Origin of the sequence: Janthinobacterium sp. P210006, from assembly GCF_036231885.1 — a bacterium.
In the GTDB taxonomy this organism is placed as follows: domain Bacteria; phylum Pseudomonadota; class Gammaproteobacteria; order Burkholderiales; family Burkholderiaceae_D; genus Janthinobacterium; species Janthinobacterium violaceinigrum.
In genome coordinates, this window is sequence record NZ_JAZARD010000002.1 from 839,182 (window position 1) to 896,852 (window position 57,671).

At 62.6% G+C, this 57,671-nt stretch carries 40 protein-coding genes and 1 tRNA gene (1 of these 41 running past the window's edge); 22 read left to right on the forward strand and 19 right to left on the reverse strand.

Annotated features, from left to right (window positions below; all coding sequences use genetic code 11):
* The coding region (locus tag VPH41_RS12255; RefSeq protein WP_328570225.1) for a hypothetical protein at positions 1–7,723 on the reverse strand (7,723 nt) is incomplete at its 3' end.
* Positions 7,724–9,667: 1,944 nt separating this feature from the next.
* Between VPH41_RS12255 and VPH41_RS12260 the strand changes: the two genes are divergently transcribed.
* The gene (locus tag VPH41_RS12260; protein WP_328570226.1) at positions 9,668–11,326 is read left to right on the forward strand and encodes a glycoside hydrolase family 13 protein; all 1,659 of its coding nucleotides are present in this window, start codon (positions 9,668–9,670) and stop codon (positions 11,324–11,326) included.
* Positions 11,327–11,586: 260 nt separating this feature from the next.
* On the opposite strand, the gene VPH41_RS12265 is transcribed toward VPH41_RS12260, so the two are convergent.
* Positions 11,587–12,504, reverse strand: a complete 918-nt coding sequence (locus VPH41_RS12265) for a LysR family transcriptional regulator (RefSeq protein WP_328570227.1) — start codon at positions 12,502–12,504, stop codon at positions 11,587–11,589.
* Between the two features lie 137 nt (positions 12,505–12,641).
* Here VPH41_RS12265 and VPH41_RS12270 point away from each other — a divergent pair, with 137 nt between their 5' ends.
* Positions 12,642–13,865 (forward strand): FAD-dependent monooxygenase, encoded by a 1,224-nt coding sequence (locus VPH41_RS12270; protein WP_328570228.1) that lies wholly within the window; start codon positions 12,642–12,644, stop codon positions 13,863–13,865.
* A gap of 130 nt (positions 13,866–13,995) precedes the next feature.
* On the opposite strand, the gene VPH41_RS12275 is transcribed toward VPH41_RS12270, so the two are convergent.
* From VPH41_RS12275 to VPH41_RS12290, 4 genes are all read right to left on the reverse strand, one after another.
* Positions 13,996–14,070, reverse strand: a tRNA-Val gene (locus VPH41_RS12275).
* Between the two features lie 81 nt (positions 14,071–14,151).
* Positions 14,152–14,868: a DNA polymerase III subunit epsilon gene (gene dnaQ, locus VPH41_RS12280; protein WP_328570229.1), complete on the reverse strand. Its 717-nt coding sequence runs from the start codon at positions 14,866–14,868 to the stop codon at positions 14,152–14,154.
* 103 nt (positions 14,869–14,971) lie between these two features.
* A complete protein-coding gene (gene rnhA / locus VPH41_RS12285) occupies positions 14,972–15,409 on the reverse strand; it encodes a ribonuclease HI (RefSeq protein WP_328570230.1) in 438 nt (145 codons plus the stop codon).
* The gene (locus tag VPH41_RS12290) at positions 15,402–16,178 is read right to left on the reverse strand and encodes a class I SAM-dependent methyltransferase (protein WP_152281320.1); all 777 of its coding nucleotides are present in this window, start codon (positions 16,176–16,178) and stop codon (positions 15,402–15,404) included. The genes rnhA and VPH41_RS12290 overlap by 8 nt, the downstream gene beginning before the upstream one ends.
* Before the next feature lie 19 nt (positions 16,179–16,197).
* Between VPH41_RS12290 and gloB the strand changes: the two genes are divergently transcribed.
* A complete protein-coding gene (gloB, locus tag VPH41_RS12295) occupies positions 16,198–17,007 on the forward strand; it encodes a hydroxyacylglutathione hydrolase (protein ID WP_328570231.1) in 810 nt (269 codons plus the stop codon).
* A 120-nt stretch (positions 17,008–17,127) separates the two neighbouring features.
* On the opposite strand, the gene aceB is transcribed toward gloB, so the two are convergent.
* The gene (gene aceB / locus VPH41_RS12300; RefSeq protein ID WP_152259463.1) at positions 17,128–18,726 is read right to left on the reverse strand and encodes a malate synthase A; all 1,599 of its coding nucleotides are present in this window, start codon (positions 18,724–18,726) and stop codon (positions 17,128–17,130) included.
* 216 nt (positions 18,727–18,942) lie between these two features.
* Here aceB and VPH41_RS12305 point away from each other — a divergent pair, with 216 nt between their 5' ends.
* The gene (locus tag VPH41_RS12305; protein ID WP_328570232.1) at positions 18,943–19,854 is read left to right on the forward strand and encodes a LysR family transcriptional regulator; all 912 of its coding nucleotides are present in this window, start codon (positions 18,943–18,945) and stop codon (positions 19,852–19,854) included.
* Positions 19,855–20,304: 450 nt separating this feature from the next.
* Here the strand turns inward: VPH41_RS12305 and VPH41_RS12310 are convergent, their stop codons facing one another.
* From VPH41_RS12310 to VPH41_RS12325, 4 genes are all read right to left on the reverse strand, one after another.
* Positions 20,305–20,508: a cold-shock protein gene (locus VPH41_RS12310; protein WP_010398811.1), complete on the reverse strand. Its 204-nt coding sequence runs from the start codon at positions 20,506–20,508 to the stop codon at positions 20,305–20,307.
* A gap of 298 nt (positions 20,509–20,806) precedes the next feature.
* Positions 20,807–21,169, reverse strand: coding sequence for an Hpt domain-containing protein (locus tag VPH41_RS12315; protein ID WP_328570233.1), 363 nt, complete (start codon positions 21,167–21,169; stop codon positions 20,807–20,809).
* A gap of 22 nt (positions 21,170–21,191) precedes the next feature.
* Positions 21,192–21,842, reverse strand: coding sequence for a uracil phosphoribosyltransferase (gene upp / locus VPH41_RS12320; RefSeq protein WP_046682928.1), 651 nt, complete (start codon positions 21,840–21,842; stop codon positions 21,192–21,194).
* A 187-nt stretch (positions 21,843–22,029) separates the two neighbouring features.
* Positions 22,030–23,712 (reverse strand): isovaleryl-CoA dehydrogenase, encoded by a 1,683-nt coding sequence (locus tag VPH41_RS12325; RefSeq protein WP_328570234.1) that lies wholly within the window; start codon positions 23,710–23,712, stop codon positions 22,030–22,032.
* Positions 23,713–24,108: 396 nt separating this feature from the next.
* Here VPH41_RS12325 and VPH41_RS12330 point away from each other — a divergent pair, with 396 nt between their 5' ends.
* Positions 24,109–25,848: a putative bifunctional diguanylate cyclase/phosphodiesterase gene (locus VPH41_RS12330; protein ID WP_328570235.1), complete on the forward strand. Its 1,740-nt coding sequence runs from the start codon at positions 24,109–24,111 to the stop codon at positions 25,846–25,848.
* On the forward strand, positions 25,845–27,341 hold the full coding sequence (locus VPH41_RS12335; protein WP_328570236.1) for an HDOD domain-containing protein: 1,497 nt from the start codon (positions 25,845–25,847) through the stop codon (positions 27,339–27,341). The genes VPH41_RS12330 and VPH41_RS12335 overlap by 4 nt, the downstream gene beginning before the upstream one ends.
* A gap of 86 nt (positions 27,342–27,427) precedes the next feature.
* Here VPH41_RS12335 and aroC read toward each other — a convergent pair whose 3' ends face one another.
* Positions 27,428–28,522 carry a chorismate synthase gene (gene aroC, locus VPH41_RS12340; protein WP_328570237.1) on the reverse strand — a complete coding sequence of 365 codons (1,095 nt, stop codon included), beginning with the start codon at positions 28,520–28,522 and terminating at the stop codon, positions 27,428–27,430.
* Between the two features lie 423 nt (positions 28,523–28,945).
* Here aroC and VPH41_RS12345 point away from each other — a divergent pair, with 423 nt between their 5' ends.
* Entirely contained in the window at positions 28,946–31,207 is a 2,262-nt protein-coding gene (locus VPH41_RS12345; protein WP_287772259.1) for a putative bifunctional diguanylate cyclase/phosphodiesterase, read from the forward strand.
* A gap of 72 nt (positions 31,208–31,279) precedes the next feature.
* Here the strand turns inward: VPH41_RS12345 and VPH41_RS12350 are convergent, their stop codons facing one another.
* Together VPH41_RS12350 and VPH41_RS12355 are read right to left on the reverse strand one after the other, a co-directional pair.
* Positions 31,280–31,726 carry a CBS domain-containing protein gene (locus VPH41_RS12350; RefSeq protein WP_092709205.1) on the reverse strand — a complete coding sequence of 149 codons (447 nt, stop codon included), beginning with the start codon at positions 31,724–31,726 and terminating at the stop codon, positions 31,280–31,282.
* Positions 31,727–31,873: 147 nt separating this feature from the next.
* Entirely contained in the window at positions 31,874–32,497 is a 624-nt protein-coding gene (locus VPH41_RS12355; RefSeq protein WP_328570238.1) for a 2OG-Fe(II) oxygenase, read from the reverse strand.
* Between the two features lie 283 nt (positions 32,498–32,780).
* Here VPH41_RS12355 and VPH41_RS12360 point away from each other — a divergent pair, with 283 nt between their 5' ends.
* From VPH41_RS12360 to VPH41_RS12375, 4 genes are read left to right on the forward strand one after another with little or no spacing between them, the layout of a single operon-like run.
* Positions 32,781–34,091, forward strand: coding sequence for an O-acetylhomoserine aminocarboxypropyltransferase (locus VPH41_RS12360; protein WP_328570239.1), 1,311 nt, complete (start codon positions 32,781–32,783; stop codon positions 34,089–34,091).
* Between the two features lies 1 nt (position 34,092).
* Positions 34,093–34,905, forward strand: a complete 813-nt coding sequence (locus tag VPH41_RS12365) for an alpha/beta fold hydrolase (protein WP_328570240.1) — start codon at positions 34,093–34,095, stop codon at positions 34,903–34,905.
* A gap of 33 nt (positions 34,906–34,938) precedes the next feature.
* Positions 34,939–36,342, forward strand: coding sequence for a PoNe immunity protein domain-containing protein (locus tag VPH41_RS12370; protein ID WP_328570241.1), 1,404 nt, complete (start codon positions 34,939–34,941; stop codon positions 36,340–36,342).
* A 28-nt stretch (positions 36,343–36,370) separates the two neighbouring features.
* Positions 36,371–38,362: a WG repeat-containing protein gene (locus VPH41_RS12375; protein WP_328570242.1), complete on the forward strand. Its 1,992-nt coding sequence runs from the start codon at positions 36,371–36,373 to the stop codon at positions 38,360–38,362.
* A gap of 53 nt (positions 38,363–38,415) precedes the next feature.
* Here the strand turns inward: VPH41_RS12375 and VPH41_RS12380 are convergent, their stop codons facing one another.
* Positions 38,416–39,792: a YihY family inner membrane protein gene (locus VPH41_RS12380; RefSeq protein WP_328570243.1), complete on the reverse strand. Its 1,377-nt coding sequence runs from the start codon at positions 39,790–39,792 to the stop codon at positions 38,416–38,418.
* Positions 39,793–39,859: 67 nt separating this feature from the next.
* On the opposite strand from VPH41_RS12380, the gene wrbA reads away from it, so the two are divergent.
* From wrbA to VPH41_RS12425, 9 genes are read left to right on the forward strand one after another with little or no spacing between them, the layout of a single operon-like run.
* Positions 39,860–40,468, forward strand: coding sequence for an NAD(P)H:quinone oxidoreductase (gene wrbA / locus VPH41_RS12385; RefSeq protein WP_328570521.1), 609 nt, complete (start codon positions 39,860–39,862; stop codon positions 40,466–40,468).
* Positions 40,468–40,878, forward strand: coding sequence for a DUF2069 domain-containing protein (locus VPH41_RS12390; protein WP_152259004.1), 411 nt, complete (start codon positions 40,468–40,470; stop codon positions 40,876–40,878). Before wrbA ends, VPH41_RS12390 begins: the two co-directional genes overlap by 1 nt.
* A 28-nt stretch (positions 40,879–40,906) precedes the next feature.
* A complete protein-coding gene (locus VPH41_RS12395) occupies positions 40,907–42,322 on the forward strand; it encodes an FAD-binding oxidoreductase (protein WP_328570244.1) in 1,416 nt (471 codons plus the stop codon).
* On the forward strand, positions 42,319–42,747 hold the full coding sequence (locus VPH41_RS12400; protein ID WP_328570245.1) for a DUF4124 domain-containing protein: 429 nt from the start codon (positions 42,319–42,321) through the stop codon (positions 42,745–42,747). Before VPH41_RS12395 ends, VPH41_RS12400 begins: the two co-directional genes overlap by 4 nt.
* Positions 42,735–45,332, forward strand: a complete 2,598-nt coding sequence (locus tag VPH41_RS12405) for an FtsX-like permease family protein (RefSeq protein WP_328570246.1) — start codon at positions 42,735–42,737, stop codon at positions 45,330–45,332. Before VPH41_RS12400 ends, VPH41_RS12405 begins: the two co-directional genes overlap by 13 nt.
* On the forward strand, positions 45,332–46,408 hold the full coding sequence (locus VPH41_RS12410) for a lipocalin-like domain-containing protein (protein ID WP_328570247.1): 1,077 nt from the start codon (positions 45,332–45,334) through the stop codon (positions 46,406–46,408). Before VPH41_RS12405 ends, VPH41_RS12410 begins: the two co-directional genes overlap by 1 nt.
* 36 nt (positions 46,409–46,444) lie before the next feature.
* A complete protein-coding gene (locus VPH41_RS12415) occupies positions 46,445–48,316 on the forward strand; it encodes an ABC transporter transmembrane domain-containing protein (RefSeq protein WP_328570248.1) in 1,872 nt (623 codons plus the stop codon).
* Positions 48,313–48,987 (forward strand): leucine efflux protein LeuE, encoded by a 675-nt coding sequence (gene leuE, locus VPH41_RS12420; RefSeq protein WP_328570249.1) that lies wholly within the window; start codon positions 48,313–48,315, stop codon positions 48,985–48,987. The genes VPH41_RS12415 and leuE overlap by 4 nt, the downstream gene beginning before the upstream one ends.
* A gap of 12 nt (positions 48,988–48,999) precedes the next feature.
* Positions 49,000–50,100: a threonine aldolase family protein gene (locus VPH41_RS12425; protein ID WP_328570250.1), complete on the forward strand. Its 1,101-nt coding sequence runs from the start codon at positions 49,000–49,002 to the stop codon at positions 50,098–50,100.
* A gap of 16 nt (positions 50,101–50,116) precedes the next feature.
* Here VPH41_RS12425 and VPH41_RS12430 read toward each other — a convergent pair whose 3' ends face one another.
* From VPH41_RS12430 to VPH41_RS12445, 4 genes are all read right to left on the reverse strand, one after another.
* Positions 50,117–50,737 carry a glycoside hydrolase family 25 protein gene (locus VPH41_RS12430; protein WP_328570251.1) on the reverse strand — a complete coding sequence of 207 codons (621 nt, stop codon included), beginning with the start codon at positions 50,735–50,737 and terminating at the stop codon, positions 50,117–50,119.
* Between the two features lie 40 nt (positions 50,738–50,777).
* Positions 50,778–51,176 (reverse strand): phage tail protein, encoded by a 399-nt coding sequence (locus tag VPH41_RS12435; RefSeq protein ID WP_328570252.1) that lies wholly within the window; start codon positions 51,174–51,176, stop codon positions 50,778–50,780.
* Between the two features lie 283 nt (positions 51,177–51,459).
* The gene (locus tag VPH41_RS12440) at positions 51,460–52,902 is read right to left on the reverse strand and encodes an OmpP1/FadL family transporter (protein WP_152281294.1); all 1,443 of its coding nucleotides are present in this window, start codon (positions 52,900–52,902) and stop codon (positions 51,460–51,462) included.
* Between the two features lie 160 nt (positions 52,903–53,062).
* Positions 53,063–55,852, reverse strand: a complete 2,790-nt coding sequence (locus VPH41_RS12445) for a bifunctional diguanylate cyclase/phosphodiesterase (RefSeq protein ID WP_226941040.1) — start codon at positions 55,850–55,852, stop codon at positions 53,063–53,065.
* Positions 55,853–56,009: 157 nt separating this feature from the next.
* Between VPH41_RS12445 and VPH41_RS12450 the strand changes: the two genes are divergently transcribed.
* Both VPH41_RS12450 and VPH41_RS12455 read left to right on the forward strand, forming a co-directional pair.
* Complete coding sequence (locus VPH41_RS12450) at positions 56,010–56,984, forward strand: thymidylate synthase (protein WP_152259015.1); 975 nt, start codon at positions 56,010–56,012, stop codon at positions 56,982–56,984.
* On the forward strand, positions 56,984–57,671 hold the 5' portion of the coding sequence (locus VPH41_RS12455) for an SMI1/KNR4 family protein (RefSeq protein ID WP_328570253.1). The gene runs 353 nt beyond the window's last position; the window shows 688 of its 1,041 coding nt (coding positions 1–688); its start codon is at positions 56,984–56,986; its stop codon lies off the right edge, out of view. Before VPH41_RS12450 ends, VPH41_RS12455 begins: the two co-directional genes overlap by 1 nt.

Below are 57,671 nucleotides of genomic sequence, written 5' to 3' on the forward strand. Positions count from 1 at the left end.
ACGTCTCACGAATCAGCAAGCCGCGCGCATCGTAGTCGCGCATGATCGACACGCCGTCCGGGTCGGTCGATTGTATCAGGTGGCCAGTTTTATCGTACTCATAGATAGTCGTCTTGCCATCGACCTGTTTTGACACGATCTTGCCGCCATCAGCAGCATAGCTTGTCTGCGTAACATTACCCTGGGCATCGGTCTCGGAGATTGGCCGGTTCTGTCCATCGTAGACAGTCTTGCTACCATTGAAGGCGTACGTGCGTTGCTGTAGCTTTCCATCCTGGCCATACTCATAATCGACGATTGCCTGCGCTACCAGCCCAACGGCCATGATCTGCTGCGTCATCCTGCCGGCGGCATCATAGCTATACGTATTGATCACCGGATGCGATACGCCCGCAGCATCCTTACCCGTTTCCGACGACGTCTGGCGGATCAGCAAACCGCGCGCGTCATACTCGTACGTTTTCACCACGCCATCCGGGTCGGCCGATCGCGTCAGCCGGTCAGTTTTATCGTATTCATAGGTGCTCGACTTGCCATTGATCTTCCGCGACTCCGTCCTGCTGCCGTCCACCGCGTAGGTGGCCAATATGACATTGCCTTGCGCATCCGTATGCGATACACGTCGGTCCAGCCCATCGAAAATATCGCGCCGACCATTACCAACATAAGTTCGCTGCTGAAGCTTTCCAGCCTGGTCGTACACATAATCATTGCTCCCCTGTGTAACCAGGCCAACGGCTTCAATCTTCTGCGTCACTCTGCCAGCAGCATCATAGCTGTACGTATTGACCACCGGATGCAATGCACCAGACGCATCCTTCCCGGTTTCCTGCAACGTCTCGCGGATTAGCAAGCCACGCGCATCATATTCGCGCAGTGCCGATGTATCGCCCGGAATTGCCGGCTGAACCAGCTGGCCAGATTGATCGTACTCATAGATAGTCGTCTTGCCATCGATCTGTTTTGACACGATCTTGCCGCCATCAGCAGCATAGCTTGTCTGCGTGACATTACCCTGGGCATCGGTCTCGGAGACTGGCCGGTTCTGCCCATCGTAGACAGTCTTGCTACCATTGACAGCATACGTGCGTTGCTGCAGCTTTCCAGCCGGGTCATACACATAGTCGTTGCTTTCCTGCGTCACCAGGCCCACCGCCAGAATCTGCTGCGTTATCTTGCCGGCGGCATTGTAGGTATAGGTATTGATCACCGGATGCGATACGCCCGCTGCATCCTTTCCGATTTCCGACGACGTTTCGCGGATCAGCAAACCACGCGCGTCATACTCGTACGTTTTCACCACGCCATCCGGGTCGGCCGATCGCGTCAGCCGGTCAGCTTTATCGTACTCATAGGTGCTCGACTTGCCATTGATCTGCCGCGACTCCGTCCTGCTGCCGTCCACCGCATAGGTAGTCAGCATCACGTTGCCTTGCGCATCCGTATGCGACACAAGCCGGTCCAGTCCATCGAAGACTGCGCGCGTACCATTCGCAGCGTAAATTCGTTGCTGCAGCTTTCCTGCCTGGTCATAAACGTAGTCGTCGCTTTCTTGCGCGACTAGACCAAGCGCCAGAATCTGCTGCGTCATCTTCCCAGCAGCATCATAGCTGTAGGTATTGACAATTGGACGTAACGTACCAGCGGCATCCTTGCCTGTCTCCGGGAGGGTCTGGCGAATTATCCGCTCGTGTGCGTCATATTCAGTAACGGTGGTTTTGCCACCAACCTGCCACGACTCCGTCCTGCTGCCGTCCGTCGCATAGGTGACAAGTGACACATTACCTTGTGCATCAGTATGCGACACACGACGGCCCAGTCCATCGTAAACACTACGCGTACCGTTACCTGCATAGGTGCGTTGCTGCAGATTTCCTGCCTGGTCATACGTGTAGTCGTTGCTTTCTTGCGCTACCAAGCCAAGCCCCAAAATCTGCTGCATCATCCTGCCGGCGGCATCATAGCTGTACGTATTAATCACCGGATGCAATGCACCAGACGCATCCTTCCCAGTTTCCTGCAACGTCTCGCGGATCAGCAAGCCACGCGCATCATATTCGCGCAGTGCCGATGTATCGCCCGGAATTGCCGGCTGAACCAGCTGGCCAGATTGATCGTACTCATAGATAGTCGTCTTGCCATTGATCTGTTTTGACACGATCTTGCCGCCATCAGCAGCATAGCTTGTCTGCGTGACATTACCCTGGGCATCGGTCTCGGAGACTGGCCGGTTCTGTCCATCGTAGACAGTCTTGCTACCATTGAAGGCATACGTGCGTTGCTGTAGCTTTCCATCCTGGTCATACACATAGTCGTTGCTTTCCTGCGTCACCAGGCCCACCGCCAGAATCTGCTGCGTTATCTTGCCGGCGGCATTGTAGGTATAGGTATTGATCACCGGATGCGATATGCCCGCTGCATCCTGTCCGGTTTCCGACGACGTTTCGCGGATCAGCAAACCGCGCGCGTCATATTCGTACGTTTTCACCACGCCATCCGGGTCGGCCGATCGCGTCAGCCGGTCAGCGTTATCGTATTCATAGGTGGATGTCTTGCCATTGACCTGGCGCGACTCCGTCCTGCTGCCGTCCGCCGCATAGGTAGTCAGCATCACGTTGCCTTGCGCATCCGTATGCGACACAAGCCGGTCCAGTCCATCGAAGACTGCGCGCGTACCATTCGCAGCGTAAATTCGTTGCTGCAGCTTTCCTGCCTGGTCATAAACGTAGTCGTCGCTTTCTTGCGCGACTAGACCAAGCGCCAGAATCTGCTGCGTCATCTTCCCAGCAGCATCATAGCTGTAGGTATTGACAATTGGACGTAACGTACCAGCGGCATCCTTGCCTGTCCCCGGGAGGGTCTGGCGAATTATCCGCTCGTGTGCGTCATATTCAGTAACGGTGGTTTTGCCACCAACCTGCCACGACTCCGTCCTGCTGCCGTCCGTCGCATAGGTGACAAGTGACACATTACCTTGTGCATCAGTATGCGACACACGACGGCCCAGTCCATCGTAAACACTACGCGTACCGTTACCTGCATAGGTGCGTTGCTGCAGATTTCCTGCCTGGTCATACGTGTAGTCATTGCTTTCTTGCGCTACCAAGCCAAGCCCCAAAATCTGCTGCGTCATCCTGCCGGCGGCATCATAGCTATACGTATTGATCACCGGATGCGATACGCCCGCCGCATCCTTTCCGGTTTCCGACGACGTTTCGCGGATCAGCAAACCGCGCGCGTCATACTCGTACGTTTTCACCACGCCATCCGGGTCGGCCAATCGCGTCAGCCGGTCAGTTTTATCGTATTCATAGGTGCTCGACTTGCCATTGATCTGCCGCGACTCCGTCCTGCTGCCGTCCGCCGCATAGGTGGCCAATATGACATTGCCTTGCGCATCCGTATGCGATACACGTCGGTCCAGCCCATCGAAAATATCGCGCCGACCATTGCCAACATAAGTTCGCTGCTGCAGCTTTCCAGCCTGGTCGTACACATAATCGTTGCTCTCCTGTGTAACCAGGCCAACGGCTTCAATCTTCTGCGTCAATCTGCCGGCAGTATCATAGCTGTACGTATTGACCAGAGGATGCAATACACCAGACGCATCCTTCCCGGTTTCCTGCAACGTCTCGCGGATCAGCAAGCCGCGCGCATCATATATGCGCAGTGCCGATGTATCGCCCGGAATTGCCGGCTGAACCAGCTGACCAGATTGATCGTACTCATAGATAGTCGTCTTGCCACCGACCTGTTTTGACACGATCTTGCCGCCATCAGCAGCATAGCTTGTCAGCGTGACATTGCCCTGGGCATCAGTCTCGGAAACTGGCCGGTCCAGCCCATCGTAGATAGTCCTACTGCCATTGAAAGCGTAAATGCGCTGCTGCAACTTGCCTGCATCATCATATGCATAATCGATGCTCTCCTGCGCAACCAGGCCAAGGGACAGCACCTTCTGCGTCACCCTGCCGGCAGCGTCGTAGCGATACGTATTGATCACCGGATGCAATGCACCAGAGGCATCCACCCCGGTCTTGGGCAAAGTCTCGCGCAGCAAATGCCCGCCCGCATCGTACTCGGACAGCGTGATCTCGCCGTTGACTTCCTTCGATATCGTCTTGCCGCCATCGGCCGCATAGGTGGTCAGCGTCACAACGCCCTGCAAATCCGTCAGCGCCACGACGCGCCCCAGTGCATCCGTGACGACGCGGGTACTGTTGCTGACATAAGTCTGCTGAGTCACTTTTCCTGCCAGGTCATACTCATACTCCCAGCGCTCTTGTGCCTTGAGGCCCACTGACGTAATTCGTTGCGTCAGCCTGCCGGCAAAGTCATAGCTATTCCGGTTGATGACGGGACGCAGTACGCCAGCGGCATCGAGTCCGGTGCGCGGGTAGGTCATGCTAGATTGCAAGCCCCGAGCATCATATGTCACGTCAGTGAGCCGACCTAAGGAATCAATCATCCGTACGCGGTCGCCAAATCCGTCATACTCATATTTCCGTGTGGAGATATTTCCACTAAACATTTCCACCATGCGACCGGCACGGTCATAAGCGGTTCCATACGTTACCGCGTTGCCTATCGCAACAAACTCAGGTAATACCCCGACTGTTGCCGGAGATAAAAGACTAACCGCGACTTGTGATTCCATCACCTGCGTCTGGCTGCCGGTATACGTAATCCTGGAGGCACTTCCCTGCGCACTGACCTCGAGCACCAGCCGGTTCTGCTGATCATAATAGCGATACCTGGCCTTACCCGCGCCATCCGTTACTTTCACTACGTTGCCGAACGCATCGTAGATGTTCGTCTCGACGGTATCCGCATTGGCATCGGGCTGCAAGGCGGCCTCGATCTGCGCCACCGTCCACGTTATCGCTGTATTGAATGAACGTAATGGCAACGCGTAGCGCACCGACTGGAGCACGCGGCCATCGGCATCTTTGGACAGGCGCGTCACGTAGCCCATCACGTCTATGCTGTACGACAATCTTTTCTCTGAGTCAAAGACACTCATGTTGCCAATGTCACGCAAGGAATCCGGACGCAATTGGGATGCGACCTGGGCCAGCCCAGGGATGCTGCTGCGGTCGACGAATGCTGCCAGCTGGTGTGCATATAGCACGCTGCGCACCGCATTCCCGGCGCCATCGTACCAATACTGGGTGACGGTACCGACCGCATCGATCGCATACACTTTTTGACCGGCATCGTTATATACAAAGCTGCGTATCCTGTCGCCGGCTCCTGCCGTCACAGCTGACAGATCGCCAGTGTTCCATGCCGTGCCGGCCAAAGGCTTGACATACGCAATCTGTTTCGCCAGATTTCCCCATTGATCATAGAGGTACTGCGTCACGAAGCCATCCATGTCGGCCGAATATGCCAGGCGATTGGCCGCGTCATAACTGTTGACCGTGCGGATATCGGCCGCAGCATCTTGCCGTGCCTGCAGCTGCTGCGCAACTTCCACCAAGGACAGCGGCTGGCCAAAGCCCACCGGATGGGCGTACACGATGCGCACTACGACATTCCCACGCGCATCGTAGCGTTGCTCGATTACCTTGCCGCCAGCATCGATGCTGTAGATCACTTTCCCTGCGTCATCGAGCAACTGATAACTCACCACGTCACGCAAGGCATCGACCTGTGGCGTCGGCAGCGAGTCGGGCAATGCTGCCAATGCCGCCAGCGCATCGGACGTCAGACGATTGACATATGCTATATTTTTTACAACATTACCATCGTATTGGGTCTGAATCACGGCGCCAGCTTCATCGATACGCCAAACAACACGGCCACGTTGGTCATACATCACTGAACGATGCTGGGATGGGCTGGCCGTCTGCTGCAAACGGCTGTCTGCATCATAGGAATAGTGAATGTGATCGAGCTCCTGGCCTGCGGCATTACTGCGCATGACAGATAACGCGGCTCCAGTACGGTCATACACCGAGGTCGTCAGTGCCGAACCCGTCGATCCCGCCACAACTTGCCGCCCGTCCGCGTCGTAACTCGTCAAGGTCACGTTCCCTTGCGGGTCCATGCTCGAGAGCAGACGCCCGTTGACATCGTAGGTGTAACGGGTGACTTGACCGGTGCCGTCCATGCTTTGCAGCATGCGGCCACTTTGGTCATACACGTAGCGCTGCTGCGTCTGCGTGGAGCCAACACCCAGCCCGGCAGCATCGACTGCACCATAGCTTGTCGCAAGAATCAGCAAGCCGCGCGCATCGTATGCATACTCCTCGCGCAGTGTGGCCGATTTGTCCGCAATGCCGTCCACCCAGGCGGCCAGCTGCGCCTCGCCCGGCACCGCCGTAGCAGATAGTGTGCCGATATCGTAGCGATTTCCCGCATACTGGACGCTGGCAGCACGTTCGCCATTGGCGTTGTAGCGGAACTCCGCTACCTGCCCCTGAGCGCCGACCTGGAAGCGCAGGCGGCCCGCCGCATCATATATGTAGCGCACAGTCTGCGCCTGGCCGGGTGCGGTTCCATCTGCATTGGCACTCTGGAGCGTCGTTTCCGTCAGCAGGCGATTGCGCACCGGGTCATAGGTCCGCGTGATGGTGTTGCCCAGCGCATCGCGCTGCAGGATCTGGTTGCCATGGGCGTCATATTCCATCTCGACCACGTTGCCAGCCGCGTCCCCACTACGGATCAAATTGCCCTGCGCGTCGTAGGCATAGGTATGCTGCGCAGCCGGTGTGGTCACGCCGGTCAGCTGGCCTTGCGCATCGTAGGCATACACGCTGACGGTACCAAGCGCATCGGTCACGCGTGTGGTACGGCTGGCAAGATCGTAGGCCAGCTGCGTGCGCCGGCCCTGGCCGTCGATCACCGAGGTCACGCGCCAGTCATTGCCGTACTGCTGATAGGTGAACGCCAGCGTCGTACCATCGGCCTGCGTCACGCTGGCGATGCGTTCGCTGTCACCGTCATAAGCATATCGGGTGACGGCGGCATCGCCATCGGCAATGCTGTTGTCTTCTGGCGTCAAATCGGCGCTGACCGATGTCAGGCGGTGCTGCGCGTCATAGCCATAGCGCACCCGCGTCAGTATTGCACCGTTCGCCAGCACATCGCGCACCTGCGCCAGGTCGCCGTTGCTGTACTCGAACCAGCTCGTATCGCCGCTGGCAGTGAGCACGCGCGACAGCAGGCCGGTATTGGCATCGTAGAAATAGCTGAGCTGATGATTGTTCTCGTCCACAGACGAAATAATGCGGCCCTGTTGTGTCGCGTCATACACTTCGCGCACCTGGCCATCGCCGGCCGTCCAGGTCCAGCGCTGCTCCGCCGGGTCATACGCCAGGGTATGGTAGGCGCCGGCGCCATCGGTCGACACATATACGCCACGCGCTTCATCGTAGAGATACAGCGCTTCGCTGCCGTCGCCCGCAATGCGCACCACCGTGCTGCCAACGCCGTTGACAACACCCGTGACGGCGCTGATTTCGCGATTGAGGCCAAATTTCCAGTGCTGGCCCAGCTCCCCTTGCGCGTTATACGTGCGTGTCAAGGATAAATCGATACCACGCGATGCGATAAAGTCATCACGCTGCTGCATGACAATATTGCCATTGGAAACATTCAGGTAGCCTTTTTCCTGGCTCTTGCCGATGCCGGCGATGCCAAACGCGCCTTGCTGCCCCAGCGTCGCCGACGAACCGCCCAACAAACCAAGAGTGTTACCGCTGACAATCGCTACCATCTGTTTCCCCTGTCGCTATGCCTGTCGCATGACGGGCACAATATTGATGTTTGGGGGGATCGTCCGAAGGGAGGAGACAACAACACTGCTGCTGACCATGCCTGCAATTCGGGAGCAATCCACCGCTCTTGAACAAGGTATCCAGACTTTTCTGCAATTGTTTAGGTGATTTTTGATTTTTTTTCGAAGGCCGATCTGAATTACCATGAGTCTTGTCGGCATTCTTGCGCCGCCATTCCACTCAAAGAGCTAGTTAAGAATGGAAATTGGCACACCGAAGAAATTACGATAGATGCATTCAAGCAGGCCAATGAGCGCAGCCTCGCGATTGCAGAGGTCGCCGCAAGGCTTGACGTCAGTGCCCACGCACCTGCCAGTGGTTAAGCGCTGCAGTACCTCGGTAGGGGAGCGCCAATCCATCATCGATGCACAGACGGCAGATTAGAGTATTGCAGCCAACGATTGAGTTCGCGGCCGCAAGCTGCCTTTAAATTCATTTAACTTGGACCTGATGGAAATTTTGAGCATAGTGGTGCTGGCGTTAATTTTCTTGTCTTTACCTGTCACCATTGCCTGAGGAATTCTTGTCGCGCGGCTAAAAATAATTCGCGCGGGTGGACATGGAGCGGCAGGATGCGCTCTACGCTATATTGCGCAAGGCTTGGGAATGCCGATAGTCGTTGCTGCTCTGGCTTCTGCCTTTTTGGTGCTCCTCACCATTGGCGGTGGCCCTGCATGGATTTGGCCTATCTTTTTCTATGGCCTCGTCACACTACTTTGCCATTGGTTGCTCCCTGGCGTGGATAGCTGTGGGATGTTGGTTTCTTGTGAAGCATACTCTTGCTAGGATGAATCGCCATTTGTAGCTGCGACTCTCCTGATCCATGGTTCTTGAAAGATGAAAAACCGATGGATCGTGTTAAGGGCCGGAGTGTCTTGCCAGGCACCTGGTGTGCAATCTGGTAGCTGCCTGATCCAACGACGGGATCGGATCTGGCCTGTCTATCTCCCCCCTGCCCTGCAGAGACTTCTGCCGCGCTCCAGCACGAGCTGCTTGAGCTTCGGTGGATTCCACCATGACCTCTTCCGTGGCTAAACCCTTTACAAGGTTAATCTCGGGTTTCGCGGGACGCCGCGCGATCGACTCGAGTTCTCTTTCGCATCATTTCTGTTCTCCAACGATGTATTTAAGTTAAAGTGTTGCGTTGACCGATTGGATCCGCAGCCAAAAGCGGTCATTGCCAGAACTTGATTGATTATTATTTTTATGCCTTTTTACATTTAAATGTTTGGAATGTTCAAAAAGCGGCAAGCGCCGTCGTCCCCGTCTACGCACGATTCTGAAGACCGTCACTGCTTGGTTTTCATCCCTGCGCTTGTGACCGTTCTTCTCCACGCTGAAAAAACGTTGGGCAGGCCATTGACAGAGCCCGAAGTCATTGCTGCCCGTGACAACGCGACTTGCATGGCGATGCCCGTTTCACAAGCTGAAATGATGGAGGCGAAACGCGGCTATCCGGACATTGTCGCAGAGGCTGTCTGGCCGGAGTGGCAATCGGCGCGCCTACAACTCGGTCAATCGTGATTATTGAGGCTCGTTACTCAGTAATCCACCAGCGATTGTTCACCTTTAGGCAGCCGATTAAGTCAGCCGGCATCTTATCCCAGACTCAAAAACAAGTGCCTCCAACGTCCGAAAACGGGGCGGATGCGAACGGTGCCATCGGGGTAAAACGCCATGGATAGCTTGGACTTTTCTGATCCATAGTACTTTGAAGACGAAAAACATATGGATCGCGTTAGGACCCCAGTTGTCCTGCCTGGCGCCTGGTGTGCGATCTCGTAACTGACTGCTCCAACGGTGAAATCGGATCTGCCCTCCCCCTGGCGATCCTTGACACGTTGCAAGACAGTGCAGCCAATCCATAAGCGAGAAAGATAATCATGTTGGATAAGAAATGGTGGCATAACGCTGTCGTGTATCAGATCTACCCACGTAGTTTTCAAGACAGCAATCACGATGGGGTCGGTGATCTGGCCGGCATCATCGACAGACTGGACTACCTGCAACATCTGGGAATCAACCTGATCTGGCTGTCGCCAGTGTACCGGTCGCCGATGGACGACAACGGCTATGATATCTCCGACTATCAGGATATCGCCGCTGAATTCGGCACATTGGCCGAGATGGACCAGTTGATCGCAGAGGCGGCCAAGCGCGACATCCGTATTTTGATGGATCTCGTGGTCAACCACACCTCTGACGAGCATGCCTGGTTCATCGAGGCGAAGAAATCCAAGGATGGCCCCTACCGTGACTACTACATCTGGCGCAAGGCAGGCGCCGATGGCTCCCCACCCGACCAGCAACGTTCGTATTTTGGCGGGAGTGCATGGGAATACGATGCCGCCAGCGGGGAATATTACTTCCATCTGTTCTCGAAACGACAGCCGGACCTGAACTGGGAAAATCCCCAGGTGCAGGAAGAGGTGCATCGCATGATGAACTGGTGGTTGGACAAGGGCATCGGCGGCTTCCGCATGGATGTGATCGATCTCATCGGCAAACAGGTCGACCAGCAGATCATCGCCGACGGCGCACGACTGCACCCGCTGCTGCAGCAAATGCACCAAGCGACCTTGGCCACACGCGATGTATTGTCGGTGGGCGAGACGTGGAGCGCCACCCCGGAGACCGCCAAGCTGTATTCCGACCCGGCGCGTCAGGAGCTGTCGATGGTCTTCCAGTTTGAGCACATCACCATGACCCACGATGCCAGGGAGGGGAAATGGAAGCCGCGGCCGTTCGATCTGATCGAATTCAAGCAGATCATCGGCAAGTGGCAGACCGCGCTGGCCGATGCCGGCTGGAATTCGCTGTTCTGGAATAACCACGACCTGCCGCGCGCCGTATCCAAATACGGCGACCCCGGCCGTTACCGGGTCGAGTCGGCCAAGATGCTGGCCACCGCGCTACATTTTCTCAAGGGCACCCCCTACGTCTATCAAGGCGAGGAAATAGGCATGACCAATGTCCGTTTCGATTCCATCGACGACTATCGCGACATCGAATCGCTCAACCTCTACCACGAACGCACGGCCGCCGGCGTGTCACCGGAGACGATGATGGCCGGCATCCACGCCAACGGGCGGGACAATGCACGCACCCCCATGCAGTGGAACAGCACACCCAACGCCGGCTTCAGTACTGGCACGCCCTGGCTGAAGCTGAATCCAAACTACCCCGAGATCAACGTCGCGGCCGCGCTGGAACAACCCGATTCGGTCTTCTTCCACTACCAGAAGCTGATCGAACTGCGCAAGCACTGGGACGTCATGGTTTACGGAAAATACCTGCCCTTGCTGGAGCAGCACCCGCAGGTATTCGCCTACCGGCGCAGCCTGGGGAGCCAGCAGCTGGTTGTCGTCAACAACTTCTCCGGAGAACACGTCGAACTGGATCTGCCGGCAATGCTGCACGGCATAGCCGGGCAAGGCTTGATCAGCAACTATGCCCAGCGTGACAGCTGGACCGACCACCTCAGCCTGCAGCCATACGAATCGTTTGCTATTGCTTATGTGTGTGAGGCGGGGCGCGGGTAAAGCATTGTTGCGCAATCACATCGAGTCGCGCGATCGCCTGGGCAAATGGCGCTGGGTGGTCGAACACACACTGGGCTGACTAAACCTCTTACAACGTTAATCCCGGGTTTCGCGTGTCGCGGCGCAATCGATTCGAGTTATTTTTCGCATCAATTCCGCTCAGCAATGGCGCATTTAAGCTAAAGTGTCGCGTTGATCGATTGAATCTGCAGTTGCGGAGCAGACATTCGGCTATTCGGCCGCGTTCCTCAATTCGATTTTCATCTTGAGCCGCTCCCGACTCCTTCCAACCGCAGCTGTATCAATTCCAGCAAAGCCCGAACCCGCGCAGTCACGGAATGCCGATGGCTGTACACGCCAAGCAATTGCAGCGGCGCAGGGCACAGGTCCAGCGGCACTTCCTGCAAGCGGCCCGCGGCAAGATCTTCCTGGCATGGATAGGCCGCCACGATCGCGAAGCCGATGCCTTGCCGCGCGCCCGCCAATGCCAGTTCTCCGCTGTTAACACGATAGCGGCTACGCACAGCTACCTTCACGATGTCGCCTGTGGCGTCGAGAAACTGCCAGGGCTGGCCCTTTAACGCACTCAAGGTGGTAATGCAGGGCAATGACCTAAGTTCACGCACGTGGCGCGGTATTCCAGTTTTGGCCAGCAGGGCGGGCGCCGCGACCACGATGCTGGGCAGCGTAGCGAGTTCGCGGGTGATGAAGGTACTGTCATCCTGGCGCCCACGGTGGAAGACGATGGACAGGTCCATGTCTTCCCGGAGGGCTTCCAGACCGGTCAGGCGCGTGTCGCATTCCAGTTCGATGCCGGGATGGAGGCTGCAGAATTCGGCCAGGATAGGAGCCAGCAGCCTTGGCGCTTCGCCTGGCATGCACATCCTTAGGGGGCCACGCAGTTCACGCTGCACTGCGCCAAGCTCTTCCTCAGTGGAAAGTAAGGCGTCGAGCAAGGGTTTTGCGCGTTCGTAGAGTAGCCTGCCGGCTTCCGTCATGCGCAGATGGCGGGTGCTGCGTTCCAGCAAGCGGACGCCCAGCATGCGTTCCAGCGAGGCGACGTGGCGGCTGACGTTAGAGGATGGCAGGGTCAGCAGGCGTGCCGCGCCGGCAAAGCTTTGTTCATCGACGACCGCCACGTAGACGCGGACGGTATTCAGGTCGAGGGCATTGCGCATGATTATCCCGATTAAGGTATGAAAGCCGCCCATTTTCACATACTAGTGCTCCACAGTGGCGGAATTTAAGATGCCGTCTCGTCCGATGTATCGCCGTCGGCGGCGCGTCGGGACGGATTGAATAGGAGAGCTTCAGCATGGAAATCGGAATACTTGGCGGCGGCATTGCAGGGTTGAGCGTGGCGCTTGCCTTGCGCAAGCGGGGATACAGTCCCCGCGTATATGAGCGCCGGGCGGGGCCTACGACGATGGGGGCTGGCGTTACGCTCTGGCCCAACGCCGGCTTTGTGCTAGAGGAACTCGGGCTGCTGCAAGACATCGCTGCAGTGGCAGGCCGGCCAGTGGCCATGCACCGCCAGGATGCCGCGGGAAACTCTTTGGGGGGCATCGATATTGCGCTGCTGGACCAGATTATGGGACATCCCACCCATACGATTTTGCGCCGGGACTTGCAGGCGGTACTGCTGGATCATGCGGCACAGGCCGGGATCCCGGTAGAATTCGAGCATCGGGCGGTGGCGATCGACCTCGATGCTGGCGGCAAAGCCGTGGCGCGGTTCGAAAACGGGGCAAGCATTCGTCCGGATCTGCTGATCGGCGCCGATGGCCGCATGGACTCGGTGGCGCGCCGGTTTGTCGCGGGGGACAACACGCCAGTTTATCAGGGCTTTGTGAACTGGGTGGGTGTGGCGCAGGCGGAGAGTGCACTGGTGGGCGATATCGCGATTCAGGATTATTGGGGCTCGGGTGATCGCTTCGGTTGCGTGGCCGTCCGGCCGGATTTGGTCTACTGGGCAGCGGCGCAGGCACGGCCATTGCCGGTGGCTTCGCCCGCAGCGGATATGCGGAAGGAGATTGAGGATCTGTTCGCGCGATGGCCCGAGCCTGTCACCCGCATCATCCAGGCGACACCGGCGCATGCCATCCGACTGATTGCCGTGCACGACTTGGAGCCGCTGCACACATGGAGCCGGGCCAATGTACTGCTCGTGGGGGATGCGGCGCACGCGCCGTTGCCGACCTCCGGCCAGGGCGCCTGTCAGGCACTGGAAGACGCCTGGCATCTGGCGCGGTGTCTGGTTGGGACGGACGGCTGCCTCGATGCAGCCTTGCTGCGCTTCGCGGAGATCCGCGGGCCGAAGACCGCGAAGCTGGCCGAGCAGGGTCGAGTTTTCGCGCGCGGCCTGTTCGCTACTGATCCTGAAACCTGCCGCATTCGCAATGAACGCGCCAGGGCGTCCGATCCCTTGCGTGACGTGCATGCCTTGGCAGCAGGATGGGCGCAGGGTTTGCCGATGGCCAGCTGCACGGACGGCACGCCGGTGGACAGCGTTGGCTCCAGCAGTCTGTACCGCCTCTGAAAGACTGTGCCAATGTAGACACCGCATGCGTTGTCCGGCCTCGTCCAGGCGGGTCCGAAGCGGATTTTTCATACCAAACAAAAAAGGCCTACACTAGATCAGTGTAAGCCTTTGATATCAAACGAATTCTTGGTGGGAAGTGCAAGTTTCGAACTTGCGACCCCTGCAGTGTGAATGCAGTGCTCTACCCCTGAGCTAACCTCCCGAAGCGAGGCGAATTATCGCATAGGTGTTGCGGCATCTGCAAGGGCTGGCGACAGGAAATTTAGCGCGGCCCGCTTTTTTCTCAGGCGGCCGCTGGCGGCGCCGTGACGGCGGTCCAGATGCACTGGCCTTTCGCGGCCTTGTCGAGGCCGGCGATGGTGGCTTCGTGGGCGGCGAGTTCCTCGGGTGTGGCGCTCTGGAAGATGACTTCGGCCAGCGGCACGATTTCCAGCACGGCGCCGTCGGCGGCCACTTCCACTTCTTCTTCCATGCTCAGGCTGTTCTGTCCGCGCGTCATGGCCAGGTAGACGTCGGCCAGCAATTCGGAGTCGAGCAGCGCGCCGTGCAGCTTGCGGTGGGCGTTCGAGACGCCGTAGCGGTCGCACAGGGCATCCAGCGAATTGCGCTTGCCCGGATGCATTTCCTTCGCCTGCACCAGGGTGTCAATCACGCCGCAGACTTGCTCGTGGACGGGCGGCAGGTTCAGGCGCTTGAATTCCGCGTTCAGGAAGCCGATATCGAACGGCGCATTGTGGATGATCAGTTCGGCGTCGGCGATGTAGGCGCGGAATTCGTCGGCGATTTCCGCGAATTTCGGCTTGTCGCTGAGGAACTCGGTGGTCAATCCGTGGACGGCCAGCGCGCCCTCTTCCGAGTCGCGCTCGGGATTGATGTAATGGTGAAAGTTATTCCCCGTCAACATGCGGTTGTTCAGTTCGACCGCCCCGATCTCCAGGATGCGGTCGCCCGTGCGCGGGTTCAGGCCGGTGGTTTCAGTATCGAGGACAATTTGACGCATGGCAGGTTCAGTCTTAAAAGCAAAAAGCGAAGGGCACAGTATAGCAAACCTGTGCCCTCCGGTTACGCCCTGCCCGCTGCGGCATGGCAGGAAATTTCAGTTCTCAGCCGCGCACGGTTTCCACGCCCAGGTTGGCCAGCTCATCGGCCCGCTCATTGCCCGGATGGCCATTGTGGCCGCGCACCCAGCGCCATTCCACCTCATGGACGGCCTGGGCCGTGTCCAGCGCCTGCCATAGGTCGACGTTCTTTACGGGCGCCTTGGCGGCCGTTTTCCACCCCCGTGCCTTCCAGCCGTGGATCCATTCGCTGATGCCCTTCTGGACATACTGGCTATCGGTATACATCACGACCTGGCAGGGACGTTTGAGCGCCGTCAAGGCTTCGATCACGGCTTTCAATTCCATGCGGTTATTCGTCGTGTTCAGTTCCCCGCCGTAAATTTCTTTCTTGGCGCCATCGGCCACCATCAGTGCGCCCCAGCCGCCCGTGCCGGGATTGCCCTTGCATGCGCCATCGGCGTAAATTTCTACCTTATCCATCTTGCTGTTCCCGCCTTTTGTTCGTGACCGGTGCGCCTGCGGGCGCCGTCGCCGGTTTCTTGGTCCACGCCGGACCGATCAAGCGCATCCCTTTGACGCGCTTGATCGCCTGCACTATATACACTGCGCCCAGATATGGCCACCAGCGCGCACCGGCCTTGTCCATGAAGGCGTTGCGGCGCAGCCATTTTTCCGTCTTGCAGGCGGGCGCGTAGCAGCCGAAGTGGCTTTGGCTGACGCCCATGTTCAGCAATTTTAACCAGTCTTTCATGCGCGGCATAGAGATCAGCTCGCCCGCCTGCGGCAAATAATGGCGTCCCGTGACGCGTCCCAGGCCCTGGCGCATGCCCCACAGGCTGGCCGGATTGAAGCCGCAGACGATCACGCGCCCCTCCGGTATCAGCACCCGCTCGACTTCGCGCAAGACCTGATGTGGCTCGGCGGCAAATTCAAGCACGTGCGGCAAGACCACCAGGTCCAGGCTTTGCGAGTCGAACGGCAGCTCGTCGAAAGCCGACACGAGGGTCAAACGGCTCTCCTGCGGCGGACGCGCAGGCAGGCGCGAATCGAGCAGCCATTTGTTCGGCATGCGGCTGGCGGCCAGCGCGTCGAGCTGGGGCAAGCCGATCTGCACGGCATTAAAACCGAAGATGTCGACGGTCAGGCTGTCCAGACATTGCTGCTCCCAGGCACGCACGTACAGACCGGCCGGCGTCTGCAGCCAGCCGTCAAGCGCTATAATGGATTTTTCGGATGCCACACTGTCCATTCAGTTTTCTCTTTTGCTCATGACACACTCCCCTGAACACGCTTTATCGGTACTTGCCGTGCCCGCCTTTGCCGACAATTACCTGTGGCTGATCCATGACGGCCGCCACGCCGCCGTGGTCGACCCCGGCGATGCGATGGCCATCCTCGATGCGCTGCAAGCCCATCAGCTGACCTTGTCCGCCATTTTACTCACGCATCACCACGCCGACCACACGGGTGGCGTGCCTGAATTGTTGCAGCATTTCGCCGTGCCCGTCTTCGGCCCGCGCAATGAGGCTATCACAGCCATCACGGAACCGCTTGCCGAAGGCGATGTCGCCTATGTGCCCCAGCTGGGCTTGCAGATGACGGTCATCGACGTGCCCGGCCACACCAAGGGCCATATCGCCTACGTACGGCAGCGTACGGAGCACGGCGACGCACCCTGGCTGTTTTCCGGCGACACCCTGTTTGCCGGCGGCTGCGGCCGCCTGTTCGAAGGCACGCCGGGCCAGATGGCCGACTCGCTGGCCAAGCTGGCCGCCCTGCCCGACGATACCGAGGTATTTTGCGCGCACGAGTACACCTTGTCCAATCTGCGCTTTGCCAACGCCGTCGAGCCGGGCAACCAGGCCTTGCAGGAACGCATCGCCATCGACACGGAAAAGCGCCAGCAGGGCTTGTCCACCGTGCCGTCGACGATTGCCCTGGAGAAGGCCACGAACCCCTTCCTGCGCTACCGCGAACCGGCAATCCTGACCAGCCTGAAGGTGGAAGGCAAACTGGCGGCCGACGCCTCCCCCGTGGAAGCCTTTGCGGCCTTGCGCATGTGGAAGAATAATTTCTAAGGACACCTGAGCAAACCTGCCGCGCACCGGTTTTGCCAGGTGTTGCAGTCATCCATACAAAAAATCCCGGTCGTGCCAACAGCACTACCGGGATTTTTTTATCCGTCTAGTTGATCAGGATCAGATTTCTTCGTACAGCGGCAAGGTCAGGAATTCGGCAAACGATTCCGACGTCGACATTTCCTCGAAAATCTGGCCGGCACGCACATAGGTCGGGCCGTCGCCGCCTGGCGCATCGCGCTGCACCTTGGCCAGCTCTTCCGGAATCATGGCGCGCACCATCTCGGCCGTCACCTTGCGGCCGTCTTCCAGCACGCCCTTGCTGGAACGGATCCACTGCCACACTTGCGAGCGGCTGATCTCGGCCGTGGCCGCGTCTTCCATCAGGTTGTGGATAGGCACGCAACCGTTGCCGGCCAGCCAGCTGCCCAGGTAGTGGATGCCCACGTTGATGTTGTAGCGCAAGCCTGCTTCCGTGATCGGCGCTTCCGGCTGGAAGTTCAGCAAGTCCGATGCCTTGACGTCGATATCGGGACGCTGCTTGTCGATCTGGTTCGGCTTGTCGCCCAGCACTTTCGTGAACTCGCCCATGGCCAGCTCCACCAGGCCCGGATGGGCAACCCAGCCACCGTCGTAGCCGTCGGTGGCATCGCGCGCCTTGTCGTTGCGCACGCCGCCCATGGCGATGTCGTTCTTTTCCGGATCGTTCTTGATCGGGATCAAGGCTGCCATGCCGCCGATGGCTGGCGCCCCCCGCTTGTGGCAGGTTTTCAGCAGCAGCAAGGCGTAGGCGCGCATGAACGGCGCCGTCATGGTGACCTTGGCGCGGTCGGCCAGGCAGAAATCCTTGTCCAGCTTGAATTTCTTGATGCACGAGAAAATGTAATCCCAGCGGCCCGCGTTCAGGCCAGAGCTGTGCTCCTTCAATTCGTACAGGATTTCATCCATCTCGAAGGCAGCCAGAATGGTTTCGATCAGCACGGTCGCCTTGATCGTCCCCTGCGGCAAGCCCAGCTCGTTCTGCGTCATGACGAAGATATCGTTCCACAGGCGCGCTTCCAGGTGCGATTCCATCTTCGGCAGGTAGAAGTACGGGCCGGCGCCGCGCGCCAGCTGTTCCTTGGCGTTATGGAACATGAACAGGGCAAAGTCGAAAATGCCGCCGGAAATGCGCTTGCCGTCGACCAGCACGTGCTTTTCATCGAGGTGCCAGCCGCGCGGACGCACGACCAGGGTGGCAATCTTGTCGTTCAGCTTGTACGACTTGCCATTTTGTTCCAGCGAAATCGTCTTGCGCACGGCGTCGAACATATTGATCTGGCCCGTCAGCTGGTTATCCCAGTTCGGCGTGTTCGAATCCTCGAAGTCCGTCATGTAGCTGTCCGCGCCGGAATTGAAGGCATTGATGACCATCTTGCGCTCGACGGGGCCCGTGATTTCCACGCGGCGGCATTCCAGCGCTTTCGGGATCGGCGCAATCTTCCAGTCGCCGTCGCGGATGTGCGCGGTTTCCGGCAGGAAGTCGGGACGCTCGCCCGCATCGAGGCGCTTGGCCCGCTCCACGCGCACGGCCAGCAATTCCTGGCGGCGCGGCTCGAACGCGCGCGTCAGCTTGGCCACCAGGGCCAGCGCGGCCGGCGTCAGGATCTGTTCATAGCCGGGCTGGATGTCACCCGTGATTTGCATGCCTTCGGGAAGTGCGATCGTGTTCTGCGTCATGAAGTTCTCCGGTTTTTAATAAATATAAGCAAAGGTAATCTGGTGATCCAAGTATAAGCGGAACGACTGCGCGGACAAGCTGGACAGAGGTGCAAAAACACTCTGCCGGGCGGCGCTTTTGTTCTATAGTATTGCACTATAAGGCATGGAAACGAGATTAAAAATCACTTCATCTATGCGTTTTTATCACAAGTGACGAGATAGCGAGAGCATCAAATGGGCCAGTTCAGACAAATATCAACGTTCGTGGAAGTCGTGGCCAAGGGCAGCCTGTCGGCCGCCGCGCGTGCGGAAGGCATCGCGCCAGCCATGATAGGCCGGCGCCTCGACGCGCTGGAGCAGCGCCTGGGCGTAAAACTGTTGCAGCGCACGACGCGCAAGCTGGCCCTGACGAATGAAGGCGCCGCCTTCCTGGAAGATTGCCAGCGCATCCTGGGCGAACTGGAAGAGGCGGAAGCGGCCGTGGCCGAGCGCAGCGTGAAGGCCAGCGGGCATTTGCTCATTTCCGCGCCGGCCGGCTTCGGCCGCCAGCACGTGGCGCCGCTGATCCCCTCGTTCGTGGCCGAGCACCGCGACGTGACGGTGTCGCTGAACCTGAACGACCGCCTCGTCGACCTGATCGGCGAAGGCATCGACGTGGCCATCCGCATCGCCAGCCTGTCCGATTCCTCGCTGGTGAGCACGAAACTGGCGGATAACCAGCGCGTGCTCGTCGGCTCGCCCGCCTACCTGAAACGGGCAGGCACGCCGCGCATCCCGGCCGACTTGGCAAAACATAATTGCCTGGCGATCAGCAGCGAAGGCAGCCAGCGGGGCTGGACCTTCCGCGAAAACGGCAAGAATGTGATTCTAAAGGTGGCGGGCAATATGGTCTGCAACGATGGCGAAGTGCTGCACGACTGGGCGCTGGCCGGCAAGGGCCTGGCGTGGCGCTCGATGTGGGAAGTGGGGGCAGAGATCGCCTCGGGCCAGCTGGTGACGGTACTGGACCAGTTCGCCGCACCCGGCAACGACATCTACGCCGTCTTCGCCCAGCGCCGCCATTTGCCGCTGCGCATACGGGCGTTTGTGGATTTTTTAAGGCATTCATACGCACAGCCCGATTACTGGCGCGAGCCCGCTTTCTGATAGCACCCAATCAAACCTACTGCGCGTCGCGCTTTGCGGCCGGCGATGCTCACCGTACTAGAGTACGGTTGCGCTTCTCGGCCACAAATCACTGCCGCTCGCTACGGTTTGATTGGGCACCGCGACGTTCCAGTTCCAGACTCACCGCCAGACGCCGCCCGGCAGCATGAAGAAGCAGCGTAGCGACGTAGGTCGGCGTAGGTCGGCTTAGCGCAGCGTAAGCCGACGATTCCCAGCCCAGTAGCGACAGGGGAATGCTGGCGTCCGCGCAAGCGCCAGGCCGACCTGCCCGACCGACTGGCCGGCGCCGCAGCGCAGCCGCCCGGCAAATGGCTACTCATGGGCCAAATGCCCCCCCGCAAAGCACGCAAAACCCATGCTTCACGGAAATTCAGGCGAAAAAAAATCCTCGGAGACCGAGGATTTCTTTATTTCGTTTGATCCAGCGTATTAGATTGGCTGAATGTTCGAAGCTTGCTTGCCTTTAGGGCCAGCGGTCACTTCAAAAGAAACGCGTTGGTTCTCTTGCAGGGACTTGAAGCCGTTCGACTGGATAGCCGAGAAGTGAGCGAACAGATCTTCGCCGCCTTCGTCAGGGGTAATAAAGCCGAAACCCTTCGAATCATTGAACCATTTTACGATGCCAGTTGCCATTACAATTTCCTATTTCAGTTAAGTTGGGCTTGCGCCCGTTATATCGTTTGAAGCAAGAAAGAAATGACAGACAAACTGCACTACTACCTCGAATCCAACGATGCCCAATTATACCAACAAAACTGAGAAAAACCATTCTTTCGCAAAATAAACTTGCGAACACCACTTTAATAGCCAAATCCCCGTCTTGCGGCGCCCTGTACCAGCGGCATGGACACACTATATCCTAATCTGCGACGCGGGTGCTTTGCGTTGTATCAAATGAATCATTGCAACCACATCCCTATGGCGCTGTCGCTTATGCCGTGAAATGGGTGGCGCCCGCATCGCGTGCCGCCCAGTGCAACAGCGTCTCCACTTGCATCCGCACGGCAGGCCATTCCGCCACCGCTTGCGCGGGGGCGTTGAGCATGGCGCGCACCAGCTGTTCGATGCGCCGGCATTCCTGCCCCAGCGCGGCAAAGCCGAAGGTGGCGGCCGAGCCTGCTACCGCGTGCAGCGCGCGGTGCAGCGCCGTCAACGGTTCCAGGCGGGGGCCTTCGCTGTCGCAGCGGCCGCTTGCCTGCGCGATCGCCTGCATCAGGGCCGGCACGCCAGCCGCATATTTTTCATTCAAGGCGCGCAAGCGCGCGCGAAAATCCGGGTCGATCAAGGTTGCCATCGCAATACTCGCCTGAGGTGGCTTACTTGGTGCCGAAGATGCGGTCGCCGGCGTCGCCCAGGCCCGGCACGATGTAGGCGTGGTCGTCCAGGTGCGAATCGAGCGCAGCGCAGAACATCTTGACGTTCGGATGCGCATTCTGGAACACGGTCACGCCTTCCGGTGCGGCCACCAGCGCCAGGAAGATGATCTGCTCGTCGGTCACGCCCCGTTTCTTCAACACGTCGACGGCGTACACGGCCGAATTGCCGGTCGCCACCATCGGGTCGCACAGGATGAAGGTGCGCTCGTTCAGGTCCGGCAGGCGCACCAGGTATTCCACGGGCATGTGGGTAGCCGGGTCGCGGTACACGCCGATGTGGCCCACGCGGGCCGATGGCACCAGGTTCAGCAAGCCATCGCTCATGCCGATGCCGGCGCGCAGGATGGGGACGATGGCCAGTTTCTTGCCAGCGATGACAGGCGCGTCGATGGTGACCAGCGGGGTCTTGATTTCACGCGTGGTCAGCGGCAGGTCGCGCGTGATTTCATAGCCCATCAGCAAGGTGATTTCCTTGAGCAATTCACGGAAGGTGCGCGTCGACGTGTCGTGCTCGCGCATGTGGCTCAGTTTGTGCTGGATCAAAGGGTGATCGGTAATGAACAAATTCGGGAAACGTGGATCTTGTTTCATATTATTTTTCTTTCTCTGCTCTTTGGCGCGCGGCAAGCATGGTCTGCAGGCGCGCCGCGTGTCGATAAAATGATGGATTGCAGCATTATCCCAGCCCGCAGCCCGCCTGTGGCCGGAATTTTGAAATAATTACAGACAAAACCGCGCTGGCGCGCGCCGCGGGCCGGGTCCGGCCATGCCGCGCGCCTCAATACTCGCGCAGCGCGCGCGCCAGGATGGCCGCGCAGTCGGTGCCCGTCGGCAAGCGGCCATACGCGCCGCCCGGCGCCTGCGCCAGCCGCGATTGCAAAAATGCCTGCGCGACAAACGGCGGCGCATGGCGCAGCAGCAAGGCCGCCTGCACGGCCAGCACGATACGTTCGGATAATTGCCTGGCGCCAAATTCATCCGTTTGCGGCCCGTCCAGGTCGGCCAGCAGGCGCGCCCGGCAGCCGTCGAAAACGGCATCGCCATCGCCGGCCAGCGCCAGTTCGGCCGCCAGGGCGTCGCGCGCGGCCGGCGACTTGCCGAAGGCGCGCAAGACATCGAGGCACATGACGTTGCCCGAGCCTTCCCAGATCGAATTGACGGGCAGCTCGCGGTACAGGCGCGCCAGCGGCGCATCTTCCACATAGCCGGTGCCGCCCAGCACCTCCATCGCTTCAAAGCCGAAGCCTGGCCCGCGCTTGCAGATCCAGTACTTGCCGGCCGGCGTGAGCACGCGCGCCAGCATCGCTTGCTGCGGATCGTCCTTTTCATCGAAACAGCGGGCCAGGCGTAGCGCAAAGGCCGTGGCGGCCTCGGATTCCAGCGCCAGGTCGGCCAGCACGTTTTGCATCAGCGGCTGCTCGGCCAGCGGCTTGCCGAACACGGCCCGCTGGCGCGCATGGTGCAGCGCCTGCGTCAACGCGGCGCGCATGATGCCGGTGCTGCCCAGCACGCAATCGAGGCGCGTATGGCTGGCCATTTCCAGGATGGTGGGTATGCCCCGCCCCGGCTGGCCCACCAGCCAGCCGTAGGCATGGGTAAATTCCACTTCCGACGAGGCGTTCGAGCGGTTGCCCAGCTTGTCCTTCAGGCGCTGCACGCGGATGGCATTGCGGCTGCCGTCGGGCAAGTAGCGGGGCAGGAAAAAACATGACAATCCCCCCTCGTCCGCCTGTGCCAGGATCAGGTGGGCATCGCACTGGGGCGCCGAAAAAAACCATTTGTGGCCGACGATGCGCCAGGCGCCGCCAGCCTCGTCGCCGAACAGCGCCTGCGCCTCGGCCGGCGGCACGGGCACGGCCCGCGTGGTGTTGCTGCGCACGTCCGAACCGCCCTGCTTTTCCGTCATGCCCATGCCGATCAGGGCGCCCCGCTTCTGCTCCACGGGCAGGGAGCGGGGATCGTATTCGCGCGACAGGATTTTCGGCAGCCAGCGCTGCGCGATTTGCGGCAGATCAAGCGCCTGGCGCAAGGCGGGCACGGAGGCATACGTCATCGTCACGGGACACTGCGTGCCGTTTTCCACCTGCCCCACTAATAGATAGGCGGCCGCGCGCGCCACCTGGGCGCCGGGACCGGGCGCGGCCCACGGCGAGGCGTGCGCGCCGGCGCCCACGAGCATGGCCATCAGTTCATGCCAGGCGGGATGGAACAGCACTTCGTCGATGCGGCGCCCGGCCCGGTCGAACTGCTGCAGCTCGGGCGTGTGGATATTGGCCAGGCGCGCCAGCGCGTAAGTCTCGGCGCGGCCCACCCTCTCGCCCAGCGCGTCGAGCTCCTGCAGCGCGGCGCCGCCGCCCTCGCGCAGCAGCGCTTCGATCAGCGCGGGATCGCAGGCGAACAGATTGACGTTTTCAAACGGCGTGGCCTGGTTGAAAACTTCATGCGTGTCAAAGGCATTCATGGGAGTCTCCCGCGTTTTGTTATCATGGCGCCCTTGCCGTCGCTGGCGCACCGTCAACACCGTCTGCCAGCCAGACTAGCCTAAAGCGCATGGCAGGGCAAGCGCGCTACCGGAAACGGACGCGGCATAAAGTTTCCACAGGGAACGAAAATGCCTGCGTGTGTCGCGCATGATGATTTTTTTCATGGAAGGCAGGAATATTTACAAAACCTGAAGCAATGTTGCTCTATTTCATGTAATCGGATGCTTTTCAATGATACATTTCGTGTGGATCGCGTTCCGATAGTCGCCCTCTGGCCCGCTATGGCACGCGTCGCGCACGATGCACTCTTTCCGTTGGCGCCCTGCCCTGCAGCGAGCGCCGACACTGATAACAAAAAGGTAAAAGCCAGCACGATGTTTTCCAGTACCCCATCCGCCGCCCACCGCGAGGCCCGCCACGAGTTGGATAACCTCATGGAAGAGGCCGGCGACGTCGTGTTCCGGCTCGATACGGACGGCCTGATCCTGTTCGCCAGCAAGCGCGCGGCCACCCTGTTTGGCGCGCCATCGGGCCTGTCCGGCCACTTGCTGCTGCCGCTGGCCGCTGAAGCGTCGCGCGCCGCGCTGCAAGCGGCGCTGGAAGATGCCCTGGCCGAACCGGGCCGCCTGGAAGTGCGCCTGCAAACGCCGGACCAGGAAATCTGGTTCGAGCTGCGCCTGTCCTCTTATCTGAACGGGGACGGCATCGCCGAATTGCTGGTGGTCGGACGCGACACGTCGGCCCAGCACAATACGGAAGAACGTTTGCGCCACATGGCCACGCACGATGCGCTCACGGGCCTGCCGAACCGCCTGCTGCTGTCGGACCGCATCCGCATGGTGATCGCCCAGGCCGCGCGTTCGGGCCAGGGCTTTTCCGTGGCCACCATCGGCCTCGATGGCTTTAAAAAAGTCAACGATGGCCTGGGCCACCCCGTCGGCGACGCCGTGCTGCGCCTGGCCGCCGCGCGCCTGCGCAAGACCTTGCGCGACAGCGACACGCTGGCGCGCGTGGGCGGCGATGAATTCGTCGCCGTGCTGCCCGGCAGCGCCACCGACGCGCAGATCAAGCTGGTGACGGGCCGCCTGCTGGCCACCCTGCAGGCGCCGTTCGAAGTGGACGGCCACACGATCTACGTGGGCGCCTCCGTGGGCGTATCGATCTACCCGCTGCACGCGGAAGATGAAGTGCGCCTGGTGGCGCTGGCCGATGCGGCCATGTCGCGCGCCAAGGAAACGGGCAAGGCCCGCTGCCTGGTCTACAGCCCGCGCCTGAACGGCCCGTCGGAACACGACATCTCGCTGGAAGCGGCCATGTTCCACGCCGTGCGCGAAGGCGAATTCCTGCTCTTTTACCAGCCCATCGTCGACGCGCACACGCGGCAAATCCAGGGTTTCGAAACCCTGATGCGCTGGAAGCACCCGACCCTGGGCTTGGTGCCGCCCGTGCGCTTCATCCCGATTGCCGAAGCCAATGGCCTGATCAACCTGCTGGGCGCCTGGGCGCTGAAGGCGGCCTGCGTGCAGCTCAAGCAGTTCCAGGAAGTGGCCAGACGGCCGCTGTACATTTCCGTCAACATCAGCCCGCGCCAGTTCCGCAACGACAAATTCCTCGACGTGCTCGACGACGCCATCGCCTTTTCCGGACTCTCCGGCGAACACCTGGTGCTGGAAATCACGGAAGGTACGCTGATGATCGACCCCGTGCACGCGGAAACCATCCTCGTCAAGATGACGGAGCGCCGCGCGCGCATCGCCATCGACGATTTCGGCACCGGCTATTCCTCGCTCGCGTATCTGAAGCGCTTCCCCATCTCCGTCCTGAAGATCGACCGCACCTTCATCAAGGACTTGCCCGAATCGAGCAAGGATGCGGCCATCTGCAACACCATTCTCGACCTGGCCAAGCATTTGAACCTGTCCGTGGTGGCCGAGGGCGTGGAAACGGAGGAGCAGATGCACTTCATGGAGTCGCGCGGCTGCCAGTATGTGCAAGGCTACCTGACGGGCAAACCGATGCCGGCCCATGCCGCGCTATCGGCCTTGAGCGAAAAAACCTATGCGGCGCTGGTGCCCACGCCGTCTGCCAATGAACCGCGCGGAGGGGTGCAATGAATCCAGGTCATTTCACGGCGCCGACACAGCTCGGCAAAAACACCCTGGACCTGCTGTGGGCGCGCACGCGGCAGCAGGGCGACATGCCCGGCTTCGCGAAGGCCATCAGCGCCATCCTGGGCGCCATGCGCGGCGAGGATGACCACGAATTCGACATCACGCAAACGGTGCTGTCCGACCCCGTCCTCACGCACAAGGTGCTGCGGCTGGCCAACAGCGGCATGTATTCGGCCTTCGGCCAGCGCGTCAACACGGTGTCGAAGGCCGTGCTGGTGCTGGGCATCGACGCCATCGGCCACCTGGCGCTGGGACTGAAACTGATCGAGGAGCTGTCGCAGGCCTCGCCCGACTCCGTCAGCGCCCACGTGGAAATGGAAAAGGCCGTGCTGGCCGGGATGGTGGCGCAGCAGGTGGCCACCAGCGCCGGCAGCCTGCAGGCCGAACAGGCCGTCGTCTGCTCCATGCTGCACACCCTGGGTCGCATGATGGTGACGTTCTACATGACGGACTTCTGGGCCCGCATGCAGGCGCATGCGGGGCCTGGCAACGAGGCGGCCGCCGCGCGCGAAATCCTCGGCCTGTCGCTGCCGGAAGTGGGCTATGCCACGGCGGCCCACTGGGGCTTGCCGCAGCACCTGATCAACGGCATGCGGCCGATGGACCCGTCGCCCGACAATTCGCCCGTCAGCGGCGCCGACTGGATGGCGGGCTTGTCGACCATGGCGGCGCGCTGCGCCGACTCGCTGTGGCATGACGACGCGGCCGGCGCGGCGCAGGTGCACGCGCTGATCGACGACTACGCGGGCACCCTGGGCATCACGCCCACCGACCTGGTGGTCGCGGTGGACAAGGCCAAGGCGATGGCGGCAGCCGACCTGTCGATCGCGCCCCTGTCGAAACCGGCCGAACGGCGCGCGCGCCAGCTGGCCTCGACGCGCATGCGCGCCGAAGGCAACCGCGTCCTGATCAGCGGCCTGGCCGACCTGCGCGGCGCCATCGGCAGCGCCAGTCCCGGGCAAATGGTCTCGATGGCGCTCGAAACGCTGCACCAGGGCTTTGATTTTTCCCGCTCGGTGGCTTTCGTGCGCAACCACAGGGATCACCTGTACTCGGCGCGCATCAGCATGGGCGAAGGCATGGCCGACCTGCAGGACCTGATGGTGTTTGGCGACGCGTACGAGCCGAACGTGTTCCACGCGGCCCTCAATAGCGACCGAGTGATCTTCATCGACAATGCGCGCGACCCGAAATTTGCCGCCAAGCTGCCGCAATGGTGGAAAGCCACGCTGTCGGAGGCGCGCAGCTTTGTCGTGCTGCCCCTGTCGGCCAACGGCCATCCCACGGGATTTTTGTACGGCGACTGGGACGACAGCTTCCCGCCGATCCAGTTGAACCAGACGGAATTCAACCTGATCAACGATATCCGGGCGTTATTGGTGCAGTCGGTGGAGATGCGCCACCAGTTGGAATTGGTGGCAAATAAGGTGGCTTAATACTGTCAGTTCTCGCCACAAATGCAAAATCTGGGGTCAGACCCGGCGGGTCTGACCCCAGCTCTTCCGCCGCGAGCTGCTAAAACTTACTTCAACTTCGGCGTATTCACGCTGACATCGCCGCACTGCGCGCGGTGCATCAGGGCGTGGTCGATCAGCACCAGCGCCAGCATGGCTTCGGCGATCGGCGTGGCGCGGATGCCCACGCACGGGTCGTGGCGGCCGAACGTTTCCACCATCACGGGATTGCCCTCTTTATCGATCGAGCGGCGCGGCGTGCGGATCGACGAGGTCGGCTTGATGGCGATCGAGACGCTGATATCCTGCCCCGTCGAGATGCCGCCCAAGACGCCGCCCGCGTTATTGCCGATAAAACCTTCCGGCGTCAGTTCGTCGCCATGCTCCGAACCCTTTTGCGCCACCGAGTCGAAACCGGCGCCGATTTCCACGCCCTTGACGGCATTGATGCCCATCATGGCGTAGGCAATGTCGGCATCGAGCTTGTCGTAGATGGGCTGGCCCAGGCCCACGGGCACGTTCTGCGCGATCACGTCGATGCGCGCGCCGATGGAATCGCCGTCGCGGCGCAACTGGTCCATGGCCGCTTCCATGCGCGCGATCAGGTCCGCGTCGCCGCTGGCGGCAAAGAAGGGGTTCGCATGCACGTGCTCCCAGGACTGGAACGGCACGGCAATATCGCCCAGCTGGCTCATGCAACCCTTGAACGTGGTGCCGTACTGCTGCAGCAGCCACTTCTTGGCGATGGCCGCCGCGCCCACCACGGGCGCCGTCAGGCGCGCCGAGGAACGCCCGCCGCCGCGCGGATCGCGCACGCCGTATTTGTGCCAGTACGTGTAGTCGGCATGGCCGGGGCGGAAGCTTTCCGCGATATTGCCGTAATCCTTGCTGCGCTGGTCTTCATTGCGGATCAGCAGCGCGATGGGCGTGCCCGTCGTGACGCCCTGGTAGACGCCGGACAGGATCTCCACCGTATCCGATTCCTGGCGCTGCGTCACGTGGCGCGACGTGCCCGGCTTGCGGCGGTCCAGCTCGGGCTGGATATCGGCTTCCGACAGGACCAGCCCTGGAGGACAGCCATCGATCACGCAGCCGATGGCCGGGCCATGCGATTCGCCGAAAGTGGTAACAGTAAACAGCTTGCCAAAAGAATTGCCGGACATAGTAGGAAGTGTGAAAGACTGGAAAACTCAATTCTACCAGCCTGCGGGGCATGCCATGCCGCTAATGCCGCAGCAGGGCCGATATTGCCCCCGCCAGTATCGCCATTTTCAAATACCGTGTTTTTTTTCATATAAAAAACACCAAATATGAGTTGCAATCATGCAATACAAGAAATATTGCCCCACAGAATAGATTTAAAAAAACATTTTGCTTATTAAATAGCTATATACTTGGATCAAAGCGCGCTACACAATACCGGTTGCAAAACCGGATGTGGGCTGCGCCGAGAGCGCGTCACAAAATGCCCAGGGCTAGGCGTCGTTGCCGAAGACAGTACGCAAGTACGGCGAGGCAACGCAACAACGCCATGGGCTTTTGTGACGTGCTCGTAAAAATATCGAGTCATCCTGGAGAAGCTATACATGCCCGCACCGATCATCCCCCTTGACGCCAACAAGGACGATCACGACGACCTGGTATTCCTCGATGAGCAACCAGCGGCGCCGCTGGCCGCCGCACCGCGCAGCGTCTGGCGGGTGATGATCATCGACGACGATGAAGACGTCCACTCCACCACCACTTTCGCCCTGGGCAACCTGGAAATGCAGCACCGCCCGCTGGAATTCGTGCATGCGTATTCGGCCGGCCAGGCGCGCGAACTGCTCAAGCATGAAGACGACATCGCCGTCATCCTGCTCGACGTGGTGATGGAACAGGACGACGCGGGCCTGCACCTGGTGCGCTACATCCGCGAAACGCTGAAAATGACGGACGTGCGCATCATCTTGCGCACGGGCCAGCCCGGCTATGCGCCGGAAATCGACGCCATCCGCGATTTCGACATCAACGACTACAAGACCAAGTCCGAACTGACGCGCATCAAGCTGTTTACCACGGTGACGGCGGCCATCCGCTCGTACGAGCAGATACGCTCGATCAGCAACAGCCGGCGCGGCCTGGACCAGATCGTCCACGCCAGCACGCAGCTGATGGCGCTGCACGGCGTGCAGAACTTCTCGGCCGGCGTGCTGGCGCAGATCGCCGACCTGCTGGGCATCCGCGCCGACGGCGTGCTGTGCGTGCAGGACTTGCAGGACAGCGGCGGCAAGGAGCTGCTCGTCTCGGCCTGCACGGGCAGCTTTTCCAGCCTGCCGCACAGCGCCCTGTGCGGCCTGCAGAACCCCCGCGTGATGGCGGCCATCGAGCACACCCTGGCGCAGCGGCGCAACGTCTACGCGCACGACTATGCCACCCTGTACTTCGCGGGCAAGGCCAGCCGCGACGCGGCCGCCTACCTGGTCTTGCCCCGCCCCCTCTCGGCCATCGATGAAAGCCTGCTGGAAGTGTTTTGCAGCAACGTCGCCGTGGGGCTGGACAACGTGGAGCTGGTATCGCACCTGCACAATGCCGCCTTCTACGATCAATTGTCGAAGCTGCCGAACCGCACGCGCCTGGTGGAAATCCTCGACGCCACCCTGGCCGGCCCCGCGCGCGACGACGCCACCCTGTCGCTGGTCGACCTCGACCACTTTGCCGAAACCAACGACGCGCTGGGGCACCAGTTCGGCGACACCCTGCTGATCGCCGTGGCGGGCCGATTGCAAACCCAGCTGGGACCGCAGCTGACGGTGGCGCGCCTGGGCGGCGACATCTTTTGCGTGCTGGGCGACTCGTCGCAAGTCAACCCGACCAAGATCCTGGCCCTGTTCCAGCCGCCCTTCTGCATCGATGGCCAGGATGTGCAGCTGTCGGCCACCCTGGGCCTGGTGCGGCTGGGCGAACATACGGGCACGGGCGCCGATGCGCTAAAGGATGCCGATATCGCCCTGAAGCGGGCGAAAAGCCAGCAGCGCGCCGGGCACTTCTATTTCTCGCGCAGCATGGGCATCGAAATCCGCGAAAGAGTACGCATGATGCACGCGCTGCGCACGGCCTTCAGCCAGGACCAGCTGTTTGTCGTGTACCAGCCGCAGATCGACCTGACCACGCGCCGCCCCGTGGGCGCCGAAGCGCTGCTGCGCTGGCAGACGCCGGACGGCAAGTTCATCTCGCCCGACCGCTTCATCCCCATCGCCGAGTATTCGGGCATCATCATCGACCTGGGCGAATGGGTGCTGCGCACGGCGTGCCGCGAACTGGTGCTGCTGCGCGAACAGGGCCACCGCAACTTCGTCATGTCCGTCAACGTGTCGCAAGTGCAGTTCCGCCATCCCCTGTTTCTGGAAATGCTGCGCGCGGCACTGGAAGAGACGCAGGCGCCGCCCGAGTTCATCGAGCTGGAAATCACGGAATCGATGGCCATGGAAGAGCCGGACATGCTGATCAAGATGCTGTGGCAGATCAAGCAGACGGGCGTGAGCATCGCCATCGACGACTTCGGCACAGGCTTTTCCTCGCTCTCCTATCTGCAGCGCCTGCAAGTGGACCGATTAAAAATCGACAGGGCTTTTGTCACGGAAATCACGGGGTCCGCGCGCGGCAGCAGCATCGCCGAAATGGTCATCCAGCTGGGCCGCAACCTGGGACTGGCCGTGATCGCCGAAGGCGTGGAAGACGAGCGCCAGGCGCAGATTCTGCATGCGCTGGGCTGCCCGATGGCGCAGGGATTCCTGTTCGCCCGCCCCATGACGGCCGCGGCCCTGGGTACCTGGCTGAGCAACGAAGCCCTGCAGGGCGCGGCCTAGGCGGCACCGATTGCCCCGCGCCATGCAAAACGCCGGCATCTGCCGGCGTTGTTTTTGCTGCATGATTGCAACTTAGTCCGCCGTTTCAGCCGGCCAGTCGCGGATGTAAGCCTTGAGCATCTGGTTTTCAAAGCTTTGCGCTTCGAGCACGGCGCGTGCCACGTCGTAGAAGGAAATCACGCCCAGCAAGGTCTTGGCATTCATGACAGGCAGGTAGCGCGCGTGCTTTTCCAGCATGATGCGGCGCACTTCATTGACTTCCGTATCGGGCGTGACGGTGATCGGGTGGTCATCCATGTGCTTGCGCACGGTGCCGCCGCCGATCTGGCCCGCGTTCTCATGCAGCGCGTTCAGCACTTCGCGGAAGGTCAGCATGCCGACCAGGTCGCCAAATTCCATGACCACCAGCGAACCGATGTCTTTTTCAGCCATGGTATTGGCCGCGTCAAGCAGGGGCTGGTCAGGCGTGACCGTGTAGAGGATATTGCCCTTGACTTGGAGAATTTCAGATACTTTCATATTGGCCGTCCTGTCCGCGTGATTGGTATTTTAGTTATTCTAGCCCTTACAGCGACTGTAGCCTATGCCTGCGGAAAAATCCAGCCTTGCGCGCAATCAAATCGACGGGGATTGTCGGGCCAGAAAAACGGGGCGCGCCAGCGTCTCTCAGGCGCGGCGGCGGAACCACCCTGCTATCGACAGGCGCTCGCGCGCCGTCGGCAGCACTTCGTGCAGCATCTCGCCCGACATGAACATGGCCATGCGGCCCGCTTGCGGCGCGATGTCCACGTGGCCGCCGTCCTGCGGGTGCAGGCGCAGCGCGCCGCCGTGTTCGGGCAGCCAATCGTCGTTCAGGTACAGCACGACGGACACGGTGCGCTTGTCGTCGTCGCGGAAGCGGTCCAGATGGGCCCGGTAAAAGGCGCCCGGCGCGTACAGGGCGAAATGGCTTTCGTACTCGTCGAGTCCCAGGAACAGCTCGCGGTTGAGCATGCAGCGCAGCGCTTCCATGTGTTCCAGGTAGCGGTCGCAGGCGCTTGAGCGGCCCGTTTCCAGCCATTCGATATGGTCGCCGCGGATATCCGGCTGCAGCAGCGGCGCATGGCCGCTGCCCACGCCCGCGCCTTTCATCTTGCCGCTGAGCATGGATTGCACGCATTCGGCGGCCAGCTGGCGGCTCAGTTCAGGGGAGATAAACTGCTCTTGCATGAGCCAGCCTGCGCGGCACAGGCCGTCGACGATAGAGGGTCCGGGAACGGCAAGGGCGCCGTCGAACGATATTGCGGGCATAAAATCTTTCCTGGTGGACATGCGATGAGAGTTCGCCTGAAGCCCAGGATTTCGCTGGCACGTGGCAGTCTTCCCTGCGGCGCGGCGCACGCGCACAGGTAAACAGCCCGAATATCGCTGATACGGTATCGTACCACCGCCGCGCCGCGCCGGTCACTTTTTTTACACTACAGGTTACACGCGCCGCCCACCGGCACGGCGCCATGCGCCCTGCACGCGAGCCCTTTTGCTCAGATGCAAATCAGGTTACGATCTTGCCACTATAAAACTTGGCGGAGACACCATGAGCGGCCCGAAATACCCCGGTTTCGATACTTTATCCCTGCATGCGGGCGCGGCGCCCGACCCGGCCACGGGCGCGCGCGCCACGCCCATCCATTTCACGTCCTCGTTTGCCTTCAAGAGTTCGGAACACGCGGCGTCGCTGTTCAACATGGAACGGGCCGGCCACGTGTACTCGCGCATCTCGAATCCCACCAACGCCGTACTGGAAGAGCGCATCGCCGCGCTGGAAGGGGGCGTGGCGGGCATCGCCACGGCCAGCGGCCAGGCCGCCATGCACCTGGGCTTGTCCACCATCGCGGGCGCCGGTTCGCACATCGTGGCCTCGCGCGCCCTGTACGGCGGCTCGCACAACCTGCTGGCCTACACCCTGAAACGCTTCGGCATCGAGACGACGTTTGTCGACCCGCGTGACGCGGATGCGTGGCGCGCCGCCATCCGTCCGACGACCAAGGTGCTGTTCGCCGAAACCCTGGGCAATCCCGGCCTCGACGTGCTGGACATCCCGACGATTTCCGCCATCGCGCATGAACACCAGCTGCCGCTGATGCTCGATTCGACGTTTACCACGCCGTACCTGCTGCGCCCCTTCGAGCATGGCGCCGACCTGGTGTTCCACTCGGCCACCAAGTTCCTGTGCGGGCATGGCACGGCCATCGGCGGCCTGCTCGTCGATGGCGGCACCTTCGACTGGCAAGCGGCTTACGACAGGACGGGGCGTTTCGCCGAACTGTGCGAACCGTATGACGGCTTTCACGGCATGGTCTTCGCCGAGGAATCGACGGTGGCGCCGTTCGCCCTGCGCGCGCGGCGCGAAGGCTTGCGCGATTTCGGCGCCGTCATGAGCCCGCACAATGCCTTCGCCATCCTGCAAGGCATCGAAACCCTGGGACTGCGCATGGACCGCCACGTGGCCAATACGCGCCGCATCATCGACTTTTTGCTGGCCAATCCGGCCGTCGAATCCGTCTCCTACCCGGAACTGCCATCGCATCCCGACTACGAACTGGCAAAAACCCTGCTGCCGAAAGGCGCGGGCGGCGTGTTCACCTTCCGGCTGCGCGGCGACCGCGCGGCGGGCCAGCGCTTCGTCGACAGCCTCAAGATCTTCTCGCACCTGGCCAACGTGGGCGACGCCAAGTCGCTCGTCATCCACCCCGCCTCCACCACGCATTTCCGCGTGCCCGACGATCAGCTGGAACAGGCGGGCATCACGCAGGGCACCATGCGCTTGTCGGTGGGCCTGGAAGACGCGGACGATTTGATCGAAGACCTGGCCCGTGGCCTGAAACTGTCGCAGAAAGGCGCCTGAGATGTTATTCACCATCGAGAACACCACGGCCTACTGCTACACGGGCGGCAAACCGTTCAACCCGGACCAGCCGACGGCCGTCTTCATCCACGGCGCGCAGAACGACCATAGCGTATGGGCGCTGCAGACGCGCTATTTCGCCCACCATGGCTGGAACGTGCTGGCCGTCGACCTGCCCGGCCACGGGCGCAGCGGCGGCGCGGCAAAAACCCAGGTCGAAGAACTGGCGCGCTGGATACTGGCCGTGCTGGACGCTGCCGGCGCGCCCAAGGCCATGCTGATCGGCCACAGCATGGGTTCATTGATCGCACTGGAAGCGGCATTCCTGGCGCCGGAGCGGGTCAGCCACCTGGCCATGCTGGGTTCCACCTATCCGATGAAGGTCTCGCCCGCGCTGCTGGAAACGTCGCTCAACGATGAACAGGCGGCCATCGACATGGTCAATATCTGGTCGCATTCGTCGATCGCGCAAAAGCCGTCGTTCCCCGGCCCCGGCTTCTATGCCATGGGCGGCGCGCGCCGTTTGAAGCAGCGCATTGCCGCCCTCAACCCCGATCACGTGTTTCACACGGATTTTTTCGCCTGCAATGCCTATGCGAACGGTGAAATCGCCGCCGCTTCGGTACACTGCCCCACTTTATTCATTTTCGGCGCGCGCGACATGATGACGCCGCCCAAGTCGACCAGGCTGCTGACCGGGGCAATCGCCCACGGCACGGTGGTGCAGGTCGACAGCGGGCACGAATTGATGGCCGAGCAGCCCGATGCCGTGCTCGATGCGCTGTTTGCGTTTGCGCAAAGCACGCCGGCATGACGCCACGCCCGCTTTTTTTAGGATAGATGCACCATGTTGTTGAATACCCTGCTCGATGAATTGTCTGGCCGCGGCAGCGGCACGGAAGCGGCGCGGCAAGAACGCTATAACTGGCTGGAGCAGCTGCGCTGCACCAACCCGCAGGCGGCCGAGGGCGGCCCCATGGCCGGCATCCCCGGCCACCACTGGTACCGGCTGCCGCAGGCGCTGGGCGTGGCGGGCCAGCGCACGGACCTCTTGGTCGGCACCTTGAATGCCCAGTACCTGGTGTTCGCCGGCAGTCACGCGGCCGCGTTTGCGGCGGAACTGGGATTGCAATACGACGCCAACAACCGCATCGACCGCCCCGGCGGCCTCGACGAACTGCTCGATGCCTATGAGGAGCAGGCGGACGGCAGCTGGACCACCGTGCCGGCGGGCCAGCTGGCGCCACCGCTGGCCGGCTGGGACGACGTGTACTTCCGCGTGCGCGACCTCAGCGACGGCAAGGCCATCCAGAGCGTGACCACCATCGCCTACGAGAGCAGCCGCTTCCCCGGCTACACCCTGCTGGGCACGACCCTGGTGGGCGCGGGCGCCATCGCGCACGACGACGAGACGGCGCAGTATCTGCAGCAGATCTTCGCCGACTGGGCCATCCAGCGCGACTGCGCCGCCACCTGCCCGGTTTCATCCACGCCCTGGCCCCACGCGCCGCGCCAGGCGCCGCCCGAGACGTTCGGCACTGCGTTCGACTTTGGCCGCAACCTCGCCTACCTCGACGCCCTGCTGGCCGCCTACGGGCGCGCGCAGGCGCAAGCTGAACGCGACGGCGGCGATAGCGCCTACTGGGCGTGCGCGGCCGCCAGCACGGCGTACCAGGTCTTTTCGCTGCGCTACACGGCAGGCTTGCCCTTGCCTGACGTGGAACCGGCGCTGGAAGCGGCCATCGCCGCCTGCGAAACGGCGCGCGCGGCACTGGCCGCGGCCTACGACGACGAGAGCTTGCCCGCCTTCGATTTCGAACAGTTGACGGACTATGCGCGCACCCTGCAGCTGCTGGGCGCAAGCCTGCTGTTCGGCCGCCACGACCTGGCTGCCCGCCTGGCCGCCCTGCAGACGGCCTTCGACGGCGAAGACGGCGTGTATGAAGCGCTGTTGTCCGCCATTGACCCGCAGCGTCCCGCCGTCGACGAATGGTATTTCGCCGAGCCCTATACCGCCCTGTACGACTGCCTGGAGGATGGAGAACCCGCGCAGCAGCTGGAACACCTGCAACGCTACCTGGCCGGCTGGCACACGGCGCTGGTGCGCGAAGACTGGTTCAACGGCCATTTGCGCGCGCAGGGCCTGGGCGGCTACTACGGCCTGTGGGCGTTCGAAGCGGCCGCCGTGGCCAAACGCCTGGGCTTGAAAAGCAGCGACCTGGCCCACTGGGTCATGCCGCCCGCGCCCTGAATACCTCGTACACTACAAATAGACATCAATGATCAATACCGCAGCCCTGTTCAGCACCGCCTTTTTACCCGGCCAGGCCGGTTTCGACACCGGAACGATCACGGGCCTGGCCGAATGGCGGTGCGATACACCCATGCTGTTCAAGCTGCTCATCGGCGCCGGCACGCAAGCCGCCGCCTGGCCCATCTACGGCGATGGCGAGGACTGCCCCTGCGTGCTGGCCGCGCCGATGGCGCAGGCGCAGGCCAGCTGGCAAGCCTTGTCCGCGCTGATGGACAGGCCGCGCGACGCGGCGTCCATCGTCGCGCGCAGCGCCATCAGCGCCCTGCTGGCGGGCGGCCAGTCATGGCTGGTGTTCGACTGCGTGCAGCTGATCCCGCACGATATCGGCACGCAGGACTACGCTGCCGCGCTCGACGCCGTGCGCGCCGAGGCGCAAGCCTTGCACTCTGCCCTGCAGCGCGGCGACAAGGCAGCGCTGGCGCCGCTGCTGGCAGCAGGAGCCGCGTCGCCCGCCACCGGCTACTGGTCGGCTTCCGCCAGCGCACAGCTGGCCGATGTCGAAGAACTCGAGAAAGAAGACCTGCCCTTCCTGCAAGGCCTGGAAGTGGTGGGCTGGGAGGAAGACGCGCTGTGCTACGAAGTGGGCGCCGCCGGCGAACCGGACGTCACCGGCCTGGTCACACCCTATGGCCGCTGGATCGTGCCGCTGTCGCAGCGCTATGTCGACCTGGGCACGTGCTATGCGGACGATGGCTGGATCACCTTTGCCACGGCCGACGCCCCCGATGCGCACGGTGTCATGGACCTCAACGGCACCGTGGTGCTGCCGCCCGCCCCCGGCGCCCTGTATGTGCTCAGCCCCCATCTGCTGCAGCAGATCGATCCCGACGGCGCCAGCCGCTTGAGGCGCCTGCCCGATGGCGCGCTGCTCATCGACAGGGTGGACAATATGTGCCTGCGCAACGATGGCTTGATCGATATCGAGCGCCAGACGGGCGATGCTGACGACCGCAATGTCTGCGGCGTGATCGACAAGACGGGCAAGGTCGTGGTGCCGCCCGCCTACAGCTCCGTACAGGATTTCGGCACGAAAAAGAAGATCGCCATCGTCAGCCAGCGCATCGCCGGGCGCTTCCTGTTTGGCCTGGTCAATAGCCAGGGCGAACTGCTGGCACCGTGCCAGTATGAAGCCATCGATTGCGCCACCACCTCGTCGCCGCCCAAGCTGCGCAAGAACCTGATCTTCGCCATCGATGCGCAGGGCCTGGCCTGCATGCTGACCCTCGATGGCAAGCAGGCGTTTGTTCCAGCCTACCCGCCCGCCCACCATCTGCGCGGCGTGGCCGTGCAAAGCGACTTTTTATATGTGGTCAACGATGGCATGGCTTGGAGCATGGATTTCACGGGCCAGTTGCTGGAACAGTTCGACACCGTGGACAACTTCAAGGCGGCCATCACGGCCCAGTTGAGCGAGGCCATGGGACTGGGTAAGAAAAAGTCCGTCAAACGCCGCAGCTTCACGCCAGCACAGATCCTGGCGAAGGCCGACCGCGAACAGTTGCGCGCCATGGCCGCCCTGCTCTTGCTGGGCGATGCGGACCTGGCCGCGCGCTGCGTGGAGATCACGCTGGAAGAGCTGGCGGAGGACGATCCGGAAGAAGAATATGAAGGCGATACGCCCGCAGCGGCGTGCTTCTTCCTGCTGTGGTCCACGGCCGCCCACACGCAGGGCCACGGCACCACCTTGGACTGGAAAGCCGTCGATGAAGTAGCGCGCATAGGCCAGCATATCGGCCTGCCCGCGCTGCGCGATTTTGCCTGGCCGGAGCGCGAAGATGGCGACGCCATGGCCGAAGGCCTGGCCGCCATCGCCGCCCACCTGGCGCCGCACCAACTGCGCCTGGTGAACCTGCATGGCGGCGAAGACACGCATTATCTGGGCGTAGTGCGCACTCACGATGCGGCGGCGTTCAGCAAGGTGGCGCTGCAGGCAGCCCTGCGGCCCGTGGTGTACTGAGAATACCGATCAAACCTGCCGCGCATCGGTTTTCTCAGGTGTTGCAAGACCGTTCAGTTACATTTGACGGCGCCGAAATGCTGCGCCAGGGTCAGGCCCAGCCCCTGCTCCACGGCGCTTTCCACCTGCGCCGCCAGTGCGGCCGCTTCTTCGGCCGCCTTGATGTCGCGCTCATTGGTGGAACCGGCTGGATAGCCGGAGTTCACGCGCATGCCGCCGAAGACGAACAGGCGGTAGACGTCGGCCAGGCTGATGCGGTTGACATTGCCCAGCAAGACCCAGTGGTCGGAACTGTCGGCCACGCGCTTGCCCCATTGCACGCGCACGGCGCCTTCCACGTTCACTCTTCCCACCCAGCCCTGCTGCACCATCTTGTCGAGCAGGGTTTCCATCTCTTCGAAGCCCAGGCGCGTGCTGCGGCGGATCTCGGCCGCGCCCACCAGGGCCGAATCGGCGCAGTGGCAAGCCTGGTGCAGCACTTTCAGGATGGCGACGGCGTCGACGAATTCGCTGCCCGGCGCCGCCTCGTACCACCAGCGCTCGTATTTCACGACGGGCAAGGCGGCCACCAGCAAAGCGCCCACCAGCGTGATCATCCAGCTCAGGTATATCCACACGAGGAACAACGGCAAGGCGGCCAGCGCGCCGTAGATGCGCGAATACGTGGGGAACTCCTGGATGAATTCACCGAAGCCCCGCTTGGCCACCTCGAACGCCAGCGCCGCCAGCAAGCCGCCCCAGGCCGCGTCGCGCCAGTCCACGTCGCGGTTCGGCACGGCGATGTACAGCAAGGTAAACGCCAGCATGGTCAGGCCGATCGACACCAGGGTATAGAACACGGTGCCCAGGAAAGGCACGGCGCCCACCACCCCGCTGGTGGCCATGAAGAGGCGCGACGTCACCGTCAGCGACACGCCCACCAGCAGCGGGCCCAGTGTGACGATGGCCCAGTAGACAAGCAGCCGCTTGGTCCAGCGGCGCTCCTGGCGCACGCGCCAGATGCGGTTGAAGACGCGTTCGATCAAGCCCATCATGCCCACCGAGGTGACGATCAGGGCGCCGGCGCCGATGGCCGACAGGCGCGTGGCCTTCGAGGCAAACGTGGTCAGGTAGTCGAGGATGGTGTTCGATATCCCCTTGGGCATCACGCTTTGCACGAAATAGTCTTCCAGCGCGTGGCGGAAGGTATTAAACAGGGGGAAGGTGGTGAAGATGGCCAGGGCCAGGGTGAGCAGCGGCACCAGCGCGAACACGGTGGCGAACGTCAGGCTGCCCGCCACCTGCGGCAGGCTTTCCTCGCGCACGCGGCGGCGCGCGAACTGCAGCAGGTCGCGCGTTTCGGACCACGTCAGGCCGCGCACGACGGCCAGCCCGATGCTCAGGGCGCGCCACAGGTATTGAAAGAAGGGGAATATATATTTTGAAAACATGTGCAAAATCAGAACGGCGCCATGACAGCAGTCGTATCAGGCTGTAAAGCGCCCTATAATACCAATGATGAAGCCAACCAATCTGATTATTCTCGTATTGTTTTATTCACGCCATGGCGCCACGCGCCAGTTGGCCGAGCTGATAGCCCAGGGAGTGGAAAGCGTGCCTGGCTGCGATGCCCGCCTGCGCACCGTGCCCGCCGTCTCCACCGTCGTCGAAGCGACGGCACCCGAAGTGCCGCCTGACGGCGCTCCTTATGTGGAACTGGAAGACTTGCAGGAATGCGCGGGCCTGGCCCTGGGTTCGCCCACGCGCTTCGGCAACATGGCCGCCGCCATGAAGTACTTCTGGGATGGCACGGCCAGCGACTGGCTGGCCGGCAGCCTGTCCGGCAAGCCCGCCTGCGTGTTCACGTCCACAGGCAGCCTGCACGGCGGCCAGGAATCGACCCTGCTGTCGATGATGATCCCCCTCTTCCACCACGGCATGCTGGTCATGGGCCTGCCCTACACGCACCCGGAACTGATGGCGACGTCCACGGGCGGCTCGCCGTATGGCGCCACGCACTGGTCGGGCATAGACGGCGACAAGGCATTGAGCGACGATGAAAAGCGCCTGGCCATCGCCCTGGGCCGGCGCCTGGCGGAAAACGCCGCGAAACTGGCAGGCGCGTGATGCACGGCGCGCTGCACAAGTATTTTCACTGGGGCGCCATCGCCAGCCTCGCCACCCTGATCGTCTGGTGCGTGCTGTGGGAAACCGTCGTCGCGCCGCTGCAGCCGGGCGGTTCCTGGGTGGTCCTGAAGGCGGCCCCCCTGCTCATTCCCCTGTATGGCGTCATCAAGCGCGACGTGTACACCCTGCAATGGTCGTCGATGGTGATCCTGCTGTACTTCACCGAGGGCGTGGTGCGCGGCTACAGCGACACGAACCGCGCCTCGGCCCTGATGGCCTGGGGCGAGGCGGCCATCGTCTGCATCTATTTTGTCTGCGCCGTGCTGTACCTGCGCCCGTATAAAAAGGCTGCCAAGCGCATGGCCAAAGAGCTGCTGGAAAAAGTGAACAAAGTAAGCATCAAGAAATGAGCGACCAAGACCATGAGTGACCAAGACCATGAGTGACCAAGCCGATTTCCTCGCCGCCTGCCGCGACCTGCTGGGCGACGCCTACGTACTCACCGAGGATGCCGACACGGCGCCCTTCCTCACCGACTGGCGCGACCGGTTTACCGGCAAGGCTCTGGCCGTGATGCGCCCCGCCACGGTGGAACAGGTGGCCGCGATCCTGCGCGCCTGCGCGCAATGGCAAGTGCCCGTCGTGCCGCAAGGCGGCAATACGGGCCTGGTCCTGGGCAGCATCCCCGACGCGGCCGGCACCGCCGTCGTGCTGTCGCTGGCGCGCCTGAACAGCATCCGCGCGCTCGATCCCGTCAACCGCACCATCACGGTGGACGCGGGCTGCATCCTGCAAACCATCCAGGAGGCGGCCAGCGCCACCGGCTGCCTGTTTCCCCTGTCCCTGGCGGCCGAGGGCAGCTGCACCATCGGCGGCAACCTGGCCACGAATGCGGGCGGTACGGCCGTGCTGCGCTACGGCAATACGCGCGAACTGTGCCTGGGCCTGGAAGTGGTCACGCCGCAGGGCGAGATCTGGAGCGGCTTGCGCGGCCTGCGCAAGGACAATACGGGCTACGACTTGCGCGACCTGTACATCGGCGCCGAAGGCACCCTGGGAATTATCACCGGCGCCGTGATGAAACTGTATCCGCAGCCGAAAGCCTGCATCACGGCGCTAGCCGCCATGCCCTCGCCCGCCCACGCGCTGCGTCTGCTCTCGCTGATGCAGGACCATTGCGGCGCCAGCCTGACGGGGTTCGAGCTGATGTCGCAGTATTGTCTGCAGCTGGTGGCGGAACAGTTCCCCCAGCTGCCGCGGCCTTTCGCCGAAGCGCACGGCCAGTATGTGCTGCTCGAATTATCCAGCAGCCAGTCCGAGGCGCATGCCGTGGAATTGCTGGAAGCGAGCATCGGCGCGGCGCTGGAAGACGAGTTGATCGAAGACGCCGTCGTCGCCAGTTCCGTGGCCCAGTCCGAAGGCCTGTGGCAGCTGCGCGAGCACATCCCGCTGGCGCAGGCGCAGGCGGGCAAGAACATCAAGCACGATATCTCGCTGCCCATCTCCTGCATCGCCGACTTCATCGCCGTCACGGATGCGGCCCTGGAGTCAGCCTTCCCCGGCTGCCAGCTCGTGTGCTTCGGCCACCTGGGCGACGGCAACCTGCACTACAACGTGGCGCCGCCGCCCGGCATGACGGACCGCGATTTCCTCGCCAACCAGGATGCCATCAACCGCATCGTGCATGACCAGGTACACGGTTTCGGCGGCTCCATTTCGGCCGAACACGGCATCGGCGCCCTGAAGAAGGACGACCTGGCGCGCTACAAGTCGCCGCTGGAACTGCAGCTGATGCGCGCCGTGAAGCAGGCGCTGGACCCGCAGAACATCATGAATCCGGGGAAGATCCTGTGAGAGCGCCTTCCCTCCTGCTGTGCGCGATGGCCTTGCTGGCCGGTTCCGCCAGCGCGCAGGACGTCTACAAATGCGTGAAGGATGGCCAGACCAGCTACAGCGCCACGCCATGCTCGGCCGGCCAGCTGCAGATCCTGGAAATCCCCCCGCCGCCGCCCGCCGTCGACAAGGGCGCGGCCACGCGCCAAGAACGGGTGGCCAGCCAGATGGAAGCGGCGCGCAAGCAGCGCGAACGCCTGGAAGACCAGGCGCGCGAACGGGCCGCCAAGCAGCTCGAGGCGCGCGACAAGCATTGCGCCCAGCTGCGCCTGGAACAGAAATGGGCGGCGCAGGACGCCGTCGGCGCAGGCGATAAAAACCGCGAGGCGGCGCAACTGAAAGCGCGGCGCGCGGGCGAACGCCTGGCCGTCGAATGTCTGAATTGAGTGCGCCGCTAGCCGGCCCGGCGGCGACGCGCCTGCTGTCGCGCTGGCTGCTGCTGGGCGAATGGCGCGCCCATCCCGTGCGCGCCTGTGTCGCCGTCCTGGCCATCGCCATCGGCGTGTCGCTGGGCTTTGCCATCCATCTGATCAACGCGGCCGCCTTCAATGAATTTTCCACGGCCGTCAAAAGCCTGTCCGGCCAGGCCGACGTGCAGGTGGCCGGGCGCGAAGCGCTGTTCGACGAAGCCATCTACCCGTGGCTGGCGCAGCGCGATGGCGTGGCCGTGGCCTCGCCCGTGCTGGAGCTGCAGGCCGCCGTGGCAGGCCGTGCCGGCAAGGATGGCGGCCCGCTGCACATCCTGGCGCTCGACGTCTTCCGCGCCGGCTTCATCTCGCCCGACCTGATCGGCGCGCCCGCCGAGGGCCAGCCTTTCGACACCCTGGCCGACGACGCCCTGTTCCTGTCGCCGGCCGCCCTGCGCTGGCTCGACGTGGCCGAAGGCGGCAAGCTCGCGCTGCAATCGGGCACGGGCACGGTGCCGCTGCGCGTGGCCGGTTCGCTGCAGCGCGCGCGCGCCGGCCAGCGCATCGCCGTGATGGATATCGGCGCGGCGCAGTGGCGCTTCAACAAGCTGGGCAAGCTGTCGCGCGTCGACCTGAAACTGCGCCAGGGCGTCAACCGCGACGCCTTCCAGGCCGACCTCGCGCGCGCGCTGGAAGCGCAGTATCCGGGACGGTTCCAGGTGGGCCAGCCCAACGACGAAAACCAGAATAGCCGCAACAATAACCTCAGCCGCGCCTACCGGGTCAACCTGACGGTACTGGCGCTGGTCGCCCTGTTTACGGGCGCCTTCCTCGTCTTTTCCACGCAGGCGCTGTCCGTCATCCGCCGCCGCGGCCAGTTCGCGTTGCTGCGCGTGCTGGGCATGGAACGGGGACAGCTGCTGCGCCAGGTGCTGCTCGAGGGCGCCAGCCTGGGCGTCGTCGGCGCGGCGCTGGGCATCGCCGGCGGCTATGCCATGGCGGCCGTGGCCCTGCGCTTCTTCGGCGGCGACCTGGGCGCCGGCTATTTCGCGGGCGTGCAGCCGCAGGTGCAGTTCACGCCCGTCGCCGCCTTCGTCTACTTCATCCTGGGCCTCGGCGTGGCCCTGCTGGGCTGCGCAGCGCCCGCGCTGGAAGCGGCGCGCGCGGCACCCGCCATCGCCCTGAAATCGGGCAGCGAAGAAGTGGTGACGACGCGCCTGGCGAAAACCTGGCCCGCGCTGGCCTGCCTGCTGCTGGCCGGCGCCCTGACGCTCCTGCCGCCCGTGTTCGAACTGCCCCTGTTCGGCTACCTGTCCATCGCGCTGCTGCTGATCGGCGCCATCGCCCTGATGCCGCAACTGGCAGCCGTCGTCTTCCGTTTTCTGCAGCGCATCTGGCTGCGCACGCAAACCAGCCTGCACGCGCCCGTGCGCAGCCTGACCGTGGCGCGCCTGGCAAATGCCTCGGGCCAGGCCGGCATCGCGCTCGGTGGCGTGCTGTCGAGCTTTAGCCTGATGGTGGCGATGGCCATCATGGTGTCGAGCTTCCGCGTCTCCGTCGACGACTGGCTGCTGCAGATTTTGCCGGCCGACCTGTATGCGCGCACGGCCGCCAGCGGCGGGACGGCGGGCCTGAACCCGCGCGAACAAGCCAGCATCACCGCCCTGCCCGGTGTGGCCAGGGTGGATTTCCAGCGCCTGCGCTCGCTGTCGCTGTCGCCCGACCGCCCGAATGTGATGCTGCTGGCGCGCCCGATCAACCTGGCCGATCCGGGCAAGAGCATGGTGCTGGTGGGCGACACCCTGCCCGTGCCGGCCGGGGTCAAACCCGTGTGGCTGTCCGAGGCGGCGGCCGACCTGTACAACGTCAAGCCTGGCCAGCAGCTTTCCCTGCCGCTGGCGGGCGGCCTGCACCCGTTCTTCATCGCCGGCATCTGGCGCGACTATGCGCGTTCTTCCGGCGCCATCCAGATGCCGCTGGACGACTACCGCGCGCTGACGGCCGACATGGACGTCAGCGATGCAGCCCTGTGGCTGGCCAAGGATGTCACGGGCGACGAACTGCAGCAGCGCCTGAAGGCCCTGCCGTTCGGCGCCAGCCTGGAAGTGTCGAACCCGTCGGCCATCCGCGCCCTGAGCCTGCAGATCTTCGACCGCAGCTTCGCCGTCACCTATTTATTGGAAGCCATCGCCATCGTCATCGGCCTGTTCGGCGTGGCTGCCACGTTTTCCGCCCAGACCCTGGCGCGCGCGCGCGAATTCGGCATGCTGCGCCACGTGGGCGTGACGCGGGGGCAGATCCTTGCCATCCTGGCGCTGGAAGGCGGCGCGCTGACGGCGCTGGGCATCGCCACCGGTTTTGTCCTGGGCCTCTTGATCAGCTTTGTGCTGGTCTTCATCGTCAATCCCCAATCGTTCCACTGGACCATGCAGCTGCACCTGCCGTGGCCATTGATCGCCACCGTGGCCGGCGCCCTGCTGACGGCGGCCGCTGCCACGGCCCTGATTGCGGGCCGCCAGGCGCTGTCCGCTGGCCCCATCCGCGCCGTCAGGGAGGACTGGTAATGCGCCGTTTTACTCTTTTGTTCGCGCTCTGCAGCGCCGCCGCCATCGCCGCGCCGCCCGCCTTCGCCCCCGTCACGCCGCTGCCGGCCGGCCAGGCCCTGCGCCTGCCGCACGACTTCGGCGCCCATCCCGCATATAAAACGGAATGGTGGTACGCCACGGGCTGGGTCAAGACCGCCAGCGGCGAACAACTGGGCTACCAGGTGACCTTCTTTCGCAGCGCCACGGCCACGGACGCGGATAATCCCAGCGCGTTCGCGCCGAAACAGCTGATCATCGGCCATGCGGCCCTGTCCGACCCGAAGGTGGGCAAGCTGCTGCACGACGAGAAAAGCGCGCGCGAGGGTTTCGGCCTGGCCTATGCCAAGGTGGGCGACACGGACGTCAAGCTCGACGGCTGGTGCATGCAGCGGCAGGCCGACGGCAGCTACCAGGTCAGCCTGGCCGCGCGCGACTTCGACTTGCAGCTGACCCTCGCCCCCACGCAGCCCGTGCTGCTGCAGGGCGTTGGCGGCTACTCGCGCAAGGGCGCGCGACCCGCGCAATCGAGCTACTACTACAGCGAGCCGCAGCTTGCCACCCGTGGCACGATCGCGCGCGCGGGCGGCAAGGCCGAGGCGGTAACGGGCACCACCTGGCTCGATCACGAGTGGTCCAGCCAGGTGCTCGATGCGGATGCCAGCGGCTGGAACTGGATAGGCGCCAACCTCGCTGACGGCGGCGCCCTGATGGCCTTCCAGATCCGCAGCAAGACAGGTGCTAAACTATGGGCGCACGCGACATGGCGCGATGCGTCCGGTAAGATGACGCAGTTCGCCCCCGGCGACGTCGATTTCACCCCCACGCAGCTGTGGCGTTCGCCCCGCACGCAGGCCGAATACCCGGTCGCCACCAGTATCCGCACGGGCCCCGTGCGCTGGCAGATCAAGCCCCTGCAGCCGGACCAGGAACTCGATTCGCGCAGATCCACCGGCGCCGTGTACTGGGAAGGCGCCGTGACGGTGGAGCGCGACGGCCAGCCGGTGGGCCGCGGCTACCTGGAAATGACGGGCTACGTGCAGCCGATGAAGTTATAAGCAGTACAAAATACAGTAAATATTAAGCGAAAAACAATGACAACCAGCACAGAAACAGGCAGCACGAGTACAGCAACCGCCGCAAGCGCCGCACCAGCACCCGACACCAGCCGCGAACTGAAAAAAGGCAGCCTGGCCGCCTTCAAGGGCTTGATGCCCTTCCTGACGCCGTACCGCAAGCAATTCTTCCTGGCCGGTATCGCGCTGGTGGTGGCCGCCGCCTCCACCCTGGCCATCCCCGCCGCCTTCAAGCAGATGATCGACCTGGGTTTCGGCGGCGCGGCCGGCTCGAAAAGCATCCAGCACGTGGACCTGGTCTTCCTCGCCCTGTTCGGCGTGGCGTCCATCCTGGCGCTGGCCACGGCCGCGCGCTTTTACACGGTGTCGTGGCTGGGCGAAAGAGTCACGGCCGACATCCGCAGCGCCGTCTACCGCCACGTGGTCACGCAAAGCCCCGAATTCTTTGAAACCACACAGACGGGCGAAGTCCTGTCGCGCATCACCACCGACACGACCCTGATACAGGCCGTGGTCGGCACCAGCATCTCGATGGCGCTGCGCAATGTGCTGCTGTTCCTGGGCGGCCTGGTGATGCTGTTCGTCACCAGCGCCAAGCTGGCCGGCATCATCATCGGCTTGCTGATCCTCGTCGTCGTGCCCATCATCGTGTTTGGCCGCAAGGTGCGCAAGCTGTCGCGCGACTCGCAGGACCGCATCGCCGACGCCTCGGCCATGGCCGGCGAAATCCTCAACGCCATGCCCACCGTGCAAGCGTTCACGCACGAGAAAATCGAATCGAAACGCTTTGGCGACTCCGTCGAAGGCGCCTTCATGACGGCCATGCGGCGCATCCGCGCGCGCGCGCTGCTGACCATGATCGCGATCCTGCTGGTGTTCGGCACCATCGTGTTTGTCTTGTGGCTGGGCGCGCGCGCCGTGCTGGAAGGCTCGATGACGGGCGGAGATTTAGGCCAGTTCATCCTGTACGCCTCCATCGTGGCGGGCGCCATCGGCGCCCTGTCCGAAGTGATGGGCGAAGCGCAGCGCGCCGCCGGCGCCACCGAACGCCTGCTGGAGCTGATGGCCGTCAAATCGGAAATCGAATCGCCCGCCACGCCGCTGCCGCTGCCCGCGCGCGCCGCGAATGGCGCCGCCCTGTCGCTGAACGACGTCGTGTTCTCGTATCCGTCGCGCCCCGATACGGCCGCGCTGGACCACGTCAGCCTCGACATCCGCGCCGGCGAAACGGTGGCCGTGGTGGGCCCGTCCGGCGCCGGCAAGACCACGCTGTTCCAGCTGTTCCTGCGCTTCTATGACCCGCAAAGCGGCAGCATCCGCCTTGACGGCGTGGACATCAAGCAGCTGGACCTGCACACCTTGCGCGACGCCATCGGCATCGTGCCGCAGGATACCGTGATCTTCTCGGCCGACGCCATGGAAAACATCCGCTACGGCCGCGCCGGCGCCAGCGACGCGGAAGTCATCGCCGCCGCGAAAATGGCGGCCGCCCACGAATTCATCGAGCGCCTGCCGAACGGCTACAAATCCTTCCTCGGCGAGCGGGGCGTGCGCCTGTCCGGCGGCCAGCGCCAGCGCATCGCCATCGCCCGCGCCCTGCTGAAAAACCCGCCGCTGCTGCTGCTCGACGAAGCGACCAGCGCGCTGGACGCGGAGTCGGAACGCCTCGTGCAAAAGGCGCTGGAAGCGGCCATGGTGGGGCGCACCACGGTCATCATCGCGCACCGCCTGGCCACCGTGCAGCGGGCAGACCGCATCATCGTCATGGAAGACGGCAGGATCGTCGAAACGGGCACGCATGCCTCGCTGGTGGCCTTGGGCGGCATCTATGCGAACCTTGCCGCATTGCAATTTCATCACGTACAAATCAATCAAGCAGAACCATCATGAACGCACTCTTCCACGCTAACCTGGGCATCACCGATTTCTGGACCTTCTTACTGGGGACCATTTTCATCGTCATCCTGCCCGGCCCCAATTCCATGTATGTGCTGTCGGTAGCCGCCCAGCGCGGCGTGCGGCCCGCCTACCAGGGCGCCTTCGGCATCTTCGCGGGCGACCTGATCCTCATGGTGCTGTCAGCCTGCGGCGTGGCCTCGCTGCTGAAAGCCAGCCCGGCCCTGTTCTATGTGGTGAAATACATCGGCGCGGCCTACCTGGGCTGGATCGGCCTGCAGATGCTGATCGGCTGCTGGCGCAAGCTGCGCGCACCCGCGCCAGCGGACGGCGAAGCGGCTGCCGCAGCTGCCCCCGTCAAGGAAAGCGATCCCTTCCGCAAGGCCCTGGTCATCAGCCTGATGAACCCAAAGGCCATCCTGTTTTTCATTTCCTTCTTCATCCAGTTCGTCGACCCTGCCTTCCCGAATCCCGTGCTGTCCTTCATCGGCCTGGGCCTGATCTGCCAGGTCATCAGCTTTACCTACCTGACGGCCATCATCTTTGTGGGCGCCCGCCTGGCCGAAACCTTCCGCCGCCGTCGCCGCCTGTCGGCCGGCATGGGCGGCGGCGTGGGCGCCATGTTCATCGGCTTCGGCGCAAAACTGGCCACCGCCACCCTTTAAGGAAGAACCGCCTTGACCGATCTCGAACTGCGCCAGCGCTGCCACACCGTCCTGCCGGGCCACCACCAGCCCGCCCCAAGCGCCACCTTCGCCGCCATGGCCGCGTGGTGCGAAGCCAACGACATTGCGCACGACACCTATGGCGAGGGCGCGCTGATCGAGCAGTTCGAAAACAAGGTCGCCAGCCTGCTCGGTTTCGAGGCGGCCGTGTTCTGCATCACGGGCACCATGACGCAGGTGACGGCCCTGCGCCTGGCCTGCCAGGACCGGGGCTCCTCGCTGGTGGCGCTGCATCCCACCTCGCACATCCTGCGCCACGAGCGGGGCAACCATGAATTGCTCGATCACTTCAAGGGCTTGATGATCGGCGACCCGCACCGCCCGTGGACGGTGGACGACCTGCGCGCCGTGCCCGATGCGCTGGGCGCCGCGCAGCTCGAACTGCCGATGCGCGAAATCGGCGGCCAGTGCCCGTCGTGGGAAGACTTGAACGCGATCAAGCGGCACTGCCGAGAACGCAACATCCACCTGCACATGGATGGCGCGCGCCTGTGGGAAGCGCAAGCGGGTGTTGGCCAGCCCCTGCCCGCCATCTGCGACGGTTTCGATTCCGTGTATGTGTCGCTGTACAAGGGCATCGGCGGCCTGGGCGGCGCCATGCTGGCGGGCAGCCGGCCGTTCGTCGAACGGGCGCGCGAGTGGTTCCGCCGCCAGGGCGGCAATATCGTGCACCGCACGCCCTACGTGGTGGCCGCCGCCATGCAGTTCGATGCGCGCCTGGCCGCCATGCCCCGCTATTTCGCGCGCACGCAGTGGCTGTACGCGCTGCTGGGCGACTATCCGGCCATACGCGTCAATCCTGCCCAGCCGCAGGCAAACATGCTGCATCTGCACCTGCCCGTCTCGCGCGAACGGGCCATCGCCATCCGCAACCAGGTGGCCGAAGAACACGGCATCTGGCTGTTCGGCCGCGCCAGCCACGCGGCGCTGCCCGGGCACAGCGTGGTCGAGTGGTACGTGGGAGATCAGTTGCTGGAAATGGCGGATGCCACCGTGCGGCAGGCATTGAGCCTGCTGGACCAGGCCATGCGCAAGGCGCCCGATGCCCGCTGAACGGGCCGCAGACGCGCTAGCTGCACAACAGCGCCTGCAGCTGGCTGGCCTGGCCGGGGTAGCGGCTCATGTCGACGGCCCCGCTGATGCCGCGCACGGCACCCGTACTCGCGTACTGCCAGAAGGTATAGCTGCCGCTGCCGGCCGGAATGGCAGGACTGGGCCCGGACGTGTAATGGGCGATCCACAGCGGATGGGCGAGGAACGGCGCAAACGAACCCACGCAACTGTTCCAGAAACCGGCGACCGTGTAGATGCCGGGCGTGCAGCCCAGCCTGTCGCCAACCTGCTGCAGCCACTGTGCGACGGCGGCCGCATAGGCGGGCTGGTCCAGCCCCGGCTGTTCCACGTCCAGCATGGGCGGCAAGTCGCCCTTGACGCTGCCCACCGCATTGCAAAAGTTGGCAACCTGGTCCGCCACCGGCTCGGTGGGCGAGAAAAAGTGATACGCGCCGCATAACAGGCCCGCCGCCGTGGCGCCCGCCCGGTTGCGCAGGTAGTCGCTATCGACCACCGTGCCCCCTTCCGTGGCTTTCAAGTAGACGAAAGCGGGCGCAGCGGCGCCGTAAGCCACCGTGGGCCAGTCGATGGCGCCGTTGTAGTGCGATACATCGATGCCTTGCAAAAAGTCTGCCATGCCGTGCTCCTGCCAGTGAAAATGAATGACCTTGCCGTGGCTACGCCGGGAATGGGAACCGCGCGCCCATGCCGTAGGTAAATTTGATCAGATAGCTGACGTCGGCGCTTTTCGGCTGCGCATCGGACGGCAAGGGTCCCGCGCCCTGGCCCGGCTCCGCGCTGGCGCTGGCGCCGCCATCGTGGCCGCGCAGGAAACAGCCCCGGTAATCGGGCAGCTGGAATTGCCCTCCAGAACCGCCATACAGATACCCGAGCGCCGCATACAGTTCCGGATACGACGCGCTGTCGAGCATGCGCCCGTCGCACAGCATCCAGCCCCAGGCTTCCATGACAGCGCCGGCGGTAGCGCCCGCAAAGGCGATCACTGCGCCGACGGGCGTGTCGCCAACGCCAGGCCGCATGGGGAATTGCGGCGGCGCGTGAAACGGGGCGCTCATGATGCCAGCATCGCGCTGCGCTGGGCGCTGGGCCGCGGCAATGGTTTCACGGAGACATCTGCGGGTACACCCAGGTGTTCCGCTTCTTTACTGTCACTTTGATCGGTATCAAATCGCATGGTTTGCCCTTGTGGTTTTCGTGCCAATAATGCCGTACATCACGCTTTATTATAATGATGAATTAACATTTTCGAAAAGTAAGTTTAATTCTGCATGGCACAAAAAAAGGCGCCCGAAGGCGCCTTTTCCTTGCATGGCGGCCGGGTTGGCCGCCACTACCTGCTTAGAACTTGTAGTTATAAGCGAGACCGATCAACTGCATGCGGGTCTTGAACAGGCCCTTGGTGGTTTCACCGTTGCCCGTGCAGCCAGCCATCACCGGCGAGCAGTCATTCTTGTAGTTGACTTCAGCATCCTTGAAGTCGATATAGCTGTAAGCCAGGTCGATCGACGAATTGGCGTTCAGCTTCCAGTTCGCGCCGATCGAGTACTGCATGCGGTCGCTGTCCGGCAAGGCCGGGTGGCGCAGTTCGGCGCTGCGTACGGGCGCCTGGTCGTGGGCGATACCGGCGCGCAGCATCAGGCTTTCGCTGTACTTGTAGTTGGTGCCCAGCGACACGCGGTAGGTGTCTTTCCACTGCTGGCGGATGCGCTCGGCGCCTTCGGCCGTCGGCGGGAACTGGATGTCCAGGTTCTGCAGGCGCGACGTACGGGTCCAGGTCACGTCGCCCATCAGGGCCCAGCGATCATCCATCTGATGGAAGGCGTTGACCGACAGGGTTTCCGGCGTGCGCAGTTCCACCAGCGCCTGCGAATTGACCTTGTTCGAGGCTTTGGCGATGAAGGCGTTCACGGCAGGATTGGACGTCACTTGCGAGAAGTCCCAGATGGTGCTGCCCTTGAGCTTGTGCGAAATCGACGAGCGGTAGGCGATACCGAAACGCGTGCCTTCGTTCAGTTGGTACAGGTAGCCGAGGTTGAAGCCGAAGCCCCAGTCGTGGCCATCCATCGACGCGTGGCCATCCTTGATCGGGCCTTGCAGCGCGGCGCCTGCAGCTTGTGCGGCAGCCAGGCCTTGCGTCTTGGCGATATTGGACAGGAAGGCCTGCGATGCGCTAGGCGCATATTTGCCCAGGTAGGCGACCGAACCCGGCACGTCCACGCCCTGGCCCAGTTCCGCCTTCATGTATTCGGCCGTGATGCCGAAACCGAACGAGTGGTGCTGGTCCAGCTTGAACGACACGGAAGGATTCAGCGCGATGGCTTCGAGCTTGATATTGGTGATCGCGTAGCGGCCATACCAGTCGTTGCCATAGTCGAGCTTGGCGCCGTACGGCACGAACAGGCCCGCGCCGACGGTCCATTGATCATTGATCTTCTTGCTGGCGTACAAGGCTGGCGCGAACACGGCGTCCGGCGCATAGTCCTTGGTTTCCGAGTAAGGCGCGCGATTGCCGGGGAAGAAAGGCTTCGAGCCCGAGTCCGCGTAGGTCGAATGCGGTACCACCAGGGTGCCGCCGCCGACGAACTGCGTGCCTTCCAGGCGCGACAGGCCGGCCGGGTTGTAGAAAATGGTCGAGGCGTCGCCCGCTTCGGCGCCGCTGGCATCGGCCGTACCTTGGGCGGAAACGCTTTGCGAGCCGAAACGGTAGCCCGATGCTTGTGCTGTGGAAGAGATGCCGGCGAACGCGGCAACGATCAGGAGGGGCAGATATTTATGTTTCAAGTTAGTCTCTCTTTATTATATGAAATTGTCTTCGGCATACTATCGCGGGCATCTCAACCTGACCCGTCTTGCACTTTTCTTGCCGCCGTGAACTCCAATTCACTGACGGCATGAGCGAAGCATATAATATTTTTTAGAAAAAAGCGAACGTTCGCTCTTTTTATGAAACAGCGTTGTTTTCCTCGCCAATCACGGGGCTGCAGGGGGGCAGCACGGGGGCTGGAAGCGGTATCAGAAAGCGCTGGTGCATCAGCGCCAGCATCTGTTCGGCCGGCACGGGACGCGAGATGAAATAGCCCTGCACTTCGTTGCATTGCAGCGCGCGCAGGATGTCGAGCTGCTCGCGCGTCTCCACCCCTTCGGCCACCACGCTCATGCCCAGTGCATGCGCCATCGACAGGATGGCGCGCACGAACACTTCGCCCTGCTCCGACCGCCCCAGCTCCATGGTGAAGGCGCGGTCGATCTTCAAGCCATCCATGGCGAACTTCTGCAGCTGCGACAGCGAGGAATAGCCGGTGCCAAAATCGTCGACCAGCAGGCGCACGCCCAGCGCGCGGATGGCCGACAGCTGCTCCACGGCGCGGTTCTGCTCATCCATCATGGCCGATTCCGTGATTTCCACCTCGATCAGCCGCGCATCGATGCGGTGGCGCGCCAGCGCGGACGCCAGCACCTGGTGCACGTCGCCGCGGCCGAACTGGCGCGCCGAGACGTTGATGGAGACGGGCACCAGTTCCAGCCCGCTGGCCTGCCAGCGCGCCATCTGCAGGCACACCTTCTCGATGACGACTTCGCCCAGCTGCGAAATCAGGCCGCTGCTCTCGGCCACGGGGATGAATTCCAGCGGCGGCACCATGCCATGCTGCGGATGCTGCCAGCGCACCAGCGCCTCCATGCTGCACAGCTGGCCGCTCATGGCGTCGACCCTGGGCTGGTAGACGACGAGAAACTGGTCCTGCTCCAGCGCCGCCACCAGGCTTTGTTCCAGTTCGCGGCGGTTGCGGATGGTTTCGAACAATTCGGGCTGGAAGAAGCGGTGATGGCCCTTGCCCGCCACCTTCACGGCGTACATGGCGATATCGGCGTTCTTCAGCAGCACTTCCGTTTCGGCCCCATCGCGCGGATACAGGCTGATGCCGATCGAGGCGCCCATCTTGTGGCGTTCGCTACCCAGGTAAAACGGTTCGTCGAAGGCGATGGCGATGCGCTGCGCCACCTGCTCGGCGCGGCTATCGTCTTCCACGGGGTCGAGCACGACGACGAATTCATCGCCGCCCAGGCGCACCACGTGGTCGCCCGGCCGCAGCACGGCCTTCAGGCGCAGGGACGCGGCGCGCAGCACCTTGTCGCCCTCGGCATGGCCCTGCGTGTCGTTGATATCCTTGAAACCGTCGAGGTCGATGAACAGCAGCGCCAGCATCTGCCGCGCGATGGCGGCGCGCCCCAGGGCGCCGGGCAGGAATTGCTGCAGCCAGTAGCGGTTGGGCAAGCCCGTCAAGCCATCTTCATTGGCCAGGCGGCGCAAGTCGCGCTCGTGCTCCTTGGCCGTGCTGATGTCCTGCAGGGTGACGGCCAGGCGGTCGCCGCTGCGCACCAGGCGCCGGCGTATCCAGCGCAGCTTGAACGGGTTACCTTCCGGCAGCTCGATCTCTTCCTCGGAAAAGCCGGACTGCATGGCGGCCCGGTAATTATGGATGAGGTCGCGGAAATACGGCTCGTGGGCGCGCGACTGCAGCCGCATGCCCAGCAACTGTTCGCGCCGCACGCCGAAATAGCCGGCGCCCGGCTCGTTGCAGTCGACGATCTCGAAGTCGAGGATGCTGCCATCCTCGCCGCGCAGGGCGGCAATGATGTAAAAGCCGTCGCTCGTGCCTTCCGTGGCCATGCGGTAGGCATTGCGCACGCCTTCGGACTGGTGGTGGCGCCACGCCAGGCGCAGCGACAGCACGGTGGCGACGGCGGCAAAGGCCAGCAGCAGCACGGTGACGGCCAGGGCGATGCCGATATAGATGGTGCGCGTTTCCTCGTAGGGGTGCAGCATTTCGCCGTCCGACAGCCCGACCACGGCCGTAAACGGATAGGCTTTCAGCGCCTGCCAGCCCACGTAGCGGCTTTGCTTGTCAGAAAAAGCGATCCTGCCGCCCGAATGCAGGGCGCCGCTTTCCGTTTCCAGGAAGCTGGTGTCGAGAAACGGCGTGCCCTGGCTCCCATGCGTGGGCAGCACGCGCGAACCGAGGCGCGTACTGAACAGTTCGCCCTCCTCGCCCACCATGGCGGACATGCCGAACTTGCCGAAATTGACACTGTTATAGAATTCGGAAAAATAGCTGGAGTGGATGGAAATCAGCAGCACGCCGTCGAAATTGCCATCCTCGTCTTCCAGCCGGCGCGTGAAATGCACGAGGCTTTCGCCCGCGCCCGGCGCTGACGGGGCCGCCTCGCTGGCCCGCCCCAGCGCGATGCGCAGCGCACTGGAATTGCTGCGCCAGTGGCGCAACAGGAAATCGCTGCGCTCGTTGACCCGCAGGCGCTGCAGGGGCGCCGTGGCCGTCACGGGGTGACCCTTGCGGTCGAGGATGGCGACGATGGCAAATTGCGGCAAGGCATACATGCCCTGCGTCTTCAATTGATCGAGGCGCAGCTGGCCGCGCGAATTTTCCCACTCATATTTAAGCTGTAAGGTCAGCTGGTCCATCTGCTCGAGGGTGCGCAGCAGATACTGGCCATACGCTTTCGACAGCGACGACACGCTGTCGAGCGCCTGCTGCTGCGCCACTTTCTTTTCCGCCTCCAGCTGCAGCAAGGTGGCCGTCCACAGCACCGCGCACAGGACCAGCCCCAGCAAGGGCCAGGCCAGGATCAGGCGCAGGTTGGCCTTGAAAAAATCGGCCCTGCTCATCTCCACCACGGCGGCGTTGTTATTATTTACAAATTGTCGCAAGAACATGGTGCAGCATCTGCCGTTTCTGTGTATTTCCTCAAGGACACACAAATTACCACAGAGTCATGTTTGCAGGTGAGCCCGCAGCGTAATTATGTGTGCGGCCCGCAGCCCGCCTGTCGCGCCTGCGTTACAATCACCATCCTTACCGTTGGAGAAATACATGCAGCAATATCAAGATTTGATCAAGACCGTGCTCGAAACGGGCAGCTGGCAAGACAACCGCACGGGCATCCGCACCCTGAGCGTGCCGGGCGCCATGATGCGTTTCGACTTGGCCAACGGCAATTTCCCCGCCGTGACGACCAAGAAACTGGCTTTCAAATCCGTGATCGGCGAATTGTGCGCCTTCCTGCGCGCGTCGCGCAACGCGGCCGAGTTCCGCGCGCTGGGCTGCAAGGTATGGGACCAGAACGCCAATGAAAACGCGCAATGGCTGGCCAACCCCTACCGCGAAGGCGAGGATGACCTGGGCCCCGTGTACGGCGTGCAGTGGAGACAATGGCCCGCGTATAAATTGCTCGACGCCGACAAGCCCGCGCAAATTGCCGATGCGCAAGCGAACGGTTTTACCCTGATCGCTCCCATCGCCGAAGACGGCGTGCAGAAGGTCTTGCTGTACAAGGCCGTCGACCAGCTGCGCGAGTGCCTCGACACCATCATGACGAATCCGGGCAGCCGCCGCATCCTGTTCCACGGCTGGAACCCGGCCGTGCTGGACGCCGTCGCCCTGCCCGCCTGCCATTTGCTGTACCAGTTCATCCCGAACGCCAGCACGCGCGAAATCTCGCTGTGCTTATATGTACGCAGCAACGATATCGGCCTGGGCACACCGTTCAACATCGCCGAAGGCGCGGCCCTGCTGCACCTGGTGGCGCGCCTGACGGGCTATACGCCGCGCTGGTTCACGTATTTCATCGGCGATGCGCACATCTATGAAAACCACCTCGACATGGTGGAAGAGCAATTGAAGCGCACGCCGTTCCCCGCACCGCGCTTCGTCATTTCCGACCGCGTGCCCGAGTATGCGAAGACGGGCAAGTACGAGCCGGAATGGCTGGAAAAGATCGAGCCGTCCGATTTCTCGCTGGAAGGCTATGAACACCATGCGCCCATCAAGGCGGCGATGGCCGTCTGATGGCGGTCACTCCCCTTGCAGCCCTGCACCGCAAGCTGTTTGACGAAACCGATGGCAACAAGTTCGCGCGGCTGAAAGACCGCCTGATCAAAAAGCATGGGATGGACGAACGGCGCGCCGTACTCGACATCCTCATCGGCTACGCCAAGGATGGCCAGCTGCTGCATTGGCGCAACTTCCTCATGACGGACATCATCGCGCTGGTCGAGCCTGGCGAGTGCGGCGATTTCTTTACCGCCTGCCTGGCTGTGCCCGAGCTCAGCTACTGGGCCGTCGATGGCATGCTCAAGAGCATGGGCAAGGCCGCCTACGGCCCGCTGGTGGCGCTCGCCGCCGCGGACGCCGCCAGGTCCAGCACGCGCGCCAAGGCCATCAAGAGCCTGGCCATCGCCAGCGGCCAGCCCTTCGACCGGGGCTTGATGACCGATCCCGGCCACTGGAAGCCGGAGCAGCTGCGCGTGGCCGAGGTGCTGGCCTGGCAAGCGGACGGCTACCCGGATGGCCACGGCTTTGCGGCTCCGGCCACGCATGCCTCGCTGGACGATCCACGCACGGCACTGGAAAAGGCGGCCGCAAAACTGGAAAAGAGACTGGCGGCCGAACGCAAGAAGGACCAGGACCTGGCGCGCCCGTCGAACTGGCTGGTCATTGCGGAGAATGCCGACCTGGCCGCCATCGACCAGCGTT

Excerpts from the sequence above, each read along its gene's own strand:
- VPH41_RS12260 (WP_328570226.1), top strand. The coding sequence starts at position 9,668 with ATGTTGGATAAGAAATGGTGGCATAACGCTGTCGTGTATCAGATCTAC.
- VPH41_RS12265 (WP_328570227.1), bottom strand. The coding sequence starts at position 12,504 with ATGCGCAATGCCCTCGACCTGAATACCGTCCGCGTCTACGTGGCGGTC.
- VPH41_RS12270 (WP_328570228.1), top strand. The coding sequence starts at position 12,642 with ATGGAAATCGGAATACTTGGCGGCGGCATTGCAGGGTTGAGCGTGGCG.
- dnaQ (WP_328570229.1), bottom strand. The coding sequence starts at position 14,868 with ATGCGTCAAATTGTCCTCGATACTGAAACCACCGGCCTGAACCCGCGC.
- rnhA (WP_328570230.1), bottom strand. The coding sequence starts at position 15,409 with ATGGATAAGGTAGAAATTTACGCCGATGGCGCATGCAAGGGCAATCCC.
- VPH41_RS12290 (WP_152281320.1), bottom strand. The coding sequence starts at position 16,178 with ATGGACAGTGTGGCATCCGAAAAATCCATTATAGCGCTTGACGGCTGG.
- gloB (WP_328570231.1), top strand. The coding sequence starts at position 16,198 with ATGACACACTCCCCTGAACACGCTTTATCGGTACTTGCCGTGCCCGCC.
- aceB (WP_152259463.1), bottom strand. The coding sequence starts at position 18,726 with ATGACGCAGAACACGATCGCACTTCCCGAAGGCATGCAAATCACGGGT.
- VPH41_RS12305 (WP_328570232.1), top strand. The coding sequence starts at position 18,943 with ATGGGCCAGTTCAGACAAATATCAACGTTCGTGGAAGTCGTGGCCAAG.
- VPH41_RS12310 (WP_010398811.1), bottom strand. The coding sequence starts at position 20,508 with ATGGCAACTGGCATCGTAAAATGGTTCAATGATTCGAAGGGTTTCGGC.
- VPH41_RS12315 (WP_328570233.1), bottom strand. The coding sequence starts at position 21,169 with ATGGCAACCTTGATCGACCCGGATTTTCGCGCGCGCTTGCGCGCCTTG.
- upp (WP_046682928.1), bottom strand. The coding sequence starts at position 21,842 with ATGAAACAAGATCCACGTTTCCCGAATTTGTTCATTACCGATCACCCT.
- VPH41_RS12325 (WP_328570234.1), bottom strand. The coding sequence starts at position 23,712 with ATGAATGCCTTTGACACGCATGAAGTTTTCAACCAGGCCACGCCGTTT.
- VPH41_RS12330 (WP_328570235.1), top strand. The coding sequence starts at position 24,109 with ATGTTTTCCAGTACCCCATCCGCCGCCCACCGCGAGGCCCGCCACGAG.
- VPH41_RS12335 (WP_328570236.1), top strand. The coding sequence starts at position 25,845 with ATGAATCCAGGTCATTTCACGGCGCCGACACAGCTCGGCAAAAACACC.
- aroC (WP_328570237.1), bottom strand. The coding sequence starts at position 28,522 with ATGTCCGGCAATTCTTTTGGCAAGCTGTTTACTGTTACCACTTTCGGC.
- VPH41_RS12345 (WP_287772259.1), top strand. The coding sequence starts at position 28,946 with ATGCCCGCACCGATCATCCCCCTTGACGCCAACAAGGACGATCACGAC.
- VPH41_RS12350 (WP_092709205.1), bottom strand. The coding sequence starts at position 31,726 with ATGAAAGTATCTGAAATTCTCCAAGTCAAGGGCAATATCCTCTACACG.
- VPH41_RS12355 (WP_328570238.1), bottom strand. The coding sequence starts at position 32,497 with ATGCCCGCAATATCGTTCGACGGCGCCCTTGCCGTTCCCGGACCCTCT.
- VPH41_RS12360 (WP_328570239.1), top strand. The coding sequence starts at position 32,781 with ATGAGCGGCCCGAAATACCCCGGTTTCGATACTTTATCCCTGCATGCG.
- VPH41_RS12365 (WP_328570240.1), top strand. The coding sequence starts at position 34,093 with ATGTTATTCACCATCGAGAACACCACGGCCTACTGCTACACGGGCGGC.
- VPH41_RS12370 (WP_328570241.1), top strand. The coding sequence starts at position 34,939 with ATGTTGTTGAATACCCTGCTCGATGAATTGTCTGGCCGCGGCAGCGGC.
- VPH41_RS12375 (WP_328570242.1), top strand. The coding sequence starts at position 36,371 with ATGATCAATACCGCAGCCCTGTTCAGCACCGCCTTTTTACCCGGCCAG.
- VPH41_RS12380 (WP_328570243.1), bottom strand. The coding sequence starts at position 39,792 with ATGTTTTCAAAATATATATTCCCCTTCTTTCAATACCTGTGGCGCGCC.
- wrbA (WP_328570521.1), top strand. The coding sequence starts at position 39,860 with ATGAAGCCAACCAATCTGATTATTCTCGTATTGTTTTATTCACGCCAT.
- VPH41_RS12390 (WP_152259004.1), top strand. The coding sequence starts at position 40,468 with ATGCACGGCGCGCTGCACAAGTATTTTCACTGGGGCGCCATCGCCAGC.
- VPH41_RS12395 (WP_328570244.1), top strand. The coding sequence starts at position 40,907 with ATGAGTGACCAAGCCGATTTCCTCGCCGCCTGCCGCGACCTGCTGGGC.
- VPH41_RS12405 (WP_328570246.1), top strand. The coding sequence starts at position 42,735 with ATGTCTGAATTGAGTGCGCCGCTAGCCGGCCCGGCGGCGACGCGCCTG.
- VPH41_RS12410 (WP_328570247.1), top strand. The coding sequence starts at position 45,332 with ATGCGCCGTTTTACTCTTTTGTTCGCGCTCTGCAGCGCCGCCGCCATC.
- VPH41_RS12415 (WP_328570248.1), top strand. The coding sequence starts at position 46,445 with ATGACAACCAGCACAGAAACAGGCAGCACGAGTACAGCAACCGCCGCA.
- leuE (WP_328570249.1), top strand. The coding sequence starts at position 48,313 with ATGAACGCACTCTTCCACGCTAACCTGGGCATCACCGATTTCTGGACC.
- VPH41_RS12430 (WP_328570251.1), bottom strand. The coding sequence starts at position 50,737 with ATGGCAGACTTTTTGCAAGGCATCGATGTATCGCACTACAACGGCGCC.
- VPH41_RS12435 (WP_328570252.1), bottom strand. The coding sequence starts at position 51,176 with ATGAGCGCCCCGTTTCACGCGCCGCCGCAATTCCCCATGCGGCCTGGC.
- VPH41_RS12445 (WP_226941040.1), bottom strand. The coding sequence starts at position 55,852 with ATGTTCTTGCGACAATTTGTAAATAATAACAACGCCGCCGTGGTGGAG.
- VPH41_RS12450 (WP_152259015.1), top strand. The coding sequence starts at position 56,010 with ATGCAGCAATATCAAGATTTGATCAAGACCGTGCTCGAAACGGGCAGC.